We start from the raw sequence: 57671 nt of genomic DNA, 5'->3' as shown, positions 1-57671 counted from the left end.
GCCGGTTATCGGGCGGATTTACGATGGCCGAATGTGGCTGGATCTGCGCTGCCTTGAAGATGAAGAGCGATTTCTGGAGATGTTGTTGAAATGATTATTGCCACCGCCGGTCATGTCGACCACGGAAAAACCACGTTGCTGCAGGCTATTACCGGCATAAACGCCGACCGCCTGCCGGAAGAGAAAAAGCGCGGCATGACCATCGATCTGGGCTATGCCTACTGGCCCCAGCCTGATGGTCGCGTGCTGGGTTTTATTGATGTTCCGGGGCATGAAAAGTTTCTGTCCAACATGCTGGCGGGCGTGGGGGGTATCGATCATGCCCTGCTGGTGGTGGCCTGCGATGATGGCGTTATGGCGCAAACCCGTGAGCACCTGGCGATCCTGCAGCTGACCGGTAACCCGCAGCTGACCGTGGCGCTGACCAAAGCCGATCGCGTGGATGACGCACGCGTCAGTGAGGTGCGCGAAGCGGTACAGGCGACCTTGCAGGAGTATGGTTTTGCCGATGCCCCGCTTTTTGTCACCGTGGCGACAGAAGGGCGCGGTATCGATGAACTTCGCCACCACTTACAGCAGCTTTCGTCGCGTGACCACGCCAGCCATCACCGCTTCCGTCTGGCAATTGACCGGGCGTTTACCGTCAAAGGCGCGGGGCTGGTGGTGACCGGTACGGCGCTGAGCGGTGAAGTGAACGTAGGTGATACGCTCTGGCTGACGGGCGTTAACAAGGCGATGCGCGTGCGCGGCCTGCATGCGCAAAACCAGCCCGCGGAGCGTGCTCATGCCGGGCAGCGGATCGCGCTGAACATTGCCGGGGATGCGGAAAAAGAGCAGCTTAACCGCGGCGACTGGCTGCTGGCCGATGCCCCACCTGAGCCGTCTGAACGCGTCATTGTTTCCCTGCAGACAAACGTGCCCCTGACCCAATGGCAGCCGCTGCATATTCACCACGCGGCCAGCCATATCACCGGGCGCGTGTCGCTGCTGGAAAACGATCTTGCCGAACTGGTATTCGATTCACCGCTCTGGCTTGCAGACAACGATCGTCTGGTTCTGCGTGATATTTCCGCGCGGGAAACGCTGGCCGGGGCACGGGTGGTCGCGCTGAATCCACCGCGACGCGGCAAGCGTAAGCCCGAATATCTGCAGTGGCTGGCAGCGCTGGCGCAGGCCAGCGATGATAACGCCGCGCTGCGGGTGCATCTTGAGCGCGGTGCGGTGAGCCTGCGTGATTTTGCATGGGCACGCCAGCTGAGCGAGGAAGGATTACGCCTGCTGGCCCAGCAGCCGGGCTTTATTCAGGCTGGAAACAGTCTGCTAAACGCCCCGGTTGCTGCGAACTGGCAGCGTAAGATACTGAACACGCTCGCAACATACCATGAACAGCATCAGGATGAGCCTGGCCCGGGCCGTGAGCGTCTGCGGCGCATGGCGCTGCCGATGGAAGACGATGCGCTGGTGCTGCTGCTGATTGAAAACATGCGCGAAAGCGGGGCGATCAAAAGCCACCACGGCTGGCTCCATCTGCCGGATCACAAGGCCGGGTTCACCGCAGAGCAAGAAGCGGTATGGCAAAAAGTGGCCTCGCTGTTTGGCGATGAGCCGTGGTGGGTTCGCGATCTGGCCCGCGAAACGAATACCGACGAGCAGGTGATGCGTCAGGTATTGCGCCATGCGGCGCAGCAGGGGCTGATAGTCGCGATCGTGAAAGATCGTTATTACCGTAACGATCGTATTGTGGCCTTTGCGAACCTGATCCGCGAGCTGGATCTGGAGCGGGGCTCTACCTGCGCAGCCGATTTCCGCGACCGGCTGAACGTGGGCCGCAAGCTGGCGATTCAGATCCTGGAGTATTTCAACCGCATCGGCTTCACCCGCCGTCGCGGTAACGATCATTTATTGCGCGATTCGTTATTATTTCCTGAAACTCCGTGACCCCCGTCGTAAAGCCGTTACCGGTTGGCGAGAAAATCGCCAGCCGGAACTACCCTTGATGTACACCAACAGCAAGGAGACGGTCATGACAAACAATCCTCCCTCATCGCGTATCCAGCCCGGCGAGTATGGTTTTCCCCTCAAGCTGAAGCCTCGTTATGACAACTTTATTGGCGGCGACTGGGTAGCTCCCGTCGACGGCGAATACTATTCCAACCTGACCCCCGTAACCGGCCAGCCGCTGTGCGAAATAGCCAGCTCCGGCAGGCGCGATATCGATCTGGCGCTGGATGCGGCGCACAAAGCGAAAGATAAATGGGGCCACACCTCCGTTCAGGACCGCGCGGCTATTTTGTTCAAAATCGCCGACCGGATGGAGCAGAATCTGGAGCTGCTGGCGACGGCGGAAACCTGGGATAACGGCAAGCCGATCCGGGAAACGATGGCGGCAGACGTGCCGCTGGCCATCGACCACTTCCGCTATTTTGCCTCCTGCATTCGCGCTCAGGAGGGCGGAATAAGCGAGGTAGACAGCGACACCGTGGCGTATCACTTCCACGAGCCGCTGGGCGTCGTCGGGCAAATCATTCCATGGAACTTCCCGCTGCTGATGGCGAGCTGGAAAATGGCACCCGCGCTGGCGGCCGGGAACTGCATTGTGCTTAAACCGGCGCGTCTGACCCCGCTCTCGGTGCTGCTGCTGATGGAAATCGTTGGCGATCTTCTGCCGCCTGGCGTGATTAACGTGGTCAACGGCGCGGGCGGTGAGATAGGGGAATATCTGGCTACCTCGAAACGAATCGCTAAAGTGGCGTTTACCGGGTCGACGGAAGTGGGCCAGCAGATTATGCAGTACGCCACGCAGAACATCATTCCGGTGACCCTGGAGCTGGGCGGGAAATCCCCGAACATCTTCTTCGCGGACGTGATGGAGGAAGAGGATGCCTTCTTCGATAAAGCCCTGGAAGGGTTTGCGCTGTTTGCGTTTAACCAGGGCGAAGTCTGCACCTGCCCAAGCCGCGCGCTGGTGCAGGAGTCCATCTATGAGCGCTTTATGGAGCGGGCCATTCGCCGCGTCGAGTCTATCCGCAGCGGTAACCCGCTCGATAACGTCACGCAGATGGGGGCGCAGGTCTCGCACGGACAGCTGGAAACCATCCTCAACTACATCGATATCGGCAAGAAAGAGGGGGCGGATATTCTGACCGGCGGTCGCCGTAAGGTGCTCGGTGGGGATCTGCAGGAAGGGTATTATCTGGAGCCAACGATCCTGTTCGGTCAGAACAACATGCGCGTCTTCCAGGAGGAAATTTTCGGACCGGTGCTGGCCGTAACCACCTTCAAAACGATGGAGGAGGCGCTGGAGATTGCCAACGACACGCCGTATGGCCTGGGAGCCGGCGTCTGGAGCCGCAACGGTAATCTGGCCTATAAAATGGGCAGAGGCATTCAGGCCGGGCGCGTCTGGACCAACTGCTACCACGCCTATCCTGCGCACGCGGCATTTGGCGGTTATAAGCAATCGGGCATCGGGCGTGAAACCCATAAGATGATGCTGGAGCATTATCAGCAGACGAAATGTTTGCTGGTCAGCTACTCCGATAAACCGCTGGGGCTATTCTAATCGCCCAGCTCAGGCCGTCCATGGGCGGCCTGAGCAATTTGCTGGCGCAGGCAGTTCAGAACGCCATCCAGAACGTATTGCACGCGCCAGGGCTGGTATTCGCGTTTGCGGAAGATGGCCGTCAGATCGAGCCACCACTCTTCCTGATGCGGGAAGCAGGGAACCAGCATCCCTTGCGTTAATTCTTTTTTCAGACTCTCTTTTGGCGCAAAAACAATCCCAAGATTATTTCTTGCCAGCTCCAGGGCCGTCTGCGTATTGTCGCAAATATAATTACCGGTCACCCGGTAGTCATGCACGCTATCACTGCCGTGCACGCGGAAACGCCAGATGTTTGCATCATCGATCAGCATGGAATCAATGAGAATACAGGAGTGATTAATTAAACCTTCAGGTCCCGTTAAGGGGTGTTTATTTAAATATTCCAGGGTAGCGAATGCCGTAACAGAATATTTTGTTAACACGCTGGCAACCAGACTTTCGTCTTTCGGCGGCGCATAGGTAATTAAAATGTCGCAGTCATCCGGAAAAGAAACGCCTTCTGAAAATTCATTCCGATCCAGGTTATAGGTTTTCAGGGAGATGCGGATGTCACCGATATCTTCTATCTGATGGATCACGTGGCGCGCGAGATAGGTTACGATACCTGTAGGGGCATAGATCGTGACCTTTCCGCGCTTTTCATGCTTATAATCAGCAATAAAATTAACGAGTTGACGGTTCTTATCCAGCGTGGCATCAATGTACGGGAGTAACGCTTCCCCAAACTGGGTCAGGGCCAGCTGCCGCGTGGTGCGCTCAAAAACCTTGAGCCCAACCCGCGTTTCAAAATCAGACAGATATTTACTGACGTTGGCCTGCGCCATGCCCAGCAGGGCGGCGGCATCACCAATGCTGTGGGTGGCTGCGATGACGGATATAATTTTTAACTCGCGCGGCTTTAGCTGTAATTTATTCATCATGCACACCCATCTATATGATTTTGTATATAATATTATATAAACCGCAGCGTTGCATTGGCAAATTTGTAACCATTATTATGCGCCTCGCTTGTTTGGCATTTTAATGGATTACATGTAATGACTATTAAATACAATTTACTCATCGCTGCCACGTTATTTGCAACATCCTCAGCAATGGCCGGTGACTTTTCACTAGGAGCGGGGGCTGTATTTAATGAGTCTCCTTACAAAGGCTATAACGAAAATACTACCGCAGTACCGTTAATTAGCTACGAAGGCGATAGCTTTTATGTTCGCCAGACCACGGGCGGATGGATCCTGTGGAAAGACGCAAAAAATGAACTCAGCCTGACCGCATCGTGGATGCCGCTGCATTTCGATCCTGATGACAACGACGACCATCAGATGAAAAAGCTTGATGAGCGTAAAGCCTCTGCCTTCCTCGGCGGCGCGTACTACCGCCACGAAAGCTGGGGTTCGCTGAAAGTGGCGGTCTCGGGCGATGCCACGGATGAAAGCGGCGGTATGATCGGCGAGGTTTCTTACTTCCGTCCAATCAGGATGGAACGCCTGACCCTGACGCCCTCTGTCGGTATTTTCTATAGCGACGAAAGCTATAACGACTACTACTATGGCGTATCCGGCAGCGAGTCTCGCCGCTCAGGTCTGGATGAATACACCGCCGGTGACAGCTGGACGCCATACGTTGGCCTGGCGGCCAAATATCAGTTAACCCAGAAGCTGTATCTTAACGCCAGCGCGGTCTACACCGTATTGCCTGACGACGTGAAGAACAGCCCGATGATCGACCGCGACGACAGCTTCGCGCTGATGACCGGCCTGACCTGGCGTTTCTGATGCGCTAAAGCCGGGTGGCGGCTTCGCCTTACCCGGCCTACATGGACTGCCATCGCAGTTTTACGTAGGCCCGTGCAAGCAAAGCGCCGCCGGGCATATTTGAGAGTACCGATCTCCCGTTTTCCCTTCCCGTCATGGCTTCCTCATTAATATTCCTGATACGCTAATGCGATCTGCGCCATCAATAAAGATGTGCATCATGTGTATCATGCTTAAAGAAAATCAAACCGGGCACTCTCGCCCGTATTTGGCGACAGGCGTTAATTAAGCACGGATATCAGGAGTCGTTATGTTTTATCCGGCTTAGATTCGTTCTGACTTCGACGGTAGCGCCAGCGCCTTTTTCCCTGACGTTCCAGGCTGAGGCAGCACGTCGCGTGCTGCCTGAGTAAAAAATTAATTATATAGAGCTGCTGTCGCTTTCAGGATATCAGCAAATGAATAGATATCATCGACTGTCGTTATAGGATGACGCGTTTCGTTTTTTTCTATGTCGAAAAGTCCGATGTATTTTTGTGTACGATTAAAATGCAATCGGCAAAGGGGTTTGCGGTTGTTGTCATCTACAAGAATACCAAAGTAACTTTTGGTATCTCTGTGAGTTATACGGGGTGCCTCCAGTACTGCTCTGGTGATTGCTTTAACAATATGATATCCCTCGAGCTCCTCTAGCGTTGTAACCACATCACTTTCATCTTTATGTTCGTCTTCCTCAATCTGTGATGACTCATTTGGAGTATCGATGATCGCTGGGGTTATGCCCGTAATAGCTGACTTAAGTCGCTCATTAACCTGATCATTTATATACTGGCTTGCAGCTTTTTTGGTCAAGTTAAAAAAAGACTCTCTGACTTTTTGAGTCAGAATCCCATCATAAACTCGGGATGCAAAAAATTTCACAAAGTCATCTTCAGGATTATTTAGCTGAGAATGCAGGTTTTTTTTGATTTGGCTGACATATTTTAATTCACCAGCAGCATTGATAATTGATTCTAAATCAAACGAAGACTTAGTTAATTTTTTTAGCTCAGGTATTATATTTTCGTCAATATCAAGAAGATCTACTTCCAAAAATGGTTTTTCATCCATTTTATTGGGAGCATCCAGATCTGTAAAAAATTTATAATTTTGTCCATTGGTGAGGATTGAAATTCTGGCGTTTGTTACATGAAAATACCTGAATAACTGCGAGGCATGATTTATATTTAATGGTTCGCCAATTTTCTTACATTCAATAAGTATCTGAACGTCATTATTTTTCATTATAGCATAATCGATTTTTTCGCCCTTTTTTGTACCAACATCACAGACAAACTCAGGTGTTACCTCTGAAGGATCAAAAACATCATAACCCAGAACGTTATGAATGAATGGCATTACAAATGCAGTTTTTGTTGCTTCTTCAGTATTAATTACATCAAGTTGTTGTTTTATTTTATTTGATAAGGCATTTAATCTTTCTGTGAATTCCATGGGATGTCCTTATTTTTAGCTGTGTGTCTTTATGGAATAACACTAAAATGCATGTCAGACAATGGTATACCTGAGCTGAACTGCTGCAAAAAAACAATACCGAGGGTTAGATCACATTGTCTTTCAGTCGATGATAATCCGTGAACTCGGCATCACTGAGCTTGATAAAAATATTATATATCCATAAAGGTGACATTATTCTTGTTTATGTTTATCCACCCAAATCCGCATCTCTGCTACTCCCCTATTTGCCCAACTGAACCGGGGTATAAAGGTTAGCGTGCAGTGCTGGTGCTGGAGATGATTTTATAGCAGGTGTCGCTCTCTTCAGGGAATGGAGACAGCGTGGATCAAGCCGGTGCGGCGATGGCGTGGAAGGCGAAGCAGCTTATTCGCACGCAGTTTCATTTACCGCTTTCGACGTCGCAGCTGGCAAAAGCGTTGCACTGCAATGCCGATTACCTGGGGCGCGTATTTCGCCGGACTTTCCATTTAACCCTGACGGAGGCGATACATCGCCAGCGCGTCAGGGCAGTGGAAAAGCTGTTGCTGGATGGCTCTGCGTCGCTTACCTAAGTAGCAAACCGCTTTGGTTTTAATGACGTGGGCTATTTTCGGCAAATATTTTCAAAGCATACGGGCTTAACACCTGCCGTCTGGAAACGGCGGTATTGTAAAGCGCATAATAATTCCGGCTGAGCGCCTCCTGTTTGACCCATCACACCTTCGCTGAATCGGGCATTATGTAAGATGTGTGCAGTACCGGCTTTTAACGTGCGCGAGGCGTAACACATGAACCGATTTATCATGGCGGATGCGGAAAAATGCATTGGGTGCCGCACCTGCGAAGTGGCCTGCGCGGTGTCGCATCAGGACGGCGTCTCCGCTAATGCCTTTTCGCCCCGCCTTCGGGTGGTTAAGGGAAGTTCATACACTACGGCAGTGGGTTGCCATCAGTGCGAGGACGCGCCTTGTGCTAACGTCTGTCCAACCCATGCCATCAGCCGTACGGCGGGAGCCTGGCTCGTTGAGCAGACGCGCTGCATTGGGTGCAAAAGCTGTGTGGTGGCATGTCCGTTTGGGGCGATGCAGGTGCGCCTGGAGGGAAATAAGGCGCAGGCGCTGAAATGTGATTTATGCCTGCATCGCGAAGGCGGACCGGCCTGCGTGGAGGCCTGTCCAACCCACGCGTTGCGCTGCGTTGACCCTGCCAGGATTCGGGCTGAAAAGCTTACTGCATTTTATTGAAATTCCACGTAAACGTCAGACTGTAGCGCCAGTCCCTGTTGCGACTGTCTGTCGGAACATCCCCGACGGGTCGTGCCGCCTCCACCGTGACGCTATAGTGGCGCGTATCGCCTATCATCACCCCGGCAGCCACTGACCCGAGCCGTTGATGAGGCAAACCGGACGTGTTAAACCAGGTTTGCGCGGTATCGGCCAGGATATAGGGTTGGATGGTGGCAAGCCAGGTGCTCTCTTTTCGCATCTTGATATAGCGCAGTTCTACCTGCCCGCCGTAGCCGTAATCACCGCTTGCTTCACTGTCCTGATATCCACGGCCAAAGCGCTGGGCACCGAAGCTAACGCGTTCGGGCTCTGGCAACGTGTTATTTGACCAGTCTCCCTCCCAGGATGTTGATAGCCGCCATTTATCGGCAAACAGCCAGGCTGCGTCTAAAAAGCTTTTTGTGAGCGTAAAATTAATATCGGGTTTAGGCGCTGAGACGATATCGGCACCCATCGCATCAATACCCTGTCGTACGTTGAGTCTGCCGCTGATGCTGGCGGTTGTGAATTGATGTGCACCATTGATACCCACTTCCAGCGCCGGATAACGTGCGTGTTGGTTGACGGAGTCCAGACTGTAGGTTTTGCCCTGCAGTCTGGCCTGCAGGGCATAGTCATCCCGGCGGTCGGTATAATCAAAACCGCTGGTCAGATTAATTTGTGATTTTTGCGTCAGCAGCAATGGATAGCCAATCGTCACGCCGCCGTTGTATTGCGTGGTTTTTTGCTTCGAATCGACCTGAATATTATTGGGCAAAGTGAGCAGGGGGGAAAAATCCCGCGGATTTTCACGGTAATAGCTGCCTTTGATCTGCATCGTCAGCCCTTCATCGTTTAAAAACTGCTGCCAGTTCAGACCCACATAGTTTTTTCGCGTGTTGCTATCTAACGGTATAAGCGTAGCCACGCCAAGCTGATCGCCATAGCTTGTCAGGTTGCTGAGCGTTCCGTTCAGCATCATTAAATCTTGCCCTTTACGGGTGTCGATCGTGGAGGCGATATTCCAGCTCCGCTCCTCATTACCGGTTATCTGCATCGCCGCCGCGCCATAGATATTGGTTGGCAGCTGCGCGTTGGCCGTGACCGGAACGTTCGGGGTGCGGGTCATCAGCTGGCTATAGCGATCGAACGTATCCTGAGACAGCGGTTTTTCCGCCATGATTTTTTCTGACAAGCGTTTAAGGCGCGCGGCGATATTGGGGTTGTTACTGGTTATGTCGCTGTGCGCCACGTACCCTTCGACCAGGACAATTTTAATATTTCCCTGCTGGAAATTATTATCGGGCAGCCAGGCATAGGAGAGCGGAAAACCGTCGGCCTTGTAGCGCGCCGTAATATCATTTACCAGCCCCGTAAGCGTTTTTAGCGGCACGGTTTTTCCGGCGTAAGGCCTGAAGGGGTTAAGTAATTCCTGCAAGGGATAACGCGTGCCGCCAATAAACTGAATGTGATGAATGGTAATGGGCGTTTCAGGCGTCAGCGTTGACTGCGGTTTTTCTATTTTGACTTTCGGCTGTGGGACGGTCTCAGTCTGTTCTGGGGCAACGTTACGAGAAACTTGCGCCGGGTTATCAGGGTTAATAATAGAGGGCAGTGTATCGGCGCGGGCCATGCTCAACACAACCAGCCCCGTCAGCGAAAAAAGGAAATGGTTTTTCATCGCGCTATCCCTGTTCATCATTCCCGGTTAGGGGGAGTGTCGCTGTACGAAGCGCCCCTGAAGCAGGGGCGCAGAAAGGCAATAACCGTTTTACTGTTTTGGCGTCAGTAGACCGGTGGTTAACGTGTTGTTGTGCTGGCGGTAACGCCCGACGTCAGGGTATTGAGGGTTGTATTGACCGTCGCACCCAGGCTGTTGTTCGTGGCCGCCACATTTGCATTAGCTGTGAGAGAGCCTGATCCTCCTCCGGTCGTCGAGGTGGCGGGTTTCACTAGCGTACCGGTATCCGTCACCGTCTGGCCGACGTTTTGAACGACCTGACCTACGCCGCTAAGCCCGCTATTACTGCTGCTAACGTTGGTACCTACGCCGCTCACGGTGTTTCCTACCTGCGTCAGCAGGCCGTTGACCGGAGTACCCAGACCTGTTGTGGTGCCCACGCTTTGCGTCACGCCTTGTACTCCGCCCAGCGTCTTGTTCACCACAGTCGTCGTATCGGTTGTTACCTGAGCTACCGCAGGGCTACTGACCGTGTTGGTTAAACCTGTGCCGGTGTTACTGACTAACTGCCCGGTACTGTTTACCACGCTGCCCGTCAGGCCTGTTACGCCGCTAACCGGTGTTCCCGATGTCGAACTTGCCAGGCCCGTGCCTACCGTAGAGACGGTATTGCCCAAGGAGGTGACCGACGTGGTCACGCCCTGAACCGTCGTACCAACACCGTTCGCGTTGCCCGGATCGCCAATGCCGGAGGTGACGCCCGTCCCCACGGTAGAAACGGCGCTGCCAACACCGCTGACGGTGGTTGAAACGGTTGATGTAACAGGATTATTTGTCGGGATCTGGCTTCCCAGGCTGTCCACCGTAGAGCCGACGCTGGTTACCGTTTTACCGGCATCACCCAGCACAGTATTCACGCCTGCAGTGGTTGTGCCGCCACTGCCCGTTCCGGTTCCTCCGCTGCCGTTACCTCCGGTTCCCGTTCCTGAGCCTGAGCCCGAGCCTGTCCCTGAACCTGAGCCAGATCCGTTACTGCCTGAACCACCATTGTTAGCCGTTGTGCCACTTCCATCACCCGAGCCGGTATTACTTCCGGTTGCAGGGTTATTTTTGGCTGTTGAGTGAGATCCGCCACCGCTTCCACTGCAGGCAGAAAGAGAGAACGCGAGCAGTACCGCAGCAGCAATTACGCTGATGCGACTAGCATTATTAGGTAGCATAAAAATACTCCACGCAATAGAACGCCGAGCGGCGTATTAGTGAGTATATGCAGTATTTTAAAAATGCACACAGACTCGCTTCGAGGATATTTTTTACCAGCGTTGTTTGTTTTAAATCTTGTATAACAATGAGTTAATTAATTTATTATTTAACGTCTACTTAATTATTTTTGAATTACTATAGTGCCATTAAAACAACAGGAATTATCCTAAATAATCCCTTTAAATAATAGGGGAATAAAGCTGAAGGATATATCCTTTATAAAATATATAGATCACGGTAAAAATAAGGCTCTTCATCCGAAGAGCCTTAATATTTAACAATTGCCTTCGCGCCAGGCTTTTTCAATTTCTTCGGCGAGAATTTTTACACCCGCTTCGATTTTTTCCGGATCGGGTACGTAGTTCATGCGCATGCACTGGTGCGTATGCGGCCACGGCTTATCCAGTCCCGGGAAGAAATAATCGCCCGGTACCATCAGAACGCCGCGCTTTTTCAGGCGCTGGTAGAGCAGTTCGGTGGTGACAGGCAAATCCTTAAACCACAACCACAGGAAAATTGCTCCTTCAGGTTTGTGGATCAGGCAGCGTTCTTCCGGCAAATAGCGGCGAAGTATCGCAATCGTCTCCTGAACGCGCTGGTAATAGAATGGCTTGATCACGTCATTCGACAGACGCAGCAGGTCGTTGCGCTTAATCATTTCACACATCATCGCCGGGCCAATGCCGCCCGGTGAAAGGCTGATAATGCCGTTCATATTGGTAATGGCGGTGATGATTTTCTCGTTGGCGATGATGATGCCGCAGCGGCTGCCCGGCAGACCCAGCTTAGAGAGGCTCATGCACAGGACAATGTTCGGGTTCCACAGCGGACGTGCTTCGCTGAAGATAATGCCCGGGAACGGCACGCCGTAGGCGTTATCGATCACCAGCGGAATACCGTGCTGATTCGCCAGCGCATCCAGTTTCATCAGTTCGTCGTCGGTGATCACGTTGCCCGTTGGGTTAGTCGGGCGCGATACGCAGATCATTCCCGTCTCTTCATCAATATGCAGGTGTTCAAAATCGACGTGATATTTGAACTGGCCTTCCGGCAGCAGCTCGATGTTCGGGCGCGCGGAGACGAACAGATCCTCTTCCAGGCCGGAATCGGCGTAGCCGATATACTCTGGTGCCAGCGGGAACAGCACTTTTTTGGTGGTGCCGTCGGCGCGACGCCCTGCGAACAGGTTAAACAAGTAGAAAAACGCGCTCTGACTGCCGTTTGTCAGTGCAATATTCTGTGGTTCGATATCCCAACCCAGCTCGTCACGCAGCATTTCGGCGAGGAGTGCCAGCAGTTCGGTTTTACCCTGCGGGCCGTCGTAATTGCAAAGCGCATCGGTTGCTTTGCCGCTTTCCAGCATCTGAGCGAGCAGCGTCTGGAAATAGGTATTCATCTCCGGGATTTGAGCCGGGTTTCCGCCGCCGAGCATGATTGCGCCCGGTGTGCGCAGCCCGTCGTTGAGATCCTCCATCAGGCGAGTAATGCCTGAATGGCGGGTAAATTTGTCGCCGAAAAGTGAAAACGTCATAGCAGGTGATCTGTCGAGCTTATTTTGAAAGTGGGTAACCATAACGCTAGCACCGTGCTGGTGCAAATCGGGTGATGTGGTCGGATTTGTTGTTTTATAGGGCGGAAGTGTATTTGTGTAGCGAATAGTTCTGGTGGGTTTCCCTCACCCCGACCCTCTCCCAAAAGGGAGAGGGGGAAAAGACGGCGCCGTGCGGTTCCCTCTCCCCTGCGGGGAGAGGGTTAGGGTGAGGGGGTGAATTATTGATTACCTGCCCATACCACCATCACCTTATCGCCATTATGCTCGCGCACGAAGCCATATCCCTCTTTCAGCGACAGCGTGGTTTGTTTGCCTTCACCAATCGCCGGGTGGCGGGCGCGGAACTGGCCCAGCGTTTGCCAGTGGGCGACGGTTAGGGCCTGCTTGCCCGTGACGTCCTGCCAGTTCATATCTGACCGGGTGCCCTGCAGCGGGTCAGAACCTGTCGGACCGAACGGACGCTCGGATTCATCACCGTAATAGATTTGTACGCTGCCGGGTGCCAGCAGAAGCAGCTCCGCCGCGCGCTGGCCCCCTTCGCGGAACAGACGCGTATCGTGTGATGAGAGATAGCTCAGCACGTTGAAGCTTTGCAGCTTTTCCGCCATCTGCTGCCAGGTGAGATCCATATCGGCCAGACAATCCACCGCTTTTGCCGCCTGCTCCTGATAGTCAAAGTTGATCATCGCATCAAAACCGTGGCGGTAATAATCGCTTTGCATCACCCCGTGGCCCCAGGATTCCCCGGTCATCCAGAACGGTGCGTTGTCGAGCTTTTTGTCCGGGTTCGCCCCTTTCCAGGCGGCCAGCGCCTGGCTTGCCTGGTCTTTCAGCTGTTGCCAGGCCGCAAGCTCAACGTGTTTCGCCGTATCCACCCGGAAACCGTCGATGCCGTAGTCACGTACCCACTGGCTGAGCCAGTGGGTCAGATAATCGCGCGGGGTATATCCCGGGATGGCCTTCGCGTGGGTGTCGGGCTTGTGTTGGAAAAAGTTAGGCAATCCGGAAGGCGTCATGGATTCCGTTTTCAAATCCGGCAGAAATGCCAGCGACATGGTCAAATCGTCGAAGCCGGGGTTGTCGTAATCGCCGATGTCCGTGCGGATCCATTTCTTGCCCCACCATTTTTCCCATGCGGCTTTGTCGCTGAAGTTGATGTAGTCGTTAAAGCTGTGCCAGCTTTGGCCCGCGCCCGGCTTCCAGTCCGTCCAGCGTTCTCCCAGCGTCTTTTTCAGCTCATCACCCTGAAGGTACAGGGCACCAAACTGAAATTCCTGCATGTCTGCCAGCGTGGCATAGCCAACGTGGTTCATGACGATATCGAACAGAACGCGGATCCCGCGCTTGTGCGCTTCGTCGACAAGATGGCGTAAATCATCTTCGGTTCCCATGTTGGCGTCGAGCTTCGTCCAGTCCTGGGTGTAGTAGCCGTGATAGGCGTAATGCGGGAAATCCCCTTTTGTGCCACCGCCTACCCAGCCGTGGATCTGCTCAAGCGGAGAGCTTATCCAGAGCGCGTTCACCCCCAGCTGCTGTAAATAATCGAGCTTGCCGGCAAGTCCTTTGAGATCCCCGCCGTGGAAGGTGCCAATCTCCTGCATACCGTCTTTATGACGACCGTAGCTGTTGTCGTTGCCCGGGTCACCATTCACATAACGGTCGGTCAGCACAAAATAGACGGTGGCGTTTTGCCAGCTAAACGGCGCAGGCTTGTCGGTTTCGGCGCGCTCAAGCAGCAGCAGGCCGTTACTGTGGGCGGCTGGCTGCAGGGTGATTTTTCCATTCTGCACCGTCGCCGTCTGTTTACTGTAGTAGTCGCGCACGACGGAGCCTTCCGGGAAGGTACTGCTGACGTCCAGCGTCAGCGGTTTACCGTCCCACTTCGGACACTGGCGGATGACGTTTGCAACCGGCTGTTCTGCGGCACTCTGAATCGTCAGCAGCAGGGTGGGCGTGCCGGAGCGGGTATCAATCCGCATCTGGTAGTCACCGTCGCGAAAAAGGCGCCACTGCGGCGGCGTGCCGTCACAGGGCTTGAGCGACAGCATCTCATTGAGTTTTATCGCGTCCGCAGGCTGCCAGCACGTCTTGTCAAAACTCAGCGTCAGAGGACGCGTACCCTTCGCAAGCTTTGCCTGGCTGGTGAAGACCCCGGTGCCTTCGGCGCTAAATGCGCTAAACCCCGGCGATGACCAGTCGGCATGCGCCAGTGCGGGTAACATCAGAAAGGCTAATGCGGTACGTTTCATTCCTTTTTCCTGTCGCGGCATTTTTGACCAGTGTGCCATCAGGCGAGGGGCAAAAACTCATCCCCTGCCGCTTTCTGCCGGGAGGAAGCGTGAGGATGAGTGATCTCGCGCAAAATTAGGTAGTTATCTGCGATAGCGCACACAGTTTTTGTGGAGTGATGTTTTTATGAGCAAGTTTCAGGTGACATAGTTTCGGAATTGGACTATTTCTATACGTGCTCTTGAAGTCTATTTTTGATATGATTTGAGATTCCGCTCTCAAATTTGTGAAAAAAATAAGGTGTTGGGATGATTACATCCGACCAGGAGACCTAATGATATCGACTCCCATTCGACGATATGGGGCTGCGATACTCATGTTACTCACCACGGCATTTTCGGGTGAGGTGCTTGCGAAGACGCACACGGATACAACGAGTAAGAAAGCCCACGTAATAAAAACGACTAGTAGTAAGGTTAGCAGTAAACAAGAGTATTCTCGCAATAGTGCAAAGAGTAGTTCACTTCCTGATTTGCGAAAATACCCTTCCGGAACACCAAGGAAAAAAGCGTTTCTCCGGACGGTAATGCCTTACATCACGAGTCAAAATGCTGCGATTACTGCGGATCGTAACTGGCTGATTTCCAAACAGTACGATAGCCGCTGGTCGCCGTCAGAGCGCGCGCGTCTGAAAGATATCACGAAGCGCTACAAGCTGAGCTGGAACGGTAACACCCGTCGTGTGCCGTGGAATGCTCTCCTTGAGCGTGTGGATATCATCCCGGGCAGCATGGTTGCGACCATGGCTGCTGCCGAAAGCGGCTGGGGGACTTCTAAGCTTGCGCGTAGCAACAACAACCTTTTCGGCATGAAATGTGTGAAAGGTCGTTGTAATAATGCCCCTGGCAAGGTGAAAGGCTATTCGCAGTTTGAATCTGTGAAAGATTCCGTCAGCGCCTACGTGGTGAATCTGAACACGCACCCGGCCTACTCATCGTTCCGTAAATCACGCGCTCAGCTGCGTAAAGCGGACCAGGAAGTGACGGCCAGTACGATGATCCACAAGCTGAAAGGTTATTCGACAAAGGGACAGAGCTATAACAACTATCTGTTCGCCATGTACCAGGATAACCAGCGTTTAATCGCCGCCCATATGTAATCTAAAAAAACGCCTTCCACTGGAAGGCGTTTTCTTTTCTATATCAGCACCTCGCTGTAGCGATCCCGATACTCCTTCGGCGTGGTCTCATACTCCTTGCGAAACACGGAATAGAAATATTGCAGAGACGGGTAACCGCACATCTGCGAGATTTCGTTGATCGACAGCGACGTGGAAATGAGCAGGCTGCGTGCTTTCTCCAGCTTTTCAGCATGGATGACGGCATGAATGGTTTCGCCCACCTCTTCTTTAAAACGCTTCTCCAGATTCGAACGCGAAATGCCCACCGAATCCAGCACCTGATCGACCTTTATCCCTTTGCAGGCGTGGTTGCGAATGTAGTGCATGGCCTGAATGACGGCCGGGTCGCTTAAGGAGCGATAATCGGTTGAGCGACGTTCCACGACGCGGACAGGAGGCACGAGCAAACGCTGAAGCGGCAGAGATTCTTTATCGAGCAGACGATGCAGCAGCTTCGCCGCCTGATAGCCCATCTGACGCGTGCCCTGAGCAACGGAGGAGAGCGCCACGCGAGACAGATAGCGGGTCAGTTCTTCGTTATCAATGCCAATCACGCACAGCTTTTCGGGCACAGGAATGTGTAAATGTTCGCAGACCTGCAGCACGTGCCGCGCGCGAGCGTCCGTCACGGCGATAATACCGGTTTGCGGCGGCAGCGTTTGCAGCCAGTCCGCCAGGCGGTTTTGCGCGTGCTGCCAGTTTTCCGGCGCGGTCTCCAGCCCCTGATAGACCACGCCACGGTATTTTTCCTGCGCGACCAGCTGGCAAAACGCGTGCTCTCGTTCGACGGCCCAGCGCTTGCCGCTGGTGGCCGGTAACCCATAAAACGCGAAGCGATGGACGCCTTTCTCTTTTAAATGAAGAAAGGCGGCCTCGACCAGGGCATGGTTATCGGTGGCAATATAGTGGACCGGCGGATAGTGTTCGGGCGCATGATAGGAGCCGCCGACGCCCACAATCGGGACGTCGACGTCGGTCAGCAGCTGTTCGATGACGGGATCGTCATAATCGGCGATGACGCCATCGCCCAGCCAGTCTTTAATGTTCTCCAGACGGGTGCGAAAATCTTCTTCAATAAAAATATCCCATTCGGATTGCGACGCCTGCAAATATTCACCAACGCCTTCCACCACCTGACGGTCGTAGGCCTTATTGGCATTGAATAACAACGTAATGCGGTGAAGCTTTTCAAACATGGCTCACTTCCCAATTAAGTCACAATACGGTTATCAGGCCCGTCGCTTGGTGGCCGAATCCATCCAGACTGCCAGTAAAAGAATGGCCCCCTTGACGATATACTGCCAAAACGTCGGGACGTCCATCATACTCATCCCGTTATCCAACGACGCCATGATAAATGCCCCCATGACCGCGCCCGCCACGCTCCCGATACCCCCTGCGAGGCTGGTGCCGCCAATGACGCAGGCGGCGATAGCATCCAGCTCGGCGATGTTACCGGCGGAGGGCGAGCCGGCGGCCAGACGCGAGCTGAGGATCAACCCGGCGATAGCGACCATCAGGCCGTTAATGGCGAAAACTGCCAGCTTGGTACGTTCGACATTGATACCTGAGAGGCGGGCAGCTTCAAGGTTGCCGCCTATGGCATAAATACGGCGGCCAAACGCGGTGCGCGTCGCCATAAACATACCGGCCAGCAGTAAAAGCGCCAGCAGCAGGACGGGGGTCGGGACACCGCGATAGTCGTTTAAAAGCCAGATGGCGCCCAGCACAATGACCGCCGTGAGCGCCTGACGCCCCACTACCGACGTTGACGCTGGAGAAGCCAGCCCCAGCGCCTGACGACGCATGCGTCCACGCCACTGCCACGCGACAAACCCCAGCAATCCCACCACACCGAGGGTAAAGCCCACGCTATCCGAGAGGTAACTCTGGCCAATCTGCGACATGGCTGCACTGGTCGGGGAGACGGTGGTGCCGTTGGTGATGCCGATTAAGATCCCGCGAAAGGCCAGCATCCCCGCCAGGGTGACAATGAACGATGGCACCTTACGGTAGGCAACCCACCAGCCGTTCCAGGCTCCCAGTACCAGACCCAGCACCAGCGTGACCGCCACGGTCAGCGGCAACGGCCAGCCGAGCCAGACGTCAAAAATCGCCGCCACGCCGCCGAGTAGGCCCATCATCGACCCGACCGACAGGTCGATCTCCGCGGAGATAATCACGAACACCATGCCCACGGCCAGAATGCCGGTGATGGCGGTCTGGCGGAGCAGGTTGGAGACGTTACGCGCGCTTAAGTACGAGCCATCGGTCATCCAGGTAAAGAACAGCATGATGACGATAATGGCCGCGATCATCACGAAAACCTGCAGGTTAAGCGCTTTTAGCCCCGCGAATGCACCGGGCGTCGGAACAGCGACTTTGATATCAGACGGATTGCTTTTCGACATGACGTTCGCTCCTTAAAGCGGCTTCCATCACCTGCTCCTGCGTCAGGTTCTGGTTAATCAGGTTGGCTTTCAGTTTTCCCTCGTGCATGACCAGCACGCGGTCGCTCAGGCCGAGCACTTCGGGTAATTCAGACGAAATGACAATGACGGCAATCCCTTGCTGTACAAGCTGATTAATCAGTTTGTAGATTTCATATTTGGCACCGATATCAATCCCGCGCGTTGGCTCATCAAGGATTAATATGCGTGGATTGAGAAGCAGGCAGCGCGCCAGAATCGCCTTCTGCTGGTTTCCCCCGCTCAGACGGCCAATCGCCAGCTCCGGCGAGGAGGTTTTGACCTTCAGCCGGGCAAGCGACTGGAGGATGCACTGCTGCTCGGCGGCGTCGTCCAGGCTGCTCAGCGCGCCGGAGAACCGATCGAGTGCCGCAAGCGTAATGTTTTTACCCACCGCCATCACCGGTACGATGCCGTCTTTCTTACGATCTTCCGGCACCATGGCAATACCGTGGGCAATCGCCTGCTGGCAGTTGTCGATTTTCACCGGCTGGCCGTCGATATAAACCGTGCCCTCCCAGCGCCCCGGCCACACGCCAAACAGGCACTGTACGGCTTCGGTGCGCCCGGCACCGACGAGGCCGGCAATCCCAAGAATTTCACCGCTGTGAAGAGAAAACGAGACGTTATTGACGCGCTTGATGTGGCGGTTAACGGGGTGCCACGCGGTCAAGTTTTCCACGCGCAGCACTTCATCGCCCTTAGCGTGAGGCTCATTCGGGTAGAGCGCCGTCAGCTCGCGGCCCACCATCATGGTGATGATGTCATCTTCGCTCATCCCGGCGGCTTCACGTGTGCCGATGTGCTGCCCGTCGCGGATCACGCAGATGGTGTCCGAAATGGCTTTGACCTCGTTCAGCTTGTGCGAAATGTAGACACAGGCGATGCCGTGGTTTTGCAGATCGCGGATGATGTTGAGCAGAACCGCGGTTTCCTGTTCGGTAAGCGAGGCCGTTGGCTCATCAAGGATCAGCAGCCTGACCTGTTTATTTAGCGCCTTCGCTATTTCGACCAGCTGCTGTTGACCCAGGCCCAGATCCCCCACGCGGGTATCCGGTGAAATGTTGAGGCTCACCTGCGCCAGCAGCTTTTCGCAGCGGAGCGTCATGGTGTCGTAATCCAGCACGCCGCGGTGGGAAATTTCGGCCCCGAGGAAGATGTTCTCCAGCACGGTGAGATGCTTCACCAGCGCCAGCTCCTGGTGGATGATGGCGATGCCTTTGCGTTCGGTATCGCGGATGTGTGTCGCCTGAATCACTTCACCGGCAAAGACGATTTCGCCTTCGTAGCTGCCGTGTGGGTAGATCCCGCACAGCACTTTCATCAGCGTCGACTTGCCCGAGCCGTTCTCGCCGCACAGTGAAACCACTTCGCCGGGGTTCAACCGGAGGCTAACGTTATCGACGGCTTTCACCGTGCCGAAGCGCTTGGTGATGCTTTTCATTTCAAGTAAATAGGGCATAACCGCTCCACATAACCCGAGGGAAGAACAGTACAACGTGATGCGCCCCCGCAGAGCAGGGGCCGCGCCGGATTACAGTTCGCTCTTCTTGTGGAAACCGTCTTTAACCACGGTGGCGTCAATGTTCTCTTTATTGACTTCAATCGGCATGAGCAGGCGAGCCGGAACGTCTTTCAGGCCGTTATTCAGCGTTGCGTCTGCTTTAGGTTGTTTGCCATTGCCCAGCTCCACGGCGATTTCCGCCGCCGTATTGGCCAGCTGGGTAATCGGTTTGTAGACCGTCATGGTTTGGGTGCCTGCGATAATGCGTTTTACGCCAGCGAGATCGGCATCCTGTCCTGAAATGGCGACTTTTCCGGCCAGCCCCTGTGCGCTCAGGGCCTGGATAGCACCACCTGCAGTGGCATCGTTGGAGGCCACAACCGCATCAATTTTGTTGTTGTTGGCCGTCAGCGCGTTTTCCATAATTTTCAGCGCGTTTTCTGGCAGCCAGCCGTCGGCCCACTGATCGCCAACCACTTTAATTTTCCCGTTGTCGATGTACGGTTTAAGGACTTTCATTTGCCCTTCGCGGAACAGTTTGGCGTTGTTATCTACCGGAGAGCCGCCCATCAGGAAATAATTGCCCTGAGGCACTTTGTCGATCAGGCTTTGCGCCTGTAATTCCCCGACTTTTTCATTGTCGAAAGAAATATAATAATCAATATCCGCATTATTAATCATGCGGTCATAGGCCAGGACTTTTATGCCTTCCTGTTTGGCTTCTTTCACCACGTTACTTAATACCTGGCCGTTATAGGGGATAATGACCAGAACATCGACGCCACGGTTGATCATATTCTCAATCTGCGACATTTGTGTTTCTTCGTTGCCGTTAGCCGACTGAACAAACACGCTTGCGCCGAGAGATTCTGCTTTCTTCACAAAAATATCGCGATCTTTTTGCCAGCGTTCCAGGCGCAGGTCGTCAATCGCCATGCCAATTTTGACCTCTTTGGCATGTCCTGCAAAGCTTGCAAGGAGAAGCGTAGTGCAGAGCGTTAGAGTCAGGTTCTTTATCTTCATAATTATTAGGCCTTTTTGTAGGGGTATGTGTTGCTGAGATAAAAGAAACATTCACTGCTGAGACGCAGCAAATTTTTAACGCGGAAAGGCGGGCTGGCAATTACAGATTTTTATCTTCTCATTATGATATTTGGTTTATTTCTGAATTTATGACCGCGATCGGATTTTAAAATACGTAACGTCTTAATTACATTTGATTCTGGAATACGCGCCGAAAAATAGTTTGTCTGCGCATTATTTTGCGAGCCAGCGCACAGTTGTGCATTCTCTCAATAGCAGTGTGAAATAACGTAATTGAGCAACCCAAAATGTCTATTCACTATTACTCCTGTATCAACGACTCGCCGCATACCCTGATTATGGAGCTCAATATGCAAGCTTATTTCGACCAACTCGATCGTGTTCGTTACGAAGGCCCAAAAACGACCAATCCTTTAGCATTTCGTCACTACAACCCGGATGAGCTGGTGCTGGGTAAGCGCATGGAAGATCATCTGCGCTTTGCCGCCTGTTACTGGCATACCTTCTGCTGGAATGGCGCCGATATGTTCGGCGTGGGTTCCTTTGACCGCCCGTGGCAGCAGCCGGGTGAGGCCATTGAGCTGGCAAAGCGCAAAGCCGATGTGGCGTTTGAGTTCTTCCACAAGCTAAACGTGCCGTACTACTGCTTCCATGACGTGGACGTGTCGCCAGAAGGCGCGTCGCTGAAAGAGTATCTGAATAATTTTGCGCAGATGGTGGATGTACTGGCGGCGAAACAGCAGCAAAGTGGCGTGAAGCTGCTCTGGGGCACGGCAAACTGCTTCACCAACCCACGCTACGGCGCGGGCGCGGCAACCAATCCGGATCCGGAAGTGTTTAGCTGGGCAGCCACGCAGGTGGTGACGGCAATGAACGCTACGCATCAACTGGGTGGCGAGAACTATGTTCTGTGGGGGGGCCGTGAAGGCTATGAAACCCTGCTCAACACCGACCTGCGCCAGGAGCGCGAACAAATTGGCCGCTTTATGCAGATGGTTGTCGACCATAAGCACAAAATCGGCTTCCGCGGCACGCTGCTGATCGAGCCGAAGCCGCAGGAACCAACCAAGCACCAGTACGACTACGACGTGGCGACGGTGTATGGCTTCCTGAAGCAGTTCGGTCTGGAAAAAGAGATTAAAGTGAACATTGAGGCCAACCACGCCACGCTGGCGGGCCACTCTTTCCATCACGAGATCGCGTCTGCGATTGCGCTGGGTATCTTCGGCTCTGTCGATGCGAACCGCGGCGATGCACAGCTGGGCTGGGACACCGACCAGTTCCCGAACAGCGTGGAAGAGAATGCGCTGGTGATGTATGAAATCATCAAAGCGGGCGGTTTCACCACCGGCGGCCTGAACTTTGACGCCAAGGTGCGTCGTCAGAGCACTGACAAATACGATCTGTTCTACGGCCACATTGGCGCGATGGACACCATGGCGCTGGCGCTGAAAGTGGCGGCTCGAATGATTGAAGACGGCGAGCTGGATAAACGCGTAGCGAAGCGTTACAGCGGCTGGAACAGTGAGCTGGGCCAGCAAATTTTGAAAGGGCAGTTATCACTTGCGGAAATCGCGAAGTACGCTGAACAACATCAGCTGGCGCCGCAGCACCAGAGCGGGCATCAGGAACTGCTGGAAAATCTCGTAAACCACTATCTGTTTGATAAGTGATTGAGCTGAAGATGCACGTAGGCCCGGTAAGCGTTAGCGCCACCGGGCATTTCTGTTAAAGGAGTCACCGTAATGTATATCGGGATCGATCTTGGCACATCGGGTGTGAAAGCCATCCTGTTGAGCGAGCAGGGCGACGTGTTAGCAACGCAGACGGAAACGCTGCAGGTTTCACGTCCGCATCCGCTGTGGTCGGAACAGGATCCGGAACAGTGGTGGCAGGCGACGGACCGCGCAATCAAAGCCTTAGGTGAGCAGCACAGCCTTCGTGACGTGAAAGCGCTGGGAATTGCCGGACAAATGCACGGCGCTACGCTGCTCGACAGCCAGCATCGCGTGCTGCGTCCAGCGATCCTCTGGAACGATGGCCGCTGTGCGGAAGAGTGCGCGCTTCTTGAGGAACGCGTGCCCAATTCCCGGGAGATTACCGGCAACCTGATGATGCCCGGCTTTACTGCGCCCAAATTGCTGTGGGTGCAGCGCCACGAACCGGAGATTTTCCGTCAGGTGGCGAAAGTCCTGCTGCCGAAAGACTATCTGCGTTTTCGCATAACGGGCGATTTCGCCAGCGACATGTCGGATGCCGCGGGCACCATGTGGCTCGACGTGGCGAAGCGCGACTGGAGCGAGGCGATGCTGGATGCCTGCCATCTGACCCGGGAACATATGCCCGCGCTGTACGAAGGCTGTGAGGTGACAGGCGCGCTGCTGCCAGCCGTTGCTGAGCGCTGGAATATGCCTGCCGTACCGGTGGTGGCCGGGGGCGGCGATAACGCGGCGGGCGCTGTCGGTGTCGGCATGGTTGAGGCGGGCCAGGCAATGCTGTCGCTGGGAACGTCCGGCGTCTATTTTGCCGTCAGCGACGGGTATCGCAGTAATCCTGAAAGCGCTGTGCACAGTTTCTGTCATGCCCTTCCCGGGAAATGGCATTTGATGTCGGTGATGCTCAGCGCGGCATCCTGCCTGGACTGGGCGGCAAAACTCACCGGCATGGCCGACGTTCCGGCGCTCATTTCCACAGCCCAGCAGGCGGATGACGCTGCGGGTACCGTCTGGTTTTTACCGTATCTTTCCGGCGAGCGTACGCCGCACAACAACCCGGAAGCGAAAGGGGTGTTCTTTGGCTTAACCCATCAACATGGCCCGGCAGAACTGGCGCGTGCGGTTCTGGAAGGCGTGGGCTATGCGCTGGCCGACGGGATGGACGTGGTGCACGACTGCGGCCTGAAACCGACGAGCGTCACCCTGATTGGCGGCGGTGCGCGAAGCCCTTACTGGCGACAGATGCTATCGGATATCAGCGGGTTGCAGCTGGATTTCCGCACCGGGGGGGACGTCGGGCCCGCGCTCGGTGCCGCGCGTCTGGCGCAGATAGCCATTCATCCGGAACAACCGCTTTCGCAACTGTTGCCGCAGCTTACGCTTGAACAGGCGCATTTGCCTGACGCGGCGCGCCATGCGCGGTACGCGGAGAGGCGCGACGTGTTCCGCAAAATCTACCAACAGCTGCTGCCGCTGATGTCGTAAATACGCTTGTCCGGGAGAGGCACGAGGATGTCCTTTTTTGGTCTGTGCGTGCCTTCATTTCCTTGCCAGTATGGTGTCACACCCACTGGCGAGGAGAACCATCATGTCACGCATTGCATTAATCAACATCGATACTCAGCAGTCATTCCATCACCGCAATTACTGGCAGGAGGACGAAATTCCTGCCTTTCAGCAGGCGATGCTGGGGCTGATTGAAGGCTGTCAGGCGCACAATATTCCGGTCGTTGATATTTTTCACGTGGATGAAGACGGTCCTTTCACCCTCGAAAGCGGCTATGTCAAACCGATGGCCTTTTTACGTCATCAGCCGGATGTGGTTTTCCAGAAACACGTCCATAATGCCTTCACGGATACCGGGCTTGACCGCTGGCTGCGCGAGCGTGATATCAACCAGCTGATTATCTGCGGCATTCGCACTGAACAATGTTGTGAAACCACCGCCCGGGTGGCATCCGATCTGGGTTATGCTGTGACCTTTGTTAGTGAGGCAACGCTGACGTTTCCCATGACGTACAAGGGGATAACCCTTAGCGCAGCGGAAATTCGCCATCGTACCGAGACGGTACTTTCCGGGCGTTTTGCCGAGATTAAAACGGTAGCGGAGACGCTGGAGTCACTGTAATGCGCATCGACGTCTGGTTCGTGATGTTGCCCGGGGTGCTGTCATTAGACATGACCGGCCCGGCAGAAACCTTTGTGCTGGCAGGCGACGCGTTTCGCCTGCATTACATTGGCCCGCAGCCTGACGTTCAGACGTCGATTGGCCTGACGATGAGCGGCATTCAGCCGCTGCCGGAGCGTCTGCCGGAAGGTAGTCTGCTGGTGCTGCCGGGTGTGAGCGACTCCCGCAGTCAGTTCTCAACGCCACAGGCGCAGCAGATCCAGCACTGGCTGATGCGTCTGCAGCCGCAGATCCAGCGCCAGGAAATCACCGTGATGTGCGTCTGCTCAGGGGCCTTACTGGCGGCGAAATCGGGCCTGCTGAACAACCGACAGTGCACGACCCATCATGACGTTATTAGCCGTTTACGCACCGCGGCCCCCACGGCGACGATTAAAGAAAACCGCATCTTTGTGCAGGATGAGAATATCTGGACCAGCGCGGGGATCACGTCAGGCATCGATCTGGCGCTGCACATGATTAACCGCCTGTGCGGCCCCGAAAAGGCGCTGACCGTGGCGCGTGAGATGGTGGTCTGGTTCCGCCGTTCCGGTGACGATCCCCAGCTCTCTCCGTGGCTACGCTATCGCAATCATCTTCACCCGGCGATTCATCGGGCGCAGGATGCGCTCACTGCCGAGCCGCAAAAAACGTGGAGCTTGCCTGACATTGCCGCACTGGCGCACGTCAGCCCGCGTCATCTCACCCGGCTTTTTCAGTCACATTTAGGGATTAGCGTTCGCGATTATCTGGAACAGCTGCGTCTGGCGGTGGCGGAGCAGTGGCTATTACAGGGGCGCGGCGTGGAGCAGGCTTCACTGGCGGCGGGGTTTTCCTCCCCGCGCCAGTACCATCGCGCCCGGCAGCGAAGCATTAGCTGACGAAGCGGCGAGCGTCTATTTTTTGCAGCAGCATCGACAGCAGCAGGCTGATCGCCAGCGTGGCGGCAAAAATCCAGACCATATCCAGCACCGGCCAGCTTTTTAGCTCAACGCCTCTCGTGCGCAGCGCGTGGATCACCAGCGCGTGAAAACCGTAAATCCCGAGAGAGTGCCGCGAGATAATACTCAGCACGGGAAGGGCGCGCGCGTTCAGGGTATTTTTGGCAAGCGTGAGCAGCGAAACGGCACAGATAAAGACCATCGGCCCGCAATAGAGATACCAGGTATCGGCAAAATTGCCGCGCCACTGCAATTCGTGCAGCGTCCCGCGTGAAATCACTGCCACGCCAGCGATAAACAGCGCCCCGCAGAGCCAGTTCAGCCCGCGTTTTTGCGTGTCCATCATCCCGATGGCGCGCCCCAGCATGCCGTAAAGCACGTAGTAAAAAGTATCGCCGTTGATATAGAGATTGACCGGCAGCCACTCAAATCCGTCGATTTTCTGTGAGAGCGTATTCGGGTTGGCGACAATGCCGATAACCACCATCAGGGCCAGCAGCATTTTACCCCTGACGTTTTTTACCTGGATGAGCGGGGAGACCAGATAGATAACGATAATGGCGAAGAAGAACCACAGGTGATAGAACACCGGTTTTTGCAGCACGTATTTCAGCGATAGCCCGGCGTTAATGGAGGTGAACAGCGTGATATAGAGCAGGGCAACGGCGCTGTAGAACCCCAGGCAGGCCGCGATGCGGATGAAGTGCCGCGGCTGCGCGCTACGCTCGCCAAAAAAGAGAAAGCCGGAAATCATAAAGAACAGCGGCACGCTGACGCGTGACGCAGAGTTGAGAATATTGGCGATATCCCAGTTAACGGGGCTGATGCTGTGGGCATTCGTGACGTACCAGGTCGTCGTGTGGATCATGACCACCATCAGACACGCTATTCCTCGCAGGTTATCAATCCAGTTAATTTTTGACTGCATCAGTTCCTCGTATTCCCTGTAAATTGAGTGTGACTGCCATTGTCCAAAAGTCTTCGCTTGGAAAATTCTGAGTTTTATTCAGCAGGCTTGTAGGGAAGCCGCGAGATTCGCAGAATGCCGGACCGTAATCTATAAAAGCTTTGATACTAAAAATAACAGCCACTGACCAGGGCGGTAATAAAAATGATGATGAAGCGTGTGGCGTCACTCTTTCTGCTGTTCATCCTGGCGGGATGCAGCGCGCCGCAAGAAGCACCTGTGCAAAAAGCGCAGCAGGGTAAAATGAGCCCGGAACGTTCACTGGATATGGAAGCGCTCTGTAAAGATCGGGCCGCTCGCCGCTATAACTCTGACGTACAGAAAATTGATGTCACCGGGTTTGAGCGTTTTCAGGGAAGCTACGAACTGCGGGGTCATACGTCGCGCAAAGAGGGCTTTGTCTGCTCGTTTGATGCGGACGGTCAGTTTTTACATCTCTCCATGCGCTAGCCTGCTCGTATAATCAACAGCCAGACGCCGTCAGCGTTCTGGCCGGAAGGCTTATTTCCCCAATTTTCCCTAAACAACCCCGTTTCGTACTGTATATCTTGCAGCCAGCGGGTATACTGGTCCCTTCCATTTAAAACCACACGTATCCAGCACGAAATACTATGCAAAAGTTTGATACCAAGACCTTCCAGGGCCTGATCCTGACCTTACAGGATTACTGGGCTCGTCAGGGCTGTACCATTGTTCAACCTTTGGACATGGAAGTCGGCGCCGGCACTTCACACCCGATGACCAGCCTGCGCGCGTTGGGGCCAGAGCCAATGGCGACCGCGTATGTGCAGCCTTCCCGTCGTCCGACCGATGGTCGTTACGGTGAGAACCCGAACCGTCTGCAGCATTACTATCAGTTCCAGGTGGTGATTAAGCCATCACCAGACAACATTCAGGAACTGTACCTCGGGTCGCTGAAAGAGCTGGGTATGGATCCAACCATTCACGACATTCGTTTCGTGGAAGATAACTGGGAAAACCCAACGCTGGGTGCCTGGGGTCTGGGTTGGGAAGTGTGGCTGAACGGCATGGAAGTGACCCAGTTCACTTACTTCCAGCAGGTTGGCGGTCTGGAATGTAAGCCCATCACCGGTGAAATCACCTACGGTCTGGAACGTCTGGCGATGTACATTCAGGGCGTAGACAGCGTTTACGACCTGGTCTGGAGCGACGGCCCGCTGGGTAAAACCACCTACGGCGACGTGTTCCATCAGAACGAAGTGGAGCAATCCACCTATAACTTCGAATACGCGGATGTGGACTTCCTGTTCACCTGCTTCGAGCAGTATGAGAAAGAAGCGCAGCAGCTGCTGGCGCTGGAAATTCCGCTGCCGCTGCCTGCTTACGAGCGTATTCTGAAGGCCGCCCACAGCTTCAACCTGCTGGACGCCCGCAAAGCCATCTCCGTGACTGAACGTCAGCGCTACATTCTGCGTATTCGTACCCTGACCAAAGCCGTTGCAGAAGCTTACTATGCGTCCCGTGAAGCCCTTGGCTTCCCGATGTGCAACCGAAACAAATAAGAGGCGGCCATGTCTGAGAAAACTTTCCTGGTGGAAATCGGCACCGAAGAGCTGCCACCAAAAGCCCTGCGCAGCCTGGCTGAATCTTTCGCTGCGAACGTGACCGCCGAGCTGGATAACGCTGGCCTGGCACACGGTAAAATTGAGTGGTTTGCTGCACCGCGCCGTCTGGCGCTGAAAGTGGCAAATCTGGCGGCGTCTCAGCCGGATCGCGAAGTCGAAAAACGTGGCCCGGCGATTGCCCAGGCGTTTGACGCGGAAGGCAAGCCGAGCAAAGCGGCTGAAGGCTGGGCGCGCGGTTGCGGCATCACCGTTGATCAGGCCGAGCGTCTGACCACGGATAAAGGCGAGTGGCTGCTGTATCGTGCGCACGTGAAAGGCGAAAGCGCGGAAGCGCTGCTGCCGGACATGATTGCGACTTCTCTGGCGAAGCTGCCGATTCCTAAGCTGATGCGCTGGGGCGCCTCTGACGTGCACTTTGTGCGTCCGGTGCATACCGTGACCCTGCTGCTGGGCGATACCGTTATCCCGGCGACCATTTTGGGCGTGGCGTCCGATCGCGTGATCCGCGGCCACCGCTTTATGGGCGAGCCAGAGTTCACCATCGACAATGCCGACCAGTATCCGCAGATCCTGCTGGAGCGCGGTAAGGTCATTGCCGACTACGAGCAGCGTAAAGCCAAAATCAAAGCGGACGCGGAAGACGCGGCGCGCAAGATTGGCGGTAACGCAGACCTGAGCGACAGCCTGCTGGAAGAAGTCACCTCTCTGGTTGAATGGCCGGTTGTGCTGACGGCGAAGTTCGAAGAGAAATTCCTGGCCGTTCCGGCTGAAGCGCTGGTATACACCATGAAGGGTGACCAGAAGTACTTCCCGGTCTATGCCAACGACGGCAAGCTGCTGCCAAACTTTATCTTCGTGGCAAACATCGAATCGAAAGATCCGATCCAGATTATCTCCGGTAACGAGAAAGTGGTGCGTCCACGTCTGGCAGATGCGGAGTTCTTCTTCAATACCGACCGTAAAAAGCGTCTGGAAGATCATCTCCCGCGCCTGCAGACCGTGCTGTTCCAGCAGCAGCTGGGTACGCTGCGCGACAAGACCGACCGCATTGCGGAGCTGTCCGGCTGGATTGCCCGTGAAATCGGTGCAGACGTCAACCACGCGACGCGTGCAGGCCTGCTGTCCAAGTGCGACCTGATGACTAACATGGTGTTCGAATTTACCGACACCCAGGGCGTGATGGGCATGCACTACGCGCGTCACGATGGCGAAGCGGAAGACGTGGCCGTCGCCCTGAACGAGCAGTATCAGCCGCGCTTTGCGGGTGACGAACTGCCGTCCAACCCGGTTGCATGTGCCGTCGCAATTGCCGATAAGATGGACACCCTGGCGGGTATCTTTGGTATCGGTCAGCATCCGAAAGGCGACAAAGATCCGTTTGCGCTGCGTCGTGCCGCGCTGGGCGTGCTGCGTATCATCGTTGAGAAGAACCTGAACCTCGATCTGCAGACCCTGACCGAAGAAGCGGTGCGTCTGTACGGCGACAAGCTGACTAACGCGAACGTTGTGGATGACGTGATCGACTTTATGCTCGGTCGTTTCCGCGCGTGGTATCAGGACGAAGGCTACACCGTTGACACTATTCAGGCGGTGCTGGCGCGTCGTCCGACCCGTCCGGCTGATTTCGATGCGCGTATGAAGGCGGTTTCCCACTTCCGTACCCTGGAAGCGGCATCTGCCCTGGCCGCGGCCAACAAGCGCGTATCCAACATTCTGGCGAAATCCGACGAGACGCTGAACGAGCGCGTGAACGCCGCAACCCTGAAAGAGCCGGAAGAGATCGCTCTGGCGATGCAGGTTGTGGTGCTGCGCGACAAGCTCGAGCCGTACTTCGCGGAAGGTCGCTACCAGGAAGCGCTGGTGGAGCTGGCCGAGCTGCGTGACGTGATCGACGCCTTCTTCGAGAAAGTGATGGTGAACGTAGAAGATAAAGAACTGCGTATTAACCGTCTCTCCATGCTCGAGAAACTTCGCGAGCTGTTCCTGCGCGTAGCGGATATTTCGCTGCTGCAGTGATGTGCCGTTGTTACACATGCTAAAAACCCGCTTCGGCGGGTTTTTTTATGGGGCTTTTCTGAGCAGGATAAGCGGAGCGTCATCCGGCAGGTTTAGCCGATCGCGATTGTGCCTTCGTCCGTCTGCAGCCAGCGCGGTGCCTTCAGCTTATCGGCAAAGTAGCTGACCAGTTCGCACAGCAAATCTTCCATCACGATTTCAGATTGTCGCGGCAGTGAGCCGTTCATCAGCATCTGCGTTATCTCCTGACAGTAGCGCCCCAGCTGATCGCATTCGGGTTCGAAAGCCGGAACGCATGACGGGAGTTCCTTCACGGTCAGGCTGGCTTTTAAAGCGTCCGGAACAGGATCCAGAAGCGTGGGTTGCAGAAGATTCAGACAGGCATAAAGTCTGCCGTAAAGGGCCATTTTTGGGGTGGGTTCTTCGCAATCGACCAGTGCGTCGGTAAAACGTTCGCAGTTATCCGCCAGTTCGGTGAAGTCGGTGGCATGGTTGAAGGGCAGGGTGATTAAAGAGTTAATCAATGACATAAAATAACCTCAGTGAGTGGTATATCTTCCGCCACGGGAGGTTCCAGGCTCGCTGGTGGCGGAACCGAACAAGGTTGGAACGACTGGCCTCACTGACACCAGCGCGCTTTGCAGCGCCCCTGTCCGGCCCGCCATTGAGATGCAACAGGCCGTACGACACAGAGCCTGTGTCGCCAGTGAAGTGATTCAGGGTTCCAATCCCGGCACCTGATTTTGCAGGTGCGAAGAGAACTTACTGCTCATCAAAACAGGCGGCAACAGTTTTGAGCTATGTCGCTGAGGATATTACCATTTCTGGAAAGAGGCTCGCAAAATTACCGTAATGAGAAGCATACTGCGGGTAGAGGTTTTACAGCGACGCCATGGCGGTGGCGATTGAGCCGCCCTGGCACGTTCACAGGCCATGTCGTTACAGAGTAGCAAGGAACAACCCCCACAGCCGTATGTTCCCCCTCACCCCAGCCCTCTCCCTCAAGGGAGAGGGGGCCGTCTGTGCAGGCAATATTTGGTGGGGATCCCTCAGCCCAAAGGGGGAGGGAGTATAAGTCGATCAAAATTTAACCTTGAAACCTTCAACACATTACCGCTATCCTTAACGCGTTAACTTTCTCGCGCTGGAGCGCCCCCCAAAAATGAACAAACACGACTGATGAATTTCGATCCTTGCTAAACGCCACCGCGTCGGCAGGGGATGTTTTGATTTCATTCAGGAGTGCTTATGGCTCATTTTGCGCAGTCCCCTTCTTTTATTTTGCATCAGGTCACCTGTCAGTTTCCGACGGGCGATACCCTTTTTGGTCCGCTGAGTCTCACGCTGGAACCCGCCCTGTGCGCGCTGGTTGGCCGCAACGGCAGCGGGAAAACGCGTCTGCTGCGTCTGCTGGCGGGGCTGGACGAACCGGCTTCCGGTCATATTGAACGCTTTGGCTCGCATGCCTGGGTGGCGCAGCAGCACGTCATTTCGCCGCAGACGACGCTTGCTGAACTGCTCGGGTATGACGTTATTTTTGCGGCGCGTAAGCGCATCGACAGCGGCGATTACCAGCCTGACGATCTGGACATGCTCGACGGCCGCTGGGATGTCGCCGAGCGTCTGAGCGAAGCGTTTATCAATGCGAATCTCCCGCCGTTTGACCCGGATAAACCCGCCGGTGAGCTCAGCGGCGGCGAGCGCATTCGCGCCCTGCTGTGCGGGGCGTTTACGGCTGAAGCCGATTTCATGCTGCTGGACGAGCCCACTAACCATCTGGACCGACAGGGCCGGGCGTGGTTCTACGACCAGCTCAGCCGTTTTCAGGGCGGCGTGCTGGTGGCTTCCCATGACCGCGAGCTGCTGGCTCAGGTGCCGCGTATCCTTGAACTGAGCGCCTCGGGTCTGCGCAGCTACGGCGGGAATTATGCGGATTATCAAACCCAGCGCGATGCCGAACAGCAGGCGGCCCGCGCGGCGCTGGAACATGCTGCAATCGAGCGCAAACGCACTCGGGCACGCATGCAAAAAGAGCATGATGACAGCCAGCGGCGTTCGGCAAAGACATTGCGCACCGTTGATACCCTGAATATCGCGTCGTTCGAGCGGGTCAAATATAAAGGCGCGGCAAAAGAGCGGATCGGCTCCTGGAAAAAACAGCACAGCGAGCAAAATGAAGCCCTCAACGCCGCGGTAAAAAAGGCGCGTGAACGCGTTGAAGAAGATAACCCGGTAATGTTCACCCTGCCGGGGAGTCAGATCCCGGACGGGAAGCAGGTACTGGTGCTGGAGGATCTGGTGCTGCCGCATGTGCCTGTTCCTCCGCTCAACTTGCGGATGGACGGACCGATGCGCGTGGCGTTAAAGGGACCGAACGGCTGCGGAAAATCGACGCTGTTAAAAACCCTCCTCGGCGAGATAGCCCCCCGTTCGGGTACCTGTAAGGTTTCCGTCAGCTGCGCTTATCTCGACCAGCATCTTTCCCGGCTCGATCTTTCGCAGTCGGTCATGACGCATCTCAACCTGAGTCATACGCCTCTGGAAGAGGGGGTATTGCGAACCCGTCTGGCGCAGCTTCAACTGGGTGCTGACAAAGTTACGCTCCCGCTGGCGGAGCTCAGCGGCGGCGAGCGTCTTAAGGCCGCTCTGGCCTGCGTGCTGTGGCGCGCGGAGGCCACGCAGCTTCTGCTGCTGGATGAACCGACCAACCATCTGGATTTGGCCTCGGTCCAGGCCATTGAAGCGGCGCTGGCCGGTTTCCCTGGGGCTTTGCTGGTGGTATCACACGATGAGGCTTTTCTAAGAGGCTTAACGTTAACGCATGAATGGGTGTGGGAAGAGGCGGGCTGGCGTTGCGAGAGCCTTTAAAACACAAGCCCCCGCAAAGGCGGGGGCATTCAATCTTCACTACGCTATCTGTTTGCTGAGTGCAGGGTTGGCCTGAATCAGGCGCATCAGCCTTAACTCGGTTGGGGTGGGTTTCTCACGTTTTGACTCCCACTCCTGCACCATAGCCACGCTGACACCCATCGCTCTGGCGAATTCTTCTGTTTTCAGTCCTGTCCCTTTGCGCAATTGCTCATATTCTGTAAAGGGATTGGATTTTTGTTGCAGGGTAATCGCCTGCGGTACGTCTTTAAAAATGATCTGTTCCAGACTGCTCAGCAGTTCAAACTCAGGATCTTTATATTCCATTGAGGACTCCTCTTAAATCTCACATCGTGATCAAGAACATCAGAGAGCCAGTTAAGAATAGTCCCTAATACGAACTCAGGATCGTCACGGGTGTGATTAATCGTGCGGTAATTATCGCTTTACCCGATTCAGCGATATGGATAGTTATGCTAATTACCTGATTAGTCATATGTCGGCTTCGGCAGGTATTTTTTTGTAAATGGTAAGAAATAAATCGGCAATAGCCGTTTTGCATGAAAAGAGTATCTTGCAAGGCTGACCTGGACTATCCTTGTCAGCGTCGGGCACGCGTGTGCCGGTGTGCGCTTTTTTGGGTGAAAGGAGTAATAAAATGGCGACAGGAAAGTCCTGCTCTCGCTGGTTTGCGCCTATTGCGGCGTTGTTGATGGTTGTTAGCCTGAGTGGGTGTTTTGATAAAGAAGGCGATCAGCGCAAAGCGTTTATCGATTTTCTGCAGAATACAGTGATGCGCAGCGGCGAGCGGTTGCCGACGCTGACTGCGGATCAGAAAAAACAGTTTGGCCCCTTCGTGTCCGATTACGCCATTCTTTATGGTTATTCACAGCAGGTGAGCCAGGCGATGGATTCCGGTATCCGTCCGGTAGTGGATAGCGTGAACGCCATTCGCGTTCCGCAGGATTATATGACGCAGCGTGAACCGCTTCGCCAGTCCAACGGTGCGCTTGGCGTGCTGAGCCAGCAGTTGCAGAATGCGAAAATGCAGGCTGACGCGTCACGTTCTGCGCTGAAGCAGGGTGACGATCTCAAACCTGTCTTCGACAAAGTGTATGAGAAAGTGGTGACGAAACCGTCTGAAGCGCTGCAACCGCTGATTCCGGCCGCGCAAATCTTCACGCAGCAGCTGGTTCAGGTGGGCGACTTTATTGCCCAGCAGGATACTCAGGTGAGCTTTGTTGCCAACGGCATTCAGTTCCCGACCTCGCAGCAGGCAAGCCAGTACAATACGCTGATTGGGCCGCTGGCCTCACAGCATCAGGCCTTTAGCCAGGCATGGAGTGCCGCAGTCACGGCCACAGAATAAACCGAAAAAACCCCGCGCATGGCGGGGTTTTTTTATGCTTATCGAAAATAACGCTTGTCATTCTTCTACCACATCGGTATAACTATCCCCGTCGGTTTGTTACACAGACCTAAAGCAGTTTAGTAAAGCAGTCCAGATTGTTATCCATAGATACCCTTCGTTGTGACCCTTCCTTCATCGCTTAAAAATCTGTAACGCAATCCATCAAGCCGGAAGGCTCAATATATTTGTTAATAAGGTAATTTCTATGTCTGCTAAAATGACTGGTCTGGTAAAATGGTTCAACGCTGATAAAGGTTTCGGCTTCATCACTCCTGACGATGGCTCAAAAGACGTGTTCGTACACTTCTCTGCTATCCAGAACGATGGCTACAAATCTCTGGATGAAGGTCAGAAAGTTTCCTTCACCATCGAAAGCGGCGCTAAAGGCCCAGCAGCTGGTAACGTTGTAAGCCTGTAAGCTTCCAACCCAGTAGCACAAAATTCAAAAACCCGCCTTCTGGCGGGTTTTTTCATTTCTATTGTTGCACCTGCGGGTTCACGCAGTTTATCTCCACCTTTCCGCTTAGGGCGGCGATAAGGTTATCGACCGCAGTGGCCGCCATGTTGTAGCGCGTCTCATGGGTGGCTGAGCCGATGTGGGGCAGGGCGACGACGTTTGGCATTGTCAGCAGCGGGGAGTCCACCGGCAGCGGCTCCTGTTCAAACACGTCCAGACCTGCGGCATGGATCTCACCGTTCTGCAGGGCTTCAATCAGCGCCTTCTCATCTACCACCGGGCCACGACCCGCGTTGATGAAAATGGCGGATTTCTTCATTTTTTCAAATGCGGATTTGCCAATCAGATGACGCGTTTCGTCCGTCAGCGGCAGAACCAGACAAACAAAATCGGCTTCCTGCAGCAGAGTATCCAGCTCGCAGTAACGGGCGTTGAAGCGTTCTTCGGCTTCACCGTGATGGCGACGCGCGTTATACAGAATCGGCATGTTAAAACCAAAATGCGCGCGCTGCGCCAGTGCCAGCCCAATGCGCCCCATGCCAACAATGCCCAGCGTTTTGCCGTTAACGTCCACGCCGAACCAGTCCGGTCCAATGCTTTTTGTCCATTCGCCCGCTTTCACGCGCTCGGCCACTTCCACCACGCGACGGGCCGTGGTGAGTACCAGCGCCATCAGCGTATCGGCCACGGTTTCCGTCAGGGCATGGGGGGTGTGCATCAGCAGGATCTTGCGGGCGTTCAGGGCATCCACATCGAAATTGTCGTAACCCACGGAAACGGTAGAGGTAGCACGAAGCTTCGGCATTTTCTCCAGCAGGGCGACATCCACTTTCTCGCTTGAACCCAGCAGGCCTTCGGCGCTGGCGAACGCTTCGGCGTGCTGCGCCACGGTTTCCGGGCTCAGGTTCTTCACCTGCGTGACGGTGAAGTGTTCTTCAAGGCGTTTCTGCAGATCTTCCGGCAGTGCTTTGTACAAAATGACGGACGGCTTCATGCTAATCTCCGTTGATTTTTAAGGATTCAGGCGTGGCGTGCGCCGACAGGATGCTGTTGATTATTAGCAGGCTTAACAATCAGAGTAAGCCACACGGAGGCGAAAAGCGCCACCCCCATAAAGATGTACGATGCGGACGGGCTGCCGGTGGCACCGTTCAGGTAGCCGACGAACCAGGAGCCGCAGAACGACCCCAGCGCACCCATACTGTTAATCAGCGCCATCGCGCCACCCGCGACGTTACGCGGCAGCATTTCCGGGATGATGGCAAAGAACGGACCGTACGGGGCATACATGGCGGCACCGGCGACCACCAGCAGGGTATAAGAGGCCCAGAAGTGATTTGCACCCACGGCCCACGAGCCGATAAAGGCAAAAGCAGCGATCAGCAGCAGCGGCCAGACAAACAATTTTCGGTTCTGCAGCTTGTCCGACGCCCAGGAGACGACGATCATGGCGATGGTCGCGGCCAGGTATGGTACGGAAGAGAGCCAGCCCACTTCTACCATGCCGAGGTTTTCGCCGCCGCTGCGGATAATCGACGGCAGCCACAGCACAAAGCCGTACACGCCAATGCTCCAGGTAAAGTACTGCGCGCAGAGCAGGATCACGTTACGCGAGCGGAAGGCTTCACCGTAGTTGCGTACCGCCTTCAGACCTTGCTGTTCTTTATCCAGCTGCGCCTGCAGCGCCGCTTTTTCATCTTCGGAAAGCCATTTCGCCTGGGCAGGTTTATCTTTTACCAGCACCCACCAGCAGAATGCCCAGATCACTGCCGGGACCCCTTCGATGATAAACATCTCGCGCCAGCCGAAGGACTGGATCAGGTAGCCAGACACCACCGACATCCACAGCACCGTCACCGGGTTACCGAGGATCAGGAAGGTATTCGCGCGCGAGCGTTCAGATTTGGTAAACCAGTTACTGATGTAGATCAGCATCGCCGGCATGACCGCCGCCTCAACGACGCCGAGGATAAAGCGAATGGCGGCCAGGGCAGGAATATTGTTCACCACGCCGGTCAGTGACGCGCAGGCGCCCCACAGGATCAGACAGACGAAGATCAGCTTACGCACGCTGCGGCGTTCCGCGTAAATCGCGCCGGGGATCTGGAAGAAGAAGTAGCCCAGGAAGAAAAGGGCTCCCAGCAGGGAGGAGATACCTTTGGTTATGCCAAGGTCCTCTGTGATCCCCGCCGCGGACGCGAAGCTGAAGTTGGCACGGTCAAGGTACGCCAGGCTGTACGTGATAAACACGATTGGCATGATGTACCACCAGCGTTTTACTGCATTGGTCGAACTGTTCATAGGCTTGCCTCTGTTGTTGAGGTTGTTACCGCCGTTGTCTGTAGGGTACACGGTGGCTTGTTTTGCTGAGTGCGATTTATGCCCCTCACCCCGGCCCTCTCCCCAGAGGGGAGAGGGAGCAAGTCATTCCCTCGCCCCTCAGGGGAGAGGGTTAGGGTGAGGGGGATGTTTATTCGTTAAGCTCTGCTCGCGTGGGTAATCCTTCGCTGTCGCCCTGCACCTGGATGGCCAGCGAGCCAATCTTGTTGCCTCGCTCCACGGACTGCGGCAGCGTTTTGCCTTCCAGCAGGGCGCTAATCACGCCCACGGCAAAACCGTCGCCCGCGCCGACGGTGTCGACCACGTTCTCAACCTTGACCGCCGCGACCGCGCCCTGTTCGCCGTCGGCCGTCTTAAACCATGCGCCATCGGCGCCGGTCTTCAGCACCACCGCTTTTACTCCTTTATTCAGGTAGAAATCGGCAATGCCCTCCGGTGTGCTTTCGCCGGTCAGGATCATCCCTTCTTTCAGGCCCGGCAGAACCCAGTCCGCTCTGAACGCCAGACGGTTGAGCTTCTCGACCATTTCCGCTTCGCTTTTCCACAGCACCGGGCGCAGGTTCGGATCGAAAGAGATCGTTTTTCCCTGGGCTTTCAGAGTGGCTGCCGCGTGATCCAGCAGTTCATACGAGCTGGCAGACAGCGCTGCCGCCACGCCGCTGAGGTGCAGATGGCGCGCGGAGGCGAAATAGTCGGCGTGGTAATCCGCCACTGAGAGGTGGCTTGCGGCCGATCCCTTACGGAAATACTCAACGATGGGATCGGTTCCATTTTCGACCTTTGATTTAAGCTGAAAGCCGGTAGGGAAGCGTGCATCAAGGGTGACGCCCGCGGCATCAATCCCCTCTTTTTTCAGCGAGTCGAGAACGAAATGGCCAAAGCTATCGTCCCCCACGCGGCTGACCCAGCCCACGTTCAGGCCGAGACGCGCCAGGCCGGTTGCGACGTTCAGCTCTGCGCCCGCCACGCGTTTGATAAAGTGCTCTACCGCGCTCAGCTCGCCCGTTTCGGTGGCGACAAACATCGCCATGGCCTCGCCGATCGTGATGACATCCAGCGTCTTGTGCATGGCTTACTCCTCGCGCAGCAGGTTGACGTAATGGCGGGTAACGGCGGTTAAATCCGTCCCTTCCAGCGGGAACTCGATACCGCGCGGGGCATCGGCAGGCAGCTGGCCAAGCAGATCCAGCCAGCGCGCATCAGCGTGGTCCGGCGCCACGGCGCGGAAGTTATCTTTATGCGGCACGGCGGCTTTCACGTGGATATAGCTCACCGCAGGGGCCAGATTACGCGCGGCCTCTTCGGGGGAATCACCGACCCACAGCCAGTTGCCCATGTCGAAGGTCAGCGTGACGGGTAAGGCCATTTCCCGACAGGCGGCCTGGAAGCGCTGCATCGGCGCGAGCTGTCCGCAGTCGGTCTGATCGTTCTCCACGACCAGCGCCATGCCGCTTGCGTTCAGCAGGGTACGCAGGGCGTCGAGAGGCTGCGCGTCGCGGAAATGGCCCAGGGAAACCTTCAGCCACAGGGCGTTCAGGGTGCTGGCCTCAGAGAGATAGCGGGTCAGATCCGGGTTGAGGGTGCCGTCGGGCATAAACAGGGCGGCGGGGGCGGAGTAGCACGCCAGCAGGCCGAGCAGCTCAATCGATTCTCCCAGCGCAGGCAGCGTCAGCAGCTCTTCGCTGCTGAACAGTTCCCGGCGGATCTCCACGCCGTCTGCCCCTGCGCCTGCAATAACGGGAAGCATCGCCCGCTGACCGCCTGCCTGTCGCACCTGTTCCGCACCGTACGCGGCGGTGACCACCATAATTTTCCTGCCCATCTTCGGACTCCATCGCAACATATCAATACTATTACGCTAGATGGAACCGGTTCCAAAGAAAAGGTCAGGATGTTGAATTTATGATCGGTATCACAAGGGAAAATTAACGCGCCGTGGAGCCGCGAACGATCAGCTCGCCGGAGAAGACCTGCTCGCGAACGGCATCGCTGGTGCCTTCAATGCGGCGAACCACTTGTTCAACAGCAGCATAGCCAATCTGCCAGGTGGGCTGTTTGAGTGTCGTAATGCCGACGCCCGCCAGTTCCGCCCACTCGAGTTCATCAAACCCCAGCAGACCGATATCGCTGCCCCAGTGCAGGCCAATGCGCTTGAGCGAGCGGGCGACCTGAAGCGTCAGCGCCCCGTTTGCGGAGATAACGGCTTTGCGCATCCCGCGATGGCGCGTGTGGAACTGGCGCAGGGTGTTGTCGAGCTGGTCGGCTTCGTGAAGCGGCGTTTCGGCATTTTCGGCGATCACGCCGGGATATCGCTCCAGCGTGGTGCGAAATGCGCTCAGGCGCTCGCGACGGGTATTGACCATCCCTAACGGTTCACTCAGAAACAGAATCGCCTCGAAGCCCTGTTCGATCAGATGTTCGGTGGCGGTCGTGGCGGCCTGGGTGTTATCCAGCCCGACCACATCGCAGGCAAATTCCGGAATTTTACGGTCGATGAGGACCATGGGCAGGGAGGATTGCTGCAGGCGATTTAAACCCTCTTCCCGCATGCCGACAGCGTTCACCACAATCCCTTCGACCTGATAGCTGCGCAGCAGATCGAGGTAATGCAGCTCCTGGTCGACTTCGTTGTTGGTATTACAGACCAGCGGCGTGAACCCCTTCTCGCGACAGGCGGCTTCAATACCGCTGAGGACGTTAACGGAATAGGGGTTGGTGATATCGGCGATGATAAGCCCGATAAGGCGGGTGCGGCCGCGTTTGAGCCCGCGCGCCATGAGGCTGGGACGGTAGTCGAGATCGGCAATGGCCTGTTCAATACGCCCCAGCAATGCGTCGGACAGCAGGTGTTTCTCGCCGTTAAGGTAGCGTGAAATACTGGTTTTACCGGTTTTGGCGGCTTTCGCCACGTCGCTAATGGTGGCCCGGGCTGGTTTGCTCATCGCTGATTTCCCTGAATTTAGTGAGAATACCTTAACGGGAAAATCAGACGAATCAAGTAATTTGCCCGGTGGCGCTGCGCTTACCGGAGGGTGCGGTCTGGTGCCCTCACCCCAACCCTCTCCCACGGGAGAGGGTGCAACCACTAAAAACGGCAACGAGCGTTGCCGTTTTGCTTTTGCCTACTGAATTGGGCTCAACGTAATCTCAACGCGGCGGTTCTGCGCTTTGCCTTCCGCCGTGCTGTTGCTGGCGATAGGGTTGGCAGGGCCCATGCCGCTGGTGCGGATGCGGTTGGCTTCAACGCCCTGGGTAATCAGCGAGCTGGCTACGGCATCGGCGCGCTGCTGGGACAGACGCATGTTCAGATCCTGGCTGCCGGTGCTGTCGGTGTAGCCCATCACGTTCACGGCGGTCTTGTTGTACTCTTTCAGCACCATCGCCACGCCGGTGAGCGTGTTCGCGCCCGCGGGTTTCAGCGTTGCGCTGCTGCTGTCGAAGGTCACGTTGTTCGGCATATTCAGGATGATGTTATCGCCGCTGCGCGTCACGCTCACGCCGGTTCCCTTCATTTTGTCGCGCAGCTTCGCTTCCTGCACGTCCATGTAATAGCCGACGCCGCCACCCAGTGCCGCGCCCGCCGCTGCGCCAATCAGCGCGCCTTTACCGCGGTCTTTCTTGGAGGAGGAGAGCGCCCCCACGCCTGCGCCGACCAGCGAGCCGATACCCGCGCCAATGCCGGATTTACCCGCTTCACGCTCACCGGTGTAAGGGTTAGTTGTGCAGCCAGAAACAGCCAGTGCACCGCTCACCAGAGCGGCAATAACGAGTACGCGTTTTTTCATCTTCTTTCCTTAATCCTTTTTATTCTTTGCCACGGCGAGCGTGGCAGTTGATTATGACGTCCAGATACGGAGAAAATTCCGGGTATAACTCTGAAATTTGTGACAAACCATAAACAGCCTCAGAAAGAAGGCCGTAAACCTGCACGCAACCAGGAGCGCACGCTTGAGCACCTCAACGAAAACCATTCTGACCGCCGCCCACTGGGGGCCGATACTGGTCGAAACCGATGGCGAAAATGTTCTGTCGTCCCGCGGGGCACTACCAACCCAACATCCCAACTCGTTACAGACCGTCGTTCGCGATCAGGTGCACAGCAACACGCGCGTGCGCTGGCCGATGGTGCGTAAAGGTTTTCTGGCCTCGCCGGATAAACCGCAGGGGATCCGCGGTCAGGATGAGTTTGTTCGCGTGAGCTGGGATGACGCGCTGGCGCTGATCCACGCCCAGCATAAGCGCATTCGCGACACTTACGGACCGTCGTCCATTTTTGCCGGCTCCTACGGCTGGCGTTCTAACGGCGTGCTGCACAAGGCCTCGACGCTGCTGCAGCGCTACATGAGCCTGGCGGGAGGCTATACCGGCCATCTGGGGGATTACTCCACCGGCGCGGCGCAGGCGATCATGCCGTACGTCGTAGGGGGGAACGAAGTGTACCAGCAGCAGACCAGCTGGCCGCTGGTGCTGGCGCATACCGACGTGGTAGTGCTCTGGAGCGCCAACCCGCTCAATACGCTGAAAATTGCCTGGAATGCCAGCGACGAGCAGGGCATTGGGTATTTCGACGCGCTGCGCAAAAGCGGCAAACGCATCATCTGCATTGACCCGATGCGCTCTGAAACCATGGATTTCTTCGGCGACAGCGCCGAGTGGATTGCCCCCCATATGGGCACCGACGTGGCGATGATGCTGGGGATCGCCCATACGCTGGTAGAAAACGGCTGGCACGATGTTGAATTCCTGACGCGCTGTACCACCGGCTTCGATAAATTCGCCGACTACCTGACGGGCCAATCCGATGGGGTGGCGAAAAAGGCTGAGTGGGCGGCAGATATTTGCGGCGTACCTGCGGAGAAAATCCGCGAACTGGCGGCCTTGTTCCATAAAAATACCACGATGTTAATGTCCGGCTGGGGAATGCAGCGTCAGCAGTTTGGCGAGCAAAAACACTGGATGCTGGTAACGCTTGCCGCAATGCTTGGGCAGATCGGCACGCCGGGCGGGGGTTTTGGTCTCTCCTATCACTTTGCAAACGGCGGTAACCCGACGCGTAAAGCGGCGGTGCTGGCGTCTCTGCAAGGCTCGGTGCAGGGCGGCGTGGACGCCGTGGATAAAATCCCGGTGGCGCGTATTGTTGAAGCCCTTGAAAACCCCGGCGGTTTCTATCAGCACAACGGTCTGGACCGCCACTTCCCGGACATTAAATTTGTCTGGTGGGCGGGCGGGTCGAACTTCACGCACCATCAGGATACCAACCGCCTGATCCGCGCCTGGCAGAAGCCGGAGCTGGTGGTGATTTCCGAGTGCTTCTGGACCGGCTCGGCTAAGCATGCAGATATTGTCCTGCCAGCGACCACCTCGTTTGAGCGTAACGATCTCACTATGACCGGCGACTACAGCAACCAGCATATGGTCCCGATGAAGCGCGTAGTGGCCCCGCGAGACGAAGCGCGTGATGATTTTGACGTGTTTGCTGAACTGAGCGAGCTGTGGGAAGCGGGCGGTCGCGAGCGTTTTACCGAAGGGAAAAGCGATCTGCAATGGCTGGAAACCTTCTACCAGATTGCCGGCCAGCGTGGCGCGGCGCAGGGCGTGACGCTTCCGCCATTTGCCGAATTCTGGGAAGCGAACCAGATCGTCGAGATGCCGGAGAGCGAACAGAACGCGAAGTTTGTCCGTTTTGCCGATTTCCGCCGCGACCCGGAGAGCCACCCGCTGAAAACCGAGAGCGGAAAGATCGTGATTTATAGTGAGCGCATCGCCAGCTTTGGCTATGCCGATTGCCCGCCACACCCTATGTGGCTCGAGCCGGACGAGTGGCACGGCAACGCCCAGCCGGAACAGCTGCAGGTGTTGTCAGCGCATCCCGCGCACCGCCTGCACAGCCAGCTTAACTATACGTCTCTGCGCGAGCAGTATGCGGTCGCCGGGCGAGAGCCGGTCACGCTGAATACCCTCGATGCGAAAGCCCGGGGGATTACGGACGGCGACGTGGTGCGCGTCTGGAACTCGCGCGGGCAGGTGCTGGCAGGGGCGGTGGTGAGCGACGGAATTAAACCGGGCGTGATCTGCATTCATCAGGGCGCATGGCCCGACCTTGAGCCCGCCGAGGGAGGGATCTGTAAAAACGGGGCGGTTAACGTGCTGACCAAAGATCTCCCCAGCTCGAAGCTGGGGAATGGCTGCGCAGGGAACACGGCGCTGGCCTGGGTAGAAAAATATCAGGGACCCGAGCTTACCTTAACGGCGTTTGATCCGCCTGCCAGCTCATGATCCACGTCGGGTGCTGGGTATCATCCTGCCAGGCGCTGTCTTCAATGCGAAAGCCCTGAGCATGGTAGAAATTCACCGCCCGCACATTTTTCTGATATACCTCCAGGGTTAAATGCGGGAAGCGCTGTTGAACATGGTTCAGCAGCGCGCGCCCGATGCCTTTCCCGATGCATGACGGTGCGACAAACAGCGCGCCGACAAACTGAGACTGCATCACGCTGATAAATCCGTATGGCTCGCCATCCTGTTCCCAGACCCAGGTTTCCGCCGACGGCAGGTAAACGTCCCGCACCATGGCCTCGTTCTCTTTCCAGTAACCCGGCTCGATAAACGGATGCGCTTCCGTGGTGCTTTCAAGCCACAGGCTCAGAAGCGGCGCGGTATTCTCACTTTGCCATTTGCGGATCATGATGGCCTCCCGGATGACAGAAGCAGCCGGTAACGTGGTCGTTGACCAGGCCACAGGCCTGCATAAAGGCGTAGCAGATGGTGGAACCGACAAACTTAAAGCCGCGTTTTTTCAGGGCTTTCGAGAGCGCATCCGAGGCCGGGGTGGAGGCCGGGATTTCCGCGAGCGAGGCGGCCTGTGTGACCTGCGGATCGTTGTTCACAAACGTCCAGACAAAATCTGAAAATGATTCGCCGTTTTGCTCCATTGCCAGGTAAGCGCGTGCGTTACCGATGATGGCCTGGATCTTACCGCGATGACGGATAATACCGGCGTCCTGCACCAGGCGTTCCACGTCTTCATCGGTCATTGCGGCGACAGCGACAGGATCGAACTGGTGGAAGGCGTTGCGGTAGTTTTCACGTTTCTTCAGTACCGTAATCCATGACAACCCCGCCTGCTGGCCCTCCAGACAGATCATCTCAAAGAGTTTTTTGCCATCCGTTTCCGGCACGCCCCATTCCCGATCGTGATAGTCGATATAAAGCTGATCCTGGCTCACCCAACCGCAACGTTCCATCCGTCATCTCCCTTATTGATACTGATTTCGCAAAATTTTCATTCTGACTGGCTTGACGTGTTTACTATAAAGACAATAGTTAATACAAGGGTTATAAGCTCTTCCTGAATAACGACAAATATCGCCGAATTCGGCTCTCTCTGGGGTCGCGTTGATGATGATAAAAAAAATCAGTGGTCGCCATGCTGCTTCTGGCCTGGTGGGGATTTCAGCCTGCCTGTTTTTTTGTAATACAGCGTCTGCCTGGCAACAGGAATATATCGTTTCAGACGCCCAAAATAATACGGCGGAACGCTATACATGGGACGCGGATCACCAACCGCGTTATGAGGATATTCTGGCTGAGCGTATTCAGTCTTCGCAAAACGCGCCGGGTCTTGCCCTGAATATACCGTCTGGCAGCACGCCGGAGGGGACGATGAGCGTGGGCTGGAATTTTCCGGTTTCAGCGCGTATCACCACCGGTCCGGTGGTGGCGTGGCGATACGACGGCACGGCTCCCATGATGATCAACGAGTTTGGTGATAGCGCGTCGACGCAGGCAATCACCGACCCGCTCTGGCATGCCAGCGTCAGCACGCTGGGGTGGCGCGTGAATACCCAGTACGGCGATCTTCGTCCGTGGGCGCAGATTAGCTATAACCAGCAGTTTGGTGAAAACCAGTGGAAATCGCAGTTTGGCATGCCGCAAACGCCAGCCCCTGCCCAAAACGGTAGCTGGATGGACGTCACCGTGGGAACGGATATTCCTTTTAATACGCACGTCGCGGCCTATGCGTCGCTGGCTCAGGGGGAGCACACCACCACCGGTGAGGAGTTTTTATACACCCTCGGCGTTAGCGCAAATTTCTAGAGTTGTTACTTTTTTAAACGTTACGATAACATCTCGAATACAACAACCACGGGCTTTACAGCGATAGCGGATACTAACACGCTGTCGCTTTATTCCCGGGCCAGGCCATTCATTCCCGATTCCAGGCATTTCATTCCGTTCCGCCTGCATTTCATGCCGTTTTACCCCAGGCGTATTAAGGTTTTGTTTATCGTTGTCCTCAGCGAACTTCCTTAATTTCTCTTGCAGGACGACTGCCATGAACACATCAACTTATAACCGCACGCGCTGGCTCACGCTCTTTGGCACCATCGTCACCCAGTTTGCGCTGGGGTCGGTCTATACCTGGAGCCTGTTTAACAGCGCGCTTTCCGACAAACTCGGCGCGCCGGTCAGCCAGGTTGCGTTCTCCTTTGGTCTGCTGAGCCTGGGGCTGGCGATTTCGTCTTCCGTCGCGGGCAAGCTGCAGGAGCGTTTTGGCGTGAAGCGTGTGACCATGGCGTCCGGCATTCTGCTGGGTTTAGGCTTTTTCCTGACTGCGCATTCCAGCAACCTGATGATGCTGTGGCTGAGCGCCGGCGTGCTGGTGGGTCTGGCCGATGGCGCAGGTTACCTGCTGACCCTGTCGAACTGCGTGAAGTGGTTCCCGGAGCGTAAAGGCTTAATCTCCGCGTTCGCCATCGGCTCTTATGGCCTGGGCAGTCTCGGGTTCAAATTTATCGACTCCCATCTGCTGGCGTCCGTTGGCCTCGAAAACACCTTTATGATCTGGGGCGCAATCGTGCTGGTGATGATTCTGTTCGGCGCCACGCTAATGACCGATGCGCCACAGCAGGAGGTCAAATCCGTTAACGGCGTGGTGGAGAACGACTTCACCCTCGCGCAGTCCATGCGTAAACCGCAGTACTGGATGCTGGCGGTGATGTTCCTGACGGCCTGCATGAGCGGACTGTATGTTATCGGCGTGGCGAAGGATATCGCACAGGGGATGGTGAAGCTGGATGCGGCTACGGCGGCGAATGCGGTGACGGTCATCTCCATTGCGAACCTCTCCGGTCGTCTGGTGCTCGGTATTCTGTCTGACAAAATTGCCCGCATCCGTGTGATTACGATTGGGCAGGTGGTTTCGCTGGTCGGCATGGCGGCGCTGCTGTTCGCTCCGCTGAATGAAGCCACCTTCTTTGCGGCGATTGCCTGCGTGGCCTTTAACTTCGGCGGCACGATTACCGTCTTCCCGTCACTGGTAAGCGAGTTCTTTGGCCTGAACAATCTGGCGAAAAACTACGGCGTTATCTATCTTGGCTTCGGGATCGGCAGCATCTGCGGCTCGCTGATAGCCTCTCTGTTCGGTGGGTTCTACGTGACCTTCTGCGTCATATTTGCCCTGCTGATTATCTCGCTGGCGCTCTCGACCACGATTCGCCAGCCGCAGCGTGAAGTATTCAAAGAAGCGCACGCGTAAGCAGTATGAAAGAGGCCTCTGTGGCCTCTTTTTTCTTTATGCGAGACGCTTCCCGTCTCGATATTTTGTAAAAATTTATACCGATCACACTCTCTGCTGCCACTTTTCTCTCCCGCTGTGGTCTACTTATCGCGCTTGTAGACGTTTCTAATAACGCTTCCTTACGCATTTACGTACTCTGTCCGCTTTCTCTTTGAGATTCGTCGGGTTTTTATACCCCTTCCCCCAGGGTTGTTTGCATGAAATACATTAGGTCTCTTACCCAGCAAAGATTGTGTCTGATGCTGGCTGTCTATATCGGATTATTTCTGAATGGCGCGGTACTGTTCAGAAGAGTGGAAGGTTATTTTGAACACCTTACCGTGAGTAATGGTATTTTTGCCGCCATTGAAGTGTTCGGCTCCGTCCTCGCTACCTTCTTCCTCTTACGCCTGCTGTCCCTTTTTGGCCGACGTACCTGGCAAATTTTGGCCTCGCTGGTGGTGATTATTTCCGCCGCCGCAAGCTATTACATGACCTTTATGAACGTGGTCATTGGGTACGGTATCGTTGCCTCGGTGATGACCACGGATATCGATCTCTCGAAAGAGGTGGTAGGGAAAGGCTTTATCGTCTGGACGGTTTTAACCTGTCTGATACCGCTGTTCTTTATCTGGAACAATACGTGCCGCTATACGCTGTTACGCCAGCTGCGCACGCGTGGACAGCGGATCCGCAATATCGTCGTTGTCCTGCTGGCCGGACTGCTGGTATGGGCGCCAATCCGCCTGATGGAAACGCAGCAAAAACGCGTCGAAAAAGCGACGGGCGTGGATATGCCAAGCTATGGCGGCGTGGTGGCAAACTCCTATTTGCCGTCTAACTGGCTGTCAGCGTTAGGTCTGTATGCCTGGGCGCAGGCGGACGAATCCAGTGATGTGAAATCGCTGATCAATCCAACGAAACAATTCACCTACCAGCCGCCAGCCGACGGGATTGATGATACGTACGTCGTCTTTGTTATCGGCGAAACGACGCGCTGGGATCATATGGGCATTCTCGGCTATAACCGGGACACCACGCCAAAGCTGGCGCAGGAGAAAAACCTGGTGGCTTACCGTGGCTACTCCTGCGATACCGCAACGAAGCTCTCGCTACGCTGTATGTTTGTGCGTGAAGGCGGTGCAAGCGATAACCCGCAACGCACGCTGAAAGAGCAGAACGTGTTTGCCGTGCTGAAGCAGCTTGGGTTTAGCTCTGACCTGTTCGCCATGCAAAGTGAGATGTGGTTCTACACCAACACGCTGGCAGATAACATTGCGTACCGCGAGCAGATTGGCGCCGAACCGCGTAACCGCGGTAAAAACGTCGACGACATGCTGCTGCTGGAAGAGATGTCGCAGTCCCTCAAGAACCATCCGCAGGGCAAGCATCTGGTTATTCTGCATACCAAAGGGTCCCATTACAGCTACTACCAGCGCTACACCCGTGATTTTGCGAAGTGGCAGCCAGAGTGCGTGGGCATTAATAAAGACTGCAGCAAGCAGGAGCTGATCAACGCCTACGACAACTCGGTGCTGTACGTGGATACCTTCCTGAGCCGGGTGATCGACCAGCTGCGCGATAAAAAAGCGATTGTGATTTACGCGGCAGACCACGGTGAATCCATCAACGAGAAAGAGCACCTGCACGGTACGCCGCGCAAGCTGGCACCGCCGGAGCAGTTCCGCGTGCCGATGATCATGTGGATGTCGGATAAGTATCTTGAAAATCCGGAGAAGGCGAAGATGTTTGCTCAGCTGAAAAAAGAGGCGGATATGAAGGTGCCTCGTCGTCACGTTGAGCTGTACGACACCATTATGGGTTGTCTCGGCTATACCTCACCGAATGGTGGGATTAACGAAAACAACAACTGGTGTAAAGTCCCTGATAACAGCGTAAAAGCCGCGCAGTAGCTGCCCTGGCGAGAATATCGCCAGTTGAATGGCTTTTTGAAAATAAGGGATTGACGGGGGCGCACCTCAGCAGTAAGATGCGCTCCGCATTCGGCGAGTAGCGCAGCTTGGTAGCGCAACTGGTTTGGGACCAGTGGGTCGGAGGTTCGAATCCTCTCTCGCCGACCACATTCTGAAAAGGGCTAACCGCAAGGTTAGCCCTTTTTGCATTATGATCTTATCCCGTCAGAGTATCCAAAACGCCCCTTAGGCCTGCTTCTCCCTGCCTGTTAACGATTTTGTGACATAATCCATTGTATTTTTTTATATATAGATTGATCTTTTTTCGCGTTGCTTATGGATAACCTCAGCATTTTTCGCTGTGCGTTTTAACGTTCGCGGTATTTAGTGCTCAGATAATCACCATTCTGCAAGAAAATTTACCCATTCTGAATAAAAGTTAATCACTGATTGTTGCGAAATATGAAGAGACTTGTGCTGCAAGATAGCGAGTAGCATAAATTTCCCTGCTGAAAACTGGCATGCATAGTTTTTTTAATCTTTGTTTGCGGTTTCTCACACTCAGCGTAAATCCCCGTCACCTGTATTGACGTTTTCACATTCTGTTGACAGATTGTAGGGCATGAGGGGCATTTCAGGGACGATCTGCGCTGCAACTCAAACGCTCTTCTGAAAGGATTCTCCATCCCTTTAAAGCCTTCGGGCATCACCGACCGGACCGGGTAAAAAATAAATAAAGGTCTGGCGGCGTAACACAACAAAGCAAAACATCACATTGGAGCAGAATAATGAGTATTTCCTTGAAGAAGTCAGGGATGCTGAAGCTTGGTCTGAGCCTGGTGGCTATGACCGTGGCAGCAAGCGTACAGGCAAAAAACCTGGTTTACTGTTCTGAAGGCTCGCCGGAAGGCTTTAACCCACAGCTCTTTACCTCTGGTACGACTTACGACGCAAGCTCTGTACCGATCTATAACCGTCTGGTTGAATTCAAAACCGGTACCACGGAAGTGATTCCGGGTCTGGCCGAGAAGTGGGACGTCAGCGAAGACGGTAAAACCTATACCTTCCACCTGCGCCAGGGCGTGAAGTGGCAGGACAGCAAAGAATTCAAACCAACGCGCGACTTTAACGCCGACGACGTTGTGTTCTCCTTCGACCGTCAGAAAAACGCTCAGAACCCGTACCACAAAGTGTCTGGCGGCAGCTATGAATACTTCGAAGGGATGGGTCTGCCAGACCTGATCGCTGAAGTGAAAAAAGTCGACGATAAAACGGTTCAGTTCGTGCTGACGCGTCCGGAAGCGCCATTCCTGGCTGACCTGGCCATGGACTTCGCTTCAATTCTGTCCAAAGAGTACGCGGACAACATGCTGAAAGCCGGTACGCCGGAAAAAGTCGACCTGAACCCAATCGGTACCGGTCCATTCCAGCTGCTGCAGTACCAGAAAGACTCCCGCATTCTGTATAAAGCGTTCGAAGGCTATTGGGGCACCAAGCCGCAGATCGACCGTCTGGTCTTCTCCATCACGCCTGATGCGTCAGTGCGTTATGCAAAACTGCAGAAAAACGAATGCCAGGTAATGCCGTACCCGAACCCGGCTGACATCGCCCGCATGAAGCAGGACAAGAACATCAACCTGCTGGAGCAGGCTGGCCTGAACGTGGGCTATCTCTCCTTCAACACCGAGAAGAAACCGTTTGATGACGTGAAAGTGCGTCAGGCGCTGACCTACGCGGTGAACAAAGAAGCGATCATCAAGGCGGTTTACCAGGGCGCTGGCGTTGCTGCCAAAAACCTGATCCCACCAACCATGTGGGGTTATAACGACGACGTTAAAGACTACACCTACGATCCTGAGAAAGCGAAAGCGCTGCTGAAAGAAGCGGGCCAGGATAAAGGCTTTATCGTTGAGCTGTGGGCGATGCCGGTACAGCGTCCGTACAACCCGAACGCACGCCGTATGGCGGAAATGGTTCAGGCTGACTGGGCTAAAGTTGGCGTTCAGGCCAAGATTGTGACCTACGAGTGGGGCGAGTACCTGAAGCGCGCCAAAGCGGGTGAGCACCAGGCGGTAATGATGGGCTGGACCGGTGATAACGGGGATCCGGACAACTTCTTCGCCACCCTGTTCAGCTGCGCGGCGGCGAAAGACGGTTCTAACTACTCTCGCTGGTGCTACAAGCCGTTTGAAGACCTGATCCAGCCGGCGCGTGCGACCGACGATCACAACAAACGTATTGAACTGTACAAGCAGGCTCAGGTTGTTATGCACGATCAGGCTCCGGCGCTGATTGTTGCTCACTCCACCGTGTACGAGCCAGTGCGTAAAGAAGTGAAGGGCTACGTGGTTGATCCACTGGGCAAACACCACTTCGAAAACGTATCTGTTGAATAATAAGTAGGGTGTTCTCCCTCTCCCTCTGGGAGAGGGCAGGGGTGAGGGGATGCATGCACGCCCTTCACCCTAACCCTCTCCCGCCAGGAGAGGGAATTTACATTTGTGAGCAATACAGACGTCACGCCACTGGTCGTGCGTCATCAGAGAGAATCCGGGTTATGTTGCAGTTCATCCTCCGACGTCTGGGACTTGTTATCCCCACGTTTATCGGTATCACCCTTCTCACTTTTGCCTTCGTCCATATGATCCCCGGCGACCCGGTAATGATTATGGCGGGCGAGCGTGGTATTTCCCCTGAGCGCCATGCACAGCTGCTGGCGGAACTCGGTCTCGATAAGCCGATGTGGCAGCAGTACCTCCACTATATCTGGGGCGTGTTGCACGGTGATTTAGGGATTTCGCTGAAAAGCCGTCTTCCGGTGTGGGACGAGTTCGTGCCGCGTTTTAAAGCGACGCTGGAGCTTGGCGTCTGCGCCATGATTTTCGCCACTGCGGTGGGTATTCCTGTCGGGGTACTGGCTGCCGTCAAGCGTGGCTCTATTTTTGACCACACCGCCGTGGGCCTGGCGCTGACCGGCTACTCCATGCCTATCTTCTGGTGGGGCATGATGCTGATCATGCTGGTATCGGTGCAGCTTAACCTGACACCGGTCTCCGGGCGCGTCAGCGATATGGTCTTCCTGGATGATAGCAACCCGCTCACCGGCTTTATGCTGATTGATACGGCTATCTGGGGCGAAGAGGGCAACTTCATTGATGCCGTGGCGCACATGATCCTGCCTGCCATGGTGCTGGGCACCATTCCTCTGGCGGTGATCGTGCGTATGACCCGTTCATCGATGCTGGAAGTGCTGGGTGAGGATTATATCCGCACCGCGCGCGCCAAGGGCCTGACGCGTATGCGCGTCATCATCGTTCACGCGCTGCGTAATGCCATGCTGCCGGTGGTGACCGTTATCGGTCTCCAGGTGGGGACGTTGCTGGCGGGGGCGATCCTGACCGAAACCATCTTCTCCTGGCCGGGTCTTGGACGCTGGCTGATTGATGCGCTGCAACGCCGTGACTATCCGGTTGTGCAGGGCGGTGTACTGCTGGTCGCGACGATGATTATCCTCGTCAACCTGCTGGTCGATTTGCTGTACGGCGTGGTGAACCCGCGTATTCGTCATAAGAAGTAAGGGACCATCATGTCACAAGTCACTCAAAATAAAGTGGTCGCTGCACCGGTTCCTATGACGCCGCTGCAGGAGTTCTGGCACTACTTCAAGCGCAATAAAGGCGCGGTGGTAGGGCTGGTGTATGTCGTAATCATGATCCTGATCGCGGTGTTTGCGAACTTCCTCGCACCGTATAACCCGGCGGACCAGTTCCGCGATGCGCTGCTCGCCCCGCCTGCGTGGCAGGACGGCGGCAGCCTGGCGCACCTGCTGGGTACCGATGACGTGGGCCGCGACGTGCTGTCGCGTCTGATGTACGGCGCGCGCCTGTCGCTGCTGGTCGGCTGTCTCGTTGTTGTGCTGTCGCTGATCATGGGCGTCGTCCTCGGCCTGGTTGCCGGTTACTTCGGCGGCATCGTTGATAACATCATCATGCGTATCGTCGACATCATGCTGGCGCTGCCAAGCCTGCTGCTGGCGCTGGTGCTGGTGGCAATCTTCGGCCCGTCGATAGGCAATGCCGCGCTGGCATTGACCTTCGTGGCGCTCCCTCACTACGTGCGTTTAACCCGTGCGGCGGTGCTGGTGGAAGTGAACCGCGATTACGTCACCGCCTCTCGCGTGGCGGGTGCCGGTGCGATGCGCCAGATGTTCGTGAATATCTTCCCTAACTGCCTGGCGCCGCTGATTGTTCAGGCGTCGCTCGGTTTCTCTAACGCCATTCTTGATATGGCCGCTCTTGGCTTCCTGGGCATGGGTGCGCAGCCGCCAACACCGGAGTGGGGCACCATGCTCTCCGACGTGTTGCAGTTCGCACAAAGCGCCTGGTGGGTTGTCACCTTCCCGGGTCTGGCAATCCTGCTGACGGTGCTGGCATTTAACCTGATGGGTGATGGCCTGCGTGATGCGCTTGATCCCAAACTGAAGCAGTAAGAGGCACGAGATGGCGTTATTAAATGTAGATAAATTATCGGTGCACTTCGGCGACGAAGGCACCCCGTTTCGCGCCGTGGACCGCATCAGCTACAGCGTAAATCAGGGCGAAGTGGTTGGCATTGTCGGGGAGTCCGGTTCCGGTAAGTCAGTGAGCTCACTGGCGATCATGGGGCTGATTGATTACCCGGGCCGCGTGATGGCGGAAAACCTGCAGTTCAACGGTCAGGATCTGAAGCGTATTTCTGAAAAACAGCGCCGCCAGCTGGTGGGCGCCGAAGTGGCGATGATTTTCCAGGATCCAATGACCAGCCTGAACCCTTGCTACACCGTTGGTTTCCAGATTATGGAAGCGATTAAGGTGCATCAGGGCGGGAATAAGAAAACCCGTCGTCAGCGCGCGATCGACCTGCTGAACCAGGTGGGGATTCCTGACCCGGCATCACGTCTGGACGTTTACCCGCACCAGCTCTCCGGTGGGATGAGCCAGCGCGTGATGATCGCGATGGCGATTGCCTGTCGACCAAAACTGCTGATTGCGGATGAACCGACGACGGCGCTGGATGTGACCATTCAGGCGCAAATCATCGAACTGCTGCTGGAGCTGCAGCAGAAAGAGAATATGGCGCTGGTGCTGATTACGCACGATCTGGCGTTGGTGGCCGAAGCCGCGCACAAAATCATCGTGATGTATGCCGGCCAGGTGGTCGAGACCGGGAATTCACACGATATTTTCCGCGCGCCGCGTCATCCGTATACCCAGGCGCTTTTACGCGCGCTGCCGGAGTTTGCTCAGGACAAAGCGCGTCTGGCATCGCTGCCGGGTGTGGTACCGGGTAAATATGACCGTCCGCAGGGCTGTCTGCTCAATCCGCGCTGCCCGTATGCAACGGACAAATGCCGGGCAGAAGAGCCAGAGCTGAACCAGCTTGCTGACGGCCGTCAGTCGAAATGCCACTACCCACTCGATGATGCCGGGAGGCCAACACTATGAGTACGCAACAGGCCACCACGCAACAACCGTTGTTGCAGGCCATCGATCTGAAAAAATACTACCCGGTGAAGAAGGGGCTGTTTGCCCCTGAACGCCTGGTGAAAGCGCTGGACGGCGTCTCCTTTAACCTCGAACGCGGTAAAACGCTGGCGGTGGTGGGGGAGTCAGGCTGCGGCAAATCCACGCTGGGCCGTCTGCTGACGATGATTGAAGTGCCGACCGGCGGGGAGCTCTATTATCAGGGGCAGGATCTGCTCAAGCACGATCCGCAGGCGCAGAAGCTGCGCCGCCAGAAAATCCAGATTGTGTTCCAGAACCCGTACGGTTCTTTGAACCCGCGTAAAAAAGTGGGGCAGATTCTGGAAGAGCCGCTGCTGATCAACAGTAATCTGAGCAAAGAGCAGCGCCGTGAAAAAGCGCTGGCGATGATGGCGAAGGTCGGCCTCAAAACTGAGCATTATGACCGCTATCCGCACATGTTCTCCGGGGGCCAGCGTCAGCGTATCGCTATCGCCCGCGGGCTGATGCTCGATCCGGACGTGGTGATTGCCGATGAGCCGGTCTCCGCGCTCGACGTATCCGTGCGTGCGCAGGTGCTGAACCTGATGATGGATCTCCAGCAGGAGCTGGGGCTCTCTTACGTGTTCATCTCCCACGACCTGTCGGTGGTGGAGCATATTGCCGATGAAGTGATGGTGATGTACCTGGGGCGCTGCGTGGAGAAGGGGACTAAAGACCAGATCTTTAATAACCCTCGTCACCCGTATACCCAGGCGCTGCTGTCTGCGACGCCGCGTCTGAACCCGGACGATCGTCGTGAGCGTATTAAGCTGACGGGGGAACTGCCAAGCCCGCTGAATCCGCCTCCGGGATGTGCATTCAACGCCCGCTGCAGTCGCCGCTTTGGCCCATGTACCCAGCTCCAGCCGCAGCTGAAGGATTATGGCGGCCAGCTGGTTGCCTGCTTCGCGGTCGATCAGGATGAAAATGGCGAGAAGCCACAGGCATAACGAAAAAAACCGGCGATAAGCCGGTTTTTTTATGTCTGCTTGATTATTTCCGCAGGCGAATCTGGTCGACGGCGTGCTTTTCGCTCTTGGTGAGGATCAGGCTCGCGCGCTCGCGCGTCGGCAGGATGTTCTCTTTGAGGTTCACGTAGTTGATCTCATTCCACAGCCCCGTCGCCACGCCGATCGCTTCCTCTTCAGAAAGCTGAGCATAGTGGTGGAAATAGGAATCCGGGTCAGTGAACGCCCCCTCGCGGAACTTCAGGAAGCGGTTGATGTACCAGTTTTGCAGCAGGTCTTCCGGCGCATCGACATAAATAGAGAAATCGACGAAATCCGAGACGAATACGTGATGCGGGTCGTGAGGATAGTCCATCCCGCTTTGCAGCACGTTCAGACCTTCCAGAATCAGGATGTCCGGCTGGACCACGGTTTTATCCCCACCCGGGATGCGATCGTAGATCAGGTGCGAATAGACTGGCGCAGTCACGTGCGGCACGCCGGATTTCAGGTCAGAGACAAATTTCACCAGACGGTGCATATCATAAGAAAGCGGGAAACCTTTCTTCTTCATTAGCCCACGTTCTTTTAACACCTCGTTCGGGTGCAGGAAGCCGTCGGTGGTGATCAGCTCCACGCTGCGGTGTTCCGGCCAGCGGCTTAACAGCGCCTGCAGGACGCGCGCGGTGGTACTTTTACCCACGGCCACGCTGCCTGCGATACTAATGATATAAGGAATGCGTTGACCGTTCGTCCCGAGAAACTGCTCCAGCACGGCCTGACGACGCAGGTTCGAGCTGATATAGAAGTTAAGCAAGCGAGAGAGGGGGAGATAAATTTCTGCCACCTCTTCCAGGGACAGATCTTCGTTTATCCCTTTTAACCGTGCGATTTCACCTTCCGTCAGCGTCATAGGGACGGAATCACGCAGGGCAGCCCACTGGCTGCGGTTAAAGTGAAGATAAGGCGTCATTAACGTTTGCTCTTTTTTGCTCATAAGCATGCTTCAGTGAGCCAGCATCACACTGCCGGATCGTGGCTCATCACACAGTTAATTTTGGACAATGGGCAGGAGGTTAACACCAGATGACGGGAATAATAAGAAAAAAGATGGAAAGCGCTGCGTTACGCGGAAGCCGTCACGCTACGGTGAATACGGTGCAAATCACGATGATATGTTGAATATTTGACCTCAAATGACTATTTTTACAGCGTCCGATACGCTGTTCGCATAAAATGTGAGCGAAAGAACGTTTTATGCAAATTTTTAGTTGCATGACCGCGCAGGTATCCATAGAATGCGCGCTACTTGATGCCGACTTAGCTCAGTAGGTAGAGCAACTGACTTGTAATCAGTAGGTCACCAGTTCGATTCCGGTAGTCGGCACCATCAAGTCCGGTGGGGTTCCCGAGCGGCCAAAGGGAGCAGACTGTAAATCTGCCGTCACAGACTTCGAAGGTTCGAATCCTTCCCCCACCACCACTTTCTGGCAGCGTAAATGCCGCCGGAGCTGGTTGGAAAAATTAGCCAGCTCAAACTGAAAAAGAGAGAAATCTCTTTTTTTGTTACAGAAAGAACTGGGTAGCCGAGTTTCAGGATGCGGGCATCGTATAATGGCTATTACCTCAGCCTTCCAAGCTGATGATGCGGGTTCGATTCCCGCTGCCCGCTCCAATACGTGCTGATATGGCTCAGTTGGTAGAGCGCACCCTTGGTAAGGGTGAGGTCCCCAGTTCGACTCTGGGTATCAGCACCACTTCACTTCTCCTTCCCGTTTCTCTCTGTTTCAATTTTACTGTATTCAACAATTCAGGCATTTCGCCTGGTTGATGTGGTGATATCACCGATTTATCCGTGTCTTAGAGGGACAATCGATGTCTAAAGAAAAGTTTGAACGTACAAAACCGCACGTTAACGTCGGTACTATCGGCCACGTTGACCATGGTAAAACAACGCTGACCGCTGCAATCACTACCGTTCTGGCAAAAACCTACGGTGGTTCTGCTCGTGCATTCGACCAGATCGATAACGCACCAGAAGAAAAAGCTCGTGGTATCACCATCAACACCTCTCACGTTGAGTACGACACCCCGACTCGCCACTACGCACACGTAGACTGCCCAGGCCACGCCGACTATGTTAAAAACATGATCACCGGTGCTGCGCAGATGGACGGCGCGATCCTGGTTGTTGCT

General features: G+C 55.3%; 48 protein-coding genes, 5 tRNA genes and 2 pseudogenes (1 of these 55 running past the window's edge). 32 read left to right on the top strand and 23 right to left on the bottom strand.

Annotated features, from left to right (window positions below; genetic code table 11):
* The 3 genes from selA to aldB all read left to right on the top strand — a co-directional run.
* On the top strand, positions 1–94 hold the 3' portion of the coding sequence (selA, locus tag USF70_RS17910) for an L-seryl-tRNA(Sec) selenium transferase (protein ID WP_064673799.1). 1292 nt of this gene lie to the left of the window's left edge; 94 of the gene's 1386 nt are visible here — the last part of the coding sequence; its start codon lies beyond the left edge, outside the window; it ends in the stop codon at positions 92–94.
* Positions 91–1938, top strand: coding sequence for a selenocysteine-specific translation elongation factor (selB, locus tag USF70_RS17905; protein WP_167819033.1), 1848 nt, complete (start codon positions 91–93; stop codon positions 1936–1938). The genes selA and selB overlap by 4 nt, the downstream gene beginning before the upstream one ends.
* Before the next feature lie 85 nt (positions 1939–2023).
* Positions 2024–3562, top strand: coding sequence for an aldehyde dehydrogenase AldB (aldB, locus tag USF70_RS17900; protein WP_029740992.1), 1539 nt, complete (start codon positions 2024–2026; stop codon positions 3560–3562).
* Here aldB and USF70_RS17895 read toward each other — a convergent pair.
* Entirely contained in the window at positions 3559–4524 is a 966-nt protein-coding gene (locus USF70_RS17895; protein ID WP_065423115.1) for a LysR family transcriptional regulator, read from the bottom strand. The two genes, aldB and USF70_RS17895, sit on opposite strands and share 4 nt — an antisense overlap.
* Before the next feature lie 117 nt (positions 4525–4641).
* Between USF70_RS17895 and USF70_RS17890 the strand changes: the two genes are divergently transcribed.
* The gene (locus USF70_RS17890; RefSeq protein WP_033147018.1) at positions 4642–5382 is read left to right on the top strand and encodes a MipA/OmpV family protein; all 741 of its coding nucleotides are present in this window, start codon (positions 4642–4644) and stop codon (positions 5380–5382) included.
* Between the two features lie 396 nt (positions 5383–5778).
* Here the strand turns inward: USF70_RS17890 and USF70_RS17885 are convergent, their stop codons facing one another.
* A complete protein-coding gene (locus USF70_RS17885; RefSeq protein ID WP_320735873.1) occupies positions 5779–6855 on the bottom strand; it encodes a type I restriction endonuclease in 1077 nt (358 codons plus the stop codon).
* A 195-nt stretch (positions 6856–7050) separates the two neighbouring features.
* Positions 7051–7152 (bottom strand): annotated as a pseudogene (locus USF70_RS17880) (hypothetical protein); the annotation flags it as partial.
* 48 nt (positions 7153–7200) lie between these two features.
* Here USF70_RS17880 and USF70_RS17875 point away from each other — a divergent pair.
* Together USF70_RS17875 and USF70_RS17870 are read left to right on the top strand one after the other, a co-directional pair.
* A pseudogene (locus USF70_RS17875) lies at positions 7201–7554 on the top strand (helix-turn-helix domain-containing protein); the annotation flags it as partial.
* 93 nt (positions 7555–7647) lie between these two features.
* On the top strand, positions 7648–8103 hold the full coding sequence (locus tag USF70_RS17870) for a 4Fe-4S dicluster domain-containing protein (protein ID WP_033147016.1): 456 nt from the start codon (positions 7648–7650) through the stop codon (positions 8101–8103).
* Here the strand turns inward: USF70_RS17870 and USF70_RS17865 are convergent.
* The 4 genes from USF70_RS17865 to USF70_RS17850 all read right to left on the bottom strand — a co-directional run bounded on the left by USF70_RS17865 (position 8087) and on the right by USF70_RS17850 (position 14869).
* Positions 8087–9805, bottom strand: a complete 1719-nt coding sequence (locus tag USF70_RS17865; RefSeq protein ID WP_214539010.1) for a ShlB/FhaC/HecB family hemolysin secretion/activation protein — start codon at positions 9803–9805, stop codon at positions 8087–8089. The two genes, USF70_RS17870 and USF70_RS17865, sit on opposite strands and share 17 nt — an antisense overlap.
* A 119-nt stretch (positions 9806–9924) precedes the next feature.
* Entirely contained in the window at positions 9925–10722 is a 798-nt protein-coding gene (locus USF70_RS17860) for a collagen-like triple helix repeat-containing protein (protein ID WP_223862643.1), read from the bottom strand.
* Between the two features lie 620 nt (positions 10723–11342).
* The gene (avtA, locus tag USF70_RS17855) at positions 11343–12599 is read right to left on the bottom strand and encodes a valine--pyruvate transaminase (protein ID WP_320735872.1); all 1257 of its coding nucleotides are present in this window, start codon (positions 12597–12599) and stop codon (positions 11343–11345) included.
* A 239-nt stretch (positions 12600–12838) separates the two neighbouring features.
* Positions 12839–14869: an alpha-amylase gene (locus USF70_RS17850; protein WP_221703230.1), complete on the bottom strand. Its 2031-nt coding sequence runs from the start codon at positions 14867–14869 to the stop codon at positions 12839–12841.
* A 314-nt stretch (positions 14870–15183) separates the two neighbouring features.
* Here USF70_RS17850 and USF70_RS17845 point away from each other — a divergent pair, with 314 nt between their 5' ends.
* Positions 15184–16008 carry a protein bax gene (locus USF70_RS17845; RefSeq protein WP_032661838.1) on the top strand — a complete coding sequence of 275 codons (825 nt, stop codon included), beginning with the start codon at positions 15184–15186 and terminating at the stop codon, positions 16006–16008.
* 38 nt (positions 16009–16046) lie between these two features.
* Here the strand turns inward: USF70_RS17845 and xylR are convergent, their stop codons facing one another.
* The 4 genes from xylR to xylF all read right to left on the bottom strand — a co-directional run bounded on the left by xylR (position 16047) and on the right by xylF (position 21024).
* Positions 16047–17225 carry a D-xylose utilization transcriptional activator XylR gene (xylR, locus tag USF70_RS17840; RefSeq protein ID WP_320735871.1) on the bottom strand — a complete coding sequence of 393 codons (1179 nt, stop codon included), beginning with the start codon at positions 17223–17225 and terminating at the stop codon, positions 16047–16049.
* Positions 17226–17258: 33 nt separating this feature from the next.
* Positions 17259–18440, bottom strand: a complete 1182-nt coding sequence (gene xylH / locus USF70_RS17835; RefSeq protein WP_320735870.1) for a xylose ABC transporter permease XylH — start codon at positions 18438–18440, stop codon at positions 17259–17261.
* Entirely contained in the window at positions 18418–19959 is a 1542-nt protein-coding gene (locus tag USF70_RS17830; protein ID WP_221703231.1) for a xylose ABC transporter ATP-binding protein, read from the bottom strand. Before USF70_RS17830 ends, xylH begins: the two co-directional genes overlap by 23 nt.
* 72 nt (positions 19960–20031) lie before the next feature.
* A complete protein-coding gene (xylF, locus tag USF70_RS17825) occupies positions 20032–21024 on the bottom strand; it encodes a D-xylose ABC transporter substrate-binding protein (RefSeq protein ID WP_221703232.1) in 993 nt (330 codons plus the stop codon).
* A 371-nt stretch (positions 21025–21395) separates the two neighbouring features.
* On the opposite strand from xylF, the gene xylA reads away from it, so the two are divergent.
* From xylA to USF70_RS17805, 4 genes are all read left to right on the top strand, one after another.
* Complete coding sequence (gene xylA, locus USF70_RS17820; protein ID WP_123138914.1) at positions 21396–22718, top strand: xylose isomerase; 1323 nt, start codon at positions 21396–21398, stop codon at positions 22716–22718.
* A 72-nt stretch (positions 22719–22790) separates the two neighbouring features.
* Positions 22791–24245: a xylulokinase gene (gene xylB, locus USF70_RS17815; RefSeq protein ID WP_221703233.1), complete on the top strand. Its 1455-nt coding sequence runs from the start codon at positions 22791–22793 to the stop codon at positions 24243–24245.
* Between the two features lie 103 nt (positions 24246–24348).
* Positions 24349–24888, top strand: coding sequence for an isochorismatase family protein (locus tag USF70_RS17810; protein WP_094935101.1), 540 nt, complete (start codon positions 24349–24351; stop codon positions 24886–24888).
* A complete protein-coding gene (locus tag USF70_RS17805) occupies positions 24888–25808 on the top strand; it encodes a GlxA family transcriptional regulator (RefSeq protein WP_217072022.1) in 921 nt (306 codons plus the stop codon). Before USF70_RS17810 ends, USF70_RS17805 begins: the two co-directional genes overlap by 1 nt.
* Here USF70_RS17805 and USF70_RS17800 read toward each other — a convergent pair.
* The gene (locus USF70_RS17800) at positions 25801–26796 is read right to left on the bottom strand and encodes an acyltransferase (protein ID WP_320735869.1); all 996 of its coding nucleotides are present in this window, start codon (positions 26794–26796) and stop codon (positions 25801–25803) included. The two genes, USF70_RS17805 and USF70_RS17800, sit on opposite strands and share 8 nt — an antisense overlap.
* 183 nt (positions 26797–26979) lie before the next feature.
* Between USF70_RS17800 and USF70_RS17795 the strand changes: the two genes are divergently transcribed.
* From USF70_RS17795 to glyS, 3 genes are all read left to right on the top strand, one after another.
* Positions 26980–27285, top strand: a complete 306-nt coding sequence (locus tag USF70_RS17795) for a YsaB family lipoprotein (protein WP_032661816.1) — start codon at positions 26980–26982, stop codon at positions 27283–27285.
* Positions 27286–27446: 161 nt separating this feature from the next.
* Positions 27447–28358 carry a glycine--tRNA ligase subunit alpha gene (glyQ, locus tag USF70_RS17790; protein WP_064673789.1) on the top strand — a complete coding sequence of 304 codons (912 nt, stop codon included), beginning with the start codon at positions 27447–27449 and terminating at the stop codon, positions 28356–28358.
* A 9-nt stretch (positions 28359–28367) separates the two neighbouring features.
* Positions 28368–30437 carry a glycine--tRNA ligase subunit beta gene (gene glyS / locus USF70_RS17785; protein WP_039261172.1) on the top strand — a complete coding sequence of 690 codons (2070 nt, stop codon included), beginning with the start codon at positions 28368–28370 and terminating at the stop codon, positions 30435–30437.
* A gap of 92 nt (positions 30438–30529) precedes the next feature.
* On the opposite strand, the gene USF70_RS17780 is transcribed toward glyS, so the two are convergent.
* Positions 30530–30967 carry a hypothetical protein gene (locus tag USF70_RS17780; RefSeq protein ID WP_320735868.1) on the bottom strand — a complete coding sequence of 146 codons (438 nt, stop codon included), beginning with the start codon at positions 30965–30967 and terminating at the stop codon, positions 30530–30532.
* Positions 30968–31685: 718 nt separating this feature from the next.
* Here USF70_RS17780 and USF70_RS17775 point away from each other — a divergent pair.
* Positions 31686–33305: an ABC-F family ATP-binding cassette domain-containing protein gene (locus USF70_RS17775; RefSeq protein WP_320735867.1), complete on the top strand. Its 1620-nt coding sequence runs from the start codon at positions 31686–31688 to the stop codon at positions 33303–33305.
* Between the two features lie 39 nt (positions 33306–33344).
* Here the strand turns inward: USF70_RS17775 and USF70_RS17770 are convergent, their stop codons facing one another.
* A complete protein-coding gene (locus USF70_RS17770; protein WP_029740975.1) occupies positions 33345–33632 on the bottom strand; it encodes an HTH-type transcriptional regulator in 288 nt (95 codons plus the stop codon).
* A gap of 331 nt (positions 33633–33963) precedes the next feature.
* Between USF70_RS17770 and USF70_RS17765 the strand changes: the two genes are divergently transcribed.
* Entirely contained in the window at positions 33964–34674 is a 711-nt protein-coding gene (locus tag USF70_RS17765; RefSeq protein ID WP_023309949.1) for a DUF3053 domain-containing protein, read from the top strand.
* A 247-nt stretch (positions 34675–34921) separates the two neighbouring features.
* Entirely contained in the window at positions 34922–35134 is a 213-nt protein-coding gene (gene cspA, locus USF70_RS17760; protein ID WP_003860775.1) for an RNA chaperone/antiterminator CspA, read from the top strand.
* A 58-nt stretch (positions 35135–35192) separates the two neighbouring features.
* Here the strand turns inward: cspA and ghrB are convergent, their stop codons facing one another.
* The 6 genes from ghrB to USF70_RS17730 form a co-directional block, all read right to left on the bottom strand.
* A complete protein-coding gene (ghrB, locus tag USF70_RS17755; RefSeq protein WP_219940397.1) occupies positions 35193–36167 on the bottom strand; it encodes a glyoxylate/hydroxypyruvate reductase GhrB in 975 nt (324 codons plus the stop codon).
* 26 nt (positions 36168–36193) lie between these two features.
* Positions 36194–37474: an MFS transporter gene (locus USF70_RS17750; RefSeq protein ID WP_023309951.1), complete on the bottom strand. Its 1281-nt coding sequence runs from the start codon at positions 37472–37474 to the stop codon at positions 36194–36196.
* A gap of 169 nt (positions 37475–37643) precedes the next feature.
* Positions 37644–38582, bottom strand: a complete 939-nt coding sequence (locus tag USF70_RS17745; protein WP_064673784.1) for a sugar kinase — start codon at positions 38580–38582, stop codon at positions 37644–37646.
* Between the two features lie 3 nt (positions 38583–38585).
* Positions 38586–39335 carry a sugar phosphate isomerase/epimerase family protein gene (locus USF70_RS17740; RefSeq protein ID WP_096150896.1) on the bottom strand — a complete coding sequence of 250 codons (750 nt, stop codon included), beginning with the start codon at positions 39333–39335 and terminating at the stop codon, positions 38586–38588.
* A 103-nt stretch (positions 39336–39438) separates the two neighbouring features.
* Positions 39439–40455 (bottom strand): LacI family DNA-binding transcriptional regulator, encoded by a 1017-nt coding sequence (locus USF70_RS17735; protein WP_320735866.1) that lies wholly within the window; start codon positions 40453–40455, stop codon positions 39439–39441.
* A gap of 180 nt (positions 40456–40635) precedes the next feature.
* Positions 40636–41298 carry an OmpA family lipoprotein gene (locus USF70_RS17730; RefSeq protein WP_024909080.1) on the bottom strand — a complete coding sequence of 221 codons (663 nt, stop codon included), beginning with the start codon at positions 41296–41298 and terminating at the stop codon, positions 40636–40638.
* Positions 41299–41461: 163 nt separating this feature from the next.
* On the opposite strand from USF70_RS17730, the gene USF70_RS17725 reads away from it, so the two are divergent.
* Positions 41462–43789, top strand: coding sequence for a molybdopterin guanine dinucleotide-containing S/N-oxide reductase (locus USF70_RS17725; protein WP_320735865.1), 2328 nt, complete (start codon positions 41462–41464; stop codon positions 43787–43789).
* On the opposite strand, the gene USF70_RS17720 is transcribed toward USF70_RS17725, so the two are convergent.
* Both USF70_RS17720 and tag read right to left on the bottom strand, forming a co-directional pair.
* Positions 43752–44198, bottom strand: coding sequence for an N-acetyltransferase (locus USF70_RS17720; protein ID WP_032661790.1), 447 nt, complete (start codon positions 44196–44198; stop codon positions 43752–43754). The genes USF70_RS17725 and USF70_RS17720 overlap by 38 nt on opposite strands.
* A complete protein-coding gene (tag, locus tag USF70_RS17715) occupies positions 44176–44757 on the bottom strand; it encodes a DNA-3-methyladenine glycosylase I (protein WP_039261185.1) in 582 nt (193 codons plus the stop codon). Before tag ends, USF70_RS17720 begins: the two co-directional genes overlap by 23 nt.
* Positions 44758–44911: 154 nt before the next feature.
* Between tag and USF70_RS17710 the strand changes: the two genes are divergently transcribed.
* From USF70_RS17710 to dppF, 9 genes are all read left to right on the top strand, one after another.
* Positions 44912–45610, top strand: coding sequence for an autotransporter domain-containing protein (locus USF70_RS17710; protein WP_047059768.1), 699 nt, complete (start codon positions 44912–44914; stop codon positions 45608–45610).
* 238 nt (positions 45611–45848) lie between these two features.
* A complete protein-coding gene (locus USF70_RS17705) occupies positions 45849–47051 on the top strand; it encodes an MFS transporter (RefSeq protein ID WP_033146995.1) in 1203 nt (400 codons plus the stop codon).
* Between the two features lie 239 nt (positions 47052–47290).
* A complete protein-coding gene (eptB, locus tag USF70_RS17700) occupies positions 47291–48985 on the top strand; it encodes a kdo(2)-lipid A phosphoethanolamine 7''-transferase (protein ID WP_320735864.1) in 1695 nt (564 codons plus the stop codon).
* Positions 48986–49076: 91 nt separating this feature from the next.
* A tRNA-Pro gene (locus USF70_RS17695) sits at positions 49077–49153 on the top strand.
* 620 nt (positions 49154–49773) lie between these two features.
* Complete coding sequence (gene dppA, locus USF70_RS17690; protein WP_320735863.1) at positions 49774–51381, top strand: dipeptide ABC transporter periplasmic-binding protein DppA; 1608 nt, start codon at positions 49774–49776, stop codon at positions 51379–51381.
* A 161-nt stretch (positions 51382–51542) separates the two neighbouring features.
* Positions 51543–52562 (top strand): dipeptide ABC transporter permease DppB, encoded by a 1020-nt coding sequence (dppB, locus tag USF70_RS17685; protein WP_023334097.1) that lies wholly within the window; start codon positions 51543–51545, stop codon positions 52560–52562.
* Positions 52563–52571: 9 nt separating this feature from the next.
* On the top strand, positions 52572–53474 hold the full coding sequence (gene dppC, locus USF70_RS17680) for a dipeptide ABC transporter permease DppC (RefSeq protein WP_023309963.1): 903 nt from the start codon (positions 52572–52574) through the stop codon (positions 53472–53474).
* A 10-nt stretch (positions 53475–53484) separates the two neighbouring features.
* Complete coding sequence (gene dppD / locus USF70_RS17675) at positions 53485–54468, top strand: dipeptide ABC transporter ATP-binding protein (protein WP_008502772.1); 984 nt, start codon at positions 53485–53487, stop codon at positions 54466–54468.
* The gene (gene dppF, locus USF70_RS17670) at positions 54465–55478 is read left to right on the top strand and encodes a dipeptide ABC transporter ATP-binding subunit DppF (protein ID WP_023309965.1); all 1014 of its coding nucleotides are present in this window, start codon (positions 54465–54467) and stop codon (positions 55476–55478) included. The genes dppD and dppF overlap by 4 nt, the downstream gene beginning before the upstream one ends.
* Positions 55479–55521: 43 nt before the next feature.
* On the opposite strand, the gene coaA is transcribed toward dppF, so the two are convergent.
* Complete coding sequence (gene coaA, locus USF70_RS17665; RefSeq protein ID WP_032668002.1) at positions 55522–56472, bottom strand: type I pantothenate kinase; 951 nt, start codon at positions 56470–56472, stop codon at positions 55522–55524.
* A gap of 317 nt (positions 56473–56789) precedes the next feature.
* On the opposite strand from coaA, the gene USF70_RS17660 reads away from it, so the two are divergent.
* The 5 genes from USF70_RS17660 to USF70_RS17640 form a co-directional block, all read left to right on the top strand.
* A tRNA-Thr gene (locus USF70_RS17660) sits at positions 56790–56865 on the top strand.
* Between the two features lie 8 nt (positions 56866–56873).
* Positions 56874–56958: transfer RNA gene (locus USF70_RS17655), tRNA-Tyr, on the top strand.
* A 117-nt stretch (positions 56959–57075) separates the two neighbouring features.
* Positions 57076–57150, top strand: a tRNA-Gly gene (locus tag USF70_RS17650).
* Between the two features lie 6 nt (positions 57151–57156).
* A tRNA-Thr gene (locus USF70_RS17645) sits at positions 57157–57232 on the top strand.
* Positions 57233–57350: 118 nt separating this feature from the next.
* The coding region (locus USF70_RS17640; RefSeq protein WP_040176433.1) for a GTP-binding protein at positions 57351–57671 on the top strand (321 nt) is incomplete at its 3' end.

Origin of the sequence: Enterobacter sp. 237C8, from assembly GCF_034106865.1 — a bacterium.
GTDB lineage: Bacteria > Pseudomonadota > Gammaproteobacteria > Enterobacterales > Enterobacteriaceae > Enterobacter > Enterobacter asburiae_B.
The sequence above is the reverse complement of the archived record's forward strand: the minus strand, read 5'-3'. Positions and strand labels throughout refer to the sequence as shown.

Coding starts and splice junctions, on each gene's coding strand:
- USF70_RS17770 (WP_029740975.1), bottom strand. CDS start 33,632: ATGGAATATAAAGATCCTGAGTTTGAACTGCTGAGCAGTCTGGAACAG.
- dppB (WP_023334097.1), top strand. CDS start 51,543: ATGTTGCAGTTCATCCTCCGACGTCTGGGACTTGTTATCCCCACGTTT.
- dppF (WP_023309965.1), top strand. CDS start 54,465: ATGAGTACGCAACAGGCCACCACGCAACAACCGTTGTTGCAGGCCATC.
- USF70_RS17870 (WP_033147016.1), top strand. CDS start 7,648: ATGAACCGATTTATCATGGCGGATGCGGAAAAATGCATTGGGTGCCGC.
- aldB (WP_029740992.1), top strand. CDS start 2,024: ATGACAAACAATCCTCCCTCATCGCGTATCCAGCCCGGCGAGTATGGT.
- USF70_RS17710 (WP_047059768.1), top strand. CDS start 44,912: ATGATGATAAAAAAAATCAGTGGTCGCCATGCTGCTTCTGGCCTGGTG.
- USF70_RS17895 (WP_065423115.1), bottom strand. CDS start 4,524: ATGATGAATAAATTACAGCTAAAGCCGCGCGAGTTAAAAATTATATCC.
- xylB (WP_221703233.1), top strand. CDS start 22,791: ATGTATATCGGGATCGATCTTGGCACATCGGGTGTGAAAGCCATCCTG.
- USF70_RS17780 (WP_320735868.1), bottom strand. CDS start 30,967: ATGTCATTGATTAACTCTTTAATCACCCTGCCCTTCAACCATGCCACC.
- xylF (WP_221703232.1), bottom strand. CDS start 21,024: ATGAAGATAAAGAACCTGACTCTAACGCTCTGCACTACGCTTCTCCTT.
- dppA (WP_320735863.1), top strand. CDS start 49,774: ATGAGTATTTCCTTGAAGAAGTCAGGGATGCTGAAGCTTGGTCTGAGC.
- USF70_RS17850 (WP_221703230.1), bottom strand. CDS start 14,869: ATGAAACGTACCGCATTAGCCTTTCTGATGTTACCCGCACTGGCGCAT.
- USF70_RS17830 (WP_221703231.1), bottom strand. CDS start 19,959: ATGCCCTATTTACTTGAAATGAAAAGCATCACCAAGCGCTTCGGCACG.
- USF70_RS17845 (WP_032661838.1), top strand. CDS start 15,184: ATGATATCGACTCCCATTCGACGATATGGGGCTGCGATACTCATGTTA.
- USF70_RS17705 (WP_033146995.1), top strand. CDS start 45,849: ATGAACACATCAACTTATAACCGCACGCGCTGGCTCACGCTCTTTGGC.
- USF70_RS17795 (WP_032661816.1), top strand. CDS start 26,980: ATGATGATGAAGCGTGTGGCGTCACTCTTTCTGCTGTTCATCCTGGCG.
- USF70_RS17810 (WP_094935101.1), top strand. CDS start 24,349: ATGTCACGCATTGCATTAATCAACATCGATACTCAGCAGTCATTCCAT.
- USF70_RS17805 (WP_217072022.1), top strand. CDS start 24,888: ATGCGCATCGACGTCTGGTTCGTGATGTTGCCCGGGGTGCTGTCATTA.
- dppD (WP_008502772.1), top strand. CDS start 53,485: ATGGCGTTATTAAATGTAGATAAATTATCGGTGCACTTCGGCGACGAA.
- USF70_RS17745 (WP_064673784.1), bottom strand. CDS start 38,582: ATGCACAAGACGCTGGATGTCATCACGATCGGCGAGGCCATGGCGATG.
- cspA (WP_003860775.1), top strand. CDS start 34,922: ATGTCTGCTAAAATGACTGGTCTGGTAAAATGGTTCAACGCTGATAAA.
- glyQ (WP_064673789.1), top strand. CDS start 27,447: ATGCAAAAGTTTGATACCAAGACCTTCCAGGGCCTGATCCTGACCTTA.
- tag (WP_039261185.1), bottom strand. CDS start 44,757: ATGGAACGTTGCGGTTGGGTGAGCCAGGATCAGCTTTATATCGACTAT.
- dppC (WP_023309963.1), top strand. CDS start 52,572: ATGTCACAAGTCACTCAAAATAAAGTGGTCGCTGCACCGGTTCCTATG.
- USF70_RS17720 (WP_032661790.1), bottom strand. CDS start 44,198: ATGATCCGCAAATGGCAAAGTGAGAATACCGCGCCGCTTCTGAGCCTG.
- USF70_RS17775 (WP_320735867.1), top strand. CDS start 31,686: ATGGCTCATTTTGCGCAGTCCCCTTCTTTTATTTTGCATCAGGTCACC.
- USF70_RS17865 (WP_214539010.1), bottom strand. CDS start 9,805: ATGAAAAACCATTTCCTTTTTTCGCTGACGGGGCTGGTTGTGTTGAGC.
- eptB (WP_320735864.1), top strand. CDS start 47,291: ATGAAATACATTAGGTCTCTTACCCAGCAAAGATTGTGTCTGATGCTG.
- USF70_RS17800 (WP_320735869.1), bottom strand. CDS start 26,796: ATGCAGTCAAAAATTAACTGGATTGATAACCTGCGAGGAATAGCGTGT.
- USF70_RS17765 (WP_023309949.1), top strand. CDS start 33,964: ATGGCGACAGGAAAGTCCTGCTCTCGCTGGTTTGCGCCTATTGCGGCG.
- USF70_RS17730 (WP_024909080.1), bottom strand. CDS start 41,298: ATGAAAAAACGCGTACTCGTTATTGCCGCTCTGGTGAGCGGTGCACTG.
- xylA (WP_123138914.1), top strand. CDS start 21,396: ATGCAAGCTTATTTCGACCAACTCGATCGTGTTCGTTACGAAGGCCCA.
- selB (WP_167819033.1), top strand. CDS start 91: ATGATTATTGCCACCGCCGGTCATGTCGACCACGGAAAAACCACGTTG.
- USF70_RS17740 (WP_096150896.1), bottom strand. CDS start 39,335: ATGGGCAGGAAAATTATGGTGGTCACCGCCGCGTACGGTGCGGAACAG.
- USF70_RS17890 (WP_033147018.1), top strand. CDS start 4,642: ATGACTATTAAATACAATTTACTCATCGCTGCCACGTTATTTGCAACA.
- glyS (WP_039261172.1), top strand. CDS start 28,368: ATGTCTGAGAAAACTTTCCTGGTGGAAATCGGCACCGAAGAGCTGCCA.
- xylH (WP_320735870.1), bottom strand. CDS start 18,440: ATGTCGAAAAGCAATCCGTCTGATATCAAAGTCGCTGTTCCGACGCCC.
- avtA (WP_320735872.1), bottom strand. CDS start 12,599: ATGACGTTTTCACTTTTCGGCGACAAATTTACCCGCCATTCAGGCATT.
- USF70_RS17750 (WP_023309951.1), bottom strand. CDS start 37,474: ATGAACAGTTCGACCAATGCAGTAAAACGCTGGTGGTACATCATGCCA.
- xylR (WP_320735871.1), bottom strand. CDS start 17,225: ATGTTTGAAAAGCTTCACCGCATTACGTTGTTATTCAATGCCAATAAG.
- USF70_RS17735 (WP_320735866.1), bottom strand. CDS start 40,455: ATGAGCAAACCAGCCCGGGCCACCATTAGCGACGTGGCGAAAGCCGCC.
- ghrB (WP_219940397.1), bottom strand. CDS start 36,167: ATGAAGCCGTCCGTCATTTTGTACAAAGCACTGCCGGAAGATCTGCAG.
- USF70_RS17885 (WP_320735873.1), bottom strand. CDS start 6,855: ATGGAATTCACAGAAAGATTAAATGCCTTATCAAATAAAATAAAACAA.
- coaA (WP_032668002.1), bottom strand. CDS start 56,472: ATGAGCAAAAAAGAGCAAACGTTAATGACGCCTTATCTTCACTTTAAC.